The organism is Amorphus coralli DSM 19760 (assembly GCF_000374525.1).
GTDB classification, from domain to species: Bacteria; Pseudomonadota; Alphaproteobacteria; order Rhizobiales; family Amorphaceae; genus Amorphus; species Amorphus coralli.
Map to the genome: position 1 here is coordinate 1 of NZ_KB894574.1, position 57,671 is coordinate 57,671.

The following is a 57,671-nucleotide window of genomic DNA, read 5'->3' on the forward strand; positions in this document are numbered from 1 at the left end:
TCGGTGCCGTCCGGAAGCGTCACCACGCCCGTCACGTCCGTCGTGCGGAAGTAGAACTGCGGCCGGTAGTTCGTGAAGAACGGCGTGTGGCGGCCACCCTCTTCCTTCGTCAGGATGTAAGCCTCAGCCTTGAACTTGCGGTGCGGCGTCACCGAGCCCGGCTTGCACAGCACCTGGCCGCGCTCGACGTTCTCGCGGTCGATGCCGCGCAGAAGCGCGCCGATGTTGTCGCCAGCCTGGCCCTGGTCCAGCAGCTTGCGGAACATCTCCACGCCGGTCACCGTCGTCTTCTTGGTGTCCGTGATGCCGACGATCTCGACTTCCTCGCCCACCTTCACGATGCCACGCTCGACGCGACCGGTCACAACCGTGCCGCGGCCGGAGATCGAGAACACGTCCTCGATCGGCATCAGGAACGCGCCGTCGACCGGACGCTCAGGCGTCGGGATGTAGGCGTCGACTTCCTTCATCAGCTCCAGGATCGCGTCGTGGCCGAGCTTGGCATCGCCATTCTCAAGCGCCACCAGCGCCGACCCCTTCACGATCGGAATGTCGTCGCCGGGGAAGTCGTAGGACGACAGCAGCTCGCGAACCTCGAGCTCGACAAGCTCCAGCAGCTCCTCGTCGTCGACCATGTCGCACTTGTTCAGGAAGACCACGATCGCCGGAACGCCAACCTGGCGCGCAAGCAGGATGTGCTCGCGGGTCTGCGGCATCGGGCCGTCGGCCGCCGAACACACCAGGATCGCGCCGTCCATCTGCGCCGCGCCCGTGATCATGTTCTTCACGTAGTCGGCGTGGCCGGGGCAGTCGACGTGCGCGTAGTGACGGTTCTCCGTCTCGTACTCCACGTGCGCCGTCGAGATCGTGATGCCGCGCGCCTTCTCTTCCGGCGCAGCGTCGATCTGGTCGTACGCCTTGAACGTCGCGCCGCCGGCTTCCGCCAGAACCTTCGTGATCGCCGCCGTCAGCGACGTCTTGCCGTGGTCAACGTGGCCAATCGTGCCAATGTTCACGTGCGGCTTGTTGCGCGAAAACTTTTCCTTCGCCATCGGCGATGCCCCTGCTTCTTCTCTGAACTCGGGAATGAAACTGTCGCGAAACGCGTGCCCTGTAGCGGCCGTCTCGTCAAGATCGGCGCGGCCTCGCCAGAATTCGAGAGGCGCCGCGTGGGGAGTGGAGCGGGTGAAGGGAATCGAACCCTCGTCGTCAGCTTGGAAGGCTGCTGCTCTACCATTGAGCTACACCCGCCCGTTCCGTGCGGCTCAGATAGCGAATCTCGGCGCGCACTACAATCCGCGAGATCGCCTTTCCCGGCCGGCTTGCGGAATTGCAGGGACCGGACTAGAACATATAAGGAACAAACGGGAGGCCGCCATGCGCGAGACCGGTAAGCTCGACTATCTGGAACTGCCCGCCGGCCACGGCACCATCGACCTGGTCAAGTCCTTCTACGCTGGCGCGTTTGGCTGGAGTTTCACCGATTATGGCCCGTCCTACTCGGCCTTCGACGAAGGCCTGGACGGCGGCTTCGACGGGAACCCGGACAGCGAACCGCCGAAGCCGCTGCCGGTGCTCTATTCCGACGATCTGGAGGCGACGCAGGCAGCCGTCGAGGCGGCCGGTGGCCGCATCGTGCGGGAGATCTTTGCGTTCCCCGGTGGCCGGCGCTTCCACTTCACCGATCCCGCCGGCAACGTGCTGGCCGTGTGGAGCGAGCGCTGAAGAAGGGGCAGAACAAGTGGGGACCGGTTTTACGTCCCCGAATGGTGTAACCGAGAGCAGAAACCGGCGAAGGGGCAACCGGTTCGCCATCCGGCTTTGCGGTTAAAGGACCGAACTCGCGCGCATGCACCGTTCAGATGGCGTGCCCGAAGGGATCTGACGGGCATGACAGCACTCTACCAGAGCCGCTTGTTCGCGAACGCCTGACCGGAACCTGTCTTCAGATATCTCTCGAAGGCCTGCGCCTTATCTTTTTCGGAGAAGGCTTGGTAGGCGACCAATGTCCAAGGCTTGTATTTCGCCGTGTGCGGCGATCCACCATCGTTGTGGACGCCGATCCTGCGCTTGAGATCGCCGGTGTAACCGACATAGCGCTGCCGGGGGTCGCGTTCGCTTCTGAGAAGATAGACGTAGAACATCCGCTCCTCCGATGGCTCTGTGGCGCCATGGGTTCGTTCAAGCCCGACAACACGAATGGCCAGTGTCGCGTAAGGATCCTTTAGCGGCATCATACGCCAACAATGCCGGCGCTATTGCGTAAAGAAACGCCTTGGCCAAGCCCGTTCGAGCAAACAGGAAGCGAAGTAGCAACCGCAAGGAGAGAGGAAGGAAGCTGGTAGATCCGGTCCCCCTACGCTCGCAAGCGAGCTTCGGGCGACACCCTTCGCGCCAAGGCGCTACGCCTGGCAGAGCCACCCATAGCGCCTTGGCGCGAAGGGTGGTGGAGGGGGTTGGATTCGAACCAACGTAGGCTAAGCCAGCGGATTTACAGTCCGCCCCCTTTAACCACTCGGGCACCCCTCCACGGGAAACGCCACCTGCCGGAACCGGCCGGGCGTCGATGACGGTGCGATGACCGTCGAGGGCGGTGTTATGGCGATGCCGTCCGCCCCTGTCAACGGCCGCAAGTCACTCTCCCCAACCATCCCCAGCCGGGGCCGCCGGCCGTCGCCGCTTGCGACCTGCCGGCAGAGCCGATAACGGAAGGTCCGCCCTGCGGGGCGCGCGGCAAAAAGCCGCCCATTCACCCCCGAACCGGTCGAGCCCGCATGAGCAAGAAGCCGAACCGCGCCTACCCGCCCCGCTCCGGGTCCCGCGAGCCGACGGGCCCGGTCTGGCTCTACGGCTTTCACACGGTGGCGGCCGCGCTGGCCAACCCGGCGCGCGTCCGGCGCAGGCTGCTCGTTACCCGCAACGCGCTCTCCCGTCTGGAAGAACAGGTCGGCGCACCGGTCTCCGACGCGGAGATTCTCGATCCCCGTGCCCTTTCGCGGATCGTCGGCCAGGACGCCGTGCACCAGGGCGTGGCGCTTGAAACCGATCCGCTGCCGCCGGGCGACCTGAAGGATCTCGGCGAGGCGAGGCTGGTCGTGCTTCTCGACCAGATCACCGATCCGCACAATGTCGGCGCCATCCTGCGCTCCGCCACAGCGCTGGGCGCCGACGCGGTGATCACCACCACCCGTCACAGCCCGGTGGAAAGCGGCGTCATGGCAAAGGCCGCGTCCGGCGCACTGGACATGCTGAAGGTGCTGACGGTGGTCAACCTGGCGCGCACGCTGGAAAGCCTCGGCGAAGACGGCTTCCTGCGGCTGGCGCTGGATTCCGATGGCGACGCGCCCATCGAGGAAGCACCGCGGGCCACCAAGCTTGCCCTCGTCCTGGGCGCCGAGGGCAAGGGCGTGCGGCCCGGCGTGAAGGCGGCCTGCGACCACACTGTCCGCCTCGACGTGCCCGGGCCGATCAAGTCGCTCAACGTCTCCAACGCCTGCGTGCTGGCGCTATACGCCGGAAGCCGGCTTCTCGACTGACGGTTTCGCGGAGCCTCACGGCGGCCAGACAGCGCCCCCCTCATCGCGGCTTGTGCAGAAACGCGACGGCAGCATCGGCACCCCCGTTTCTGCATCGTGCATTCCCGGCTTGCCTGTGCTAGGAGCCTTGCCGGTTGACCGGTTGCGACCGGTCGATCCGCGCTGGCTCCGAAGCCAGCCGTGCTGCCGGTTTAGCTCAGCTGGTAGAGCAGCGGTTTTGTAAACCGAAGGTCGGGGGTTCGAGTCCCTCAACCGGCACCACAGCCTCCACAGCACCCTCCCGACATTGCTGATGTCATTGACATCGCCGTCGACCCGAACCTCCGGTTGCCCACTGGCTGGCCCGATCGCGTCCTGACAGCGACCGCGTGACCGGCGCAGGGAACCGCGCCCCGAGGGCGCTTGTCTCGTCCATTTGACCTGCGCGGCAGATCGACGGTCGTGCAGCCGCCCGGCCGCGCGACGAGGCCAGCCACCCTCTTGGATCGGCCTGCCGGACCGGAAGTCGGGAGGCAGAAGAACATCACCGCCCCACACGCCTACACTGTCGAACTCGCTTACAGGAACAATTACACTTATGTAACTTCACAAAGTAGATGAAGATTATCATTATGGATTCGACGCTTTTCAAATATTCGCGGAATTTTTTGGAAAATCGGAGAACAAAATGGAAAAATTTCGTCTACAGAGGCTCTTCAATCCGGCCTCACAGAGAAGCCTGATCGTCGCGATTGACCACGCGCTGTTCAACAACACGGCCTTTCTTCCGGGCATTGAGGACATGCCGAAAATTGTCGGGACGGTCGCCGATGCAGGAGCGGATGGTGTCCTGCTGTCCGTCGGGGAGGCCCCGCACCTTCAACGCCTGCCAGGCCGGTCCAAGCCCGGATTGATGCTGCGGGTCGATCCCGCCAATTTCTACAACAACGAGTTGCCCGCCTCGCACCTGCATTGCCGCGTTTTCGACAATGCGGTGGAGATCGCTCTGCGCCTGGATGCCGCCTGCATCCTGCTCAACCTCCTCGACATCGACGGCCATCCCGAAATGCTGAACCAGTGCGTCGAGAACGTTCTTCGTGTGAAGAACGACTGCGACCGCTTCGGCATGCCGCTGGGCATCGAGCCCCTGTCCTTCAAGAAGACAAATGCCGGCTATGTCGGCGATGACTCCCCTGAACGCGTGACCACCCTGGCCCGCATGGCGGCCGAGCTGGGTGCCGACATCATAAAGACCGATTCCACCGAACCCGAGGAAGACTTCCATCTCGTGGTCGAAGCGGCCTCGGGCGTTCCCGTCACCGTCCGGGGCGGCAGCAAGGCGTCGGACCTGGAGGTCCTGGAGCATACCGAACGCCTGGTGGCTCAGGGCGTGGCCGGACTGATCTACGGCCGCAACGTGATCCAGCACGACAATCCGGCGGCCATGACGCGGTCGCTGCAGGCAATCCTGCATGACGGCGTGTCCGCGAAACAGGCTCTGAAGCAGCTGAAAGCGGACAAGGGAGCAAATTGACATGAAGCAGAGCGAGGTCAATTTGCTGTGCCGCGAGGCGGCCGCATGCTTCCAGCGGATGAACTGGGCGCTGCCGCCCGATCCACAATGGGCCGCGACCGATTTCGGTCTCGGCGACTACCAGTCCGCCGGGCTGGTCGAAGTGTTGCTCGCGAACGAGCCGGAGTATTGCGAGAAGATCATGTACGCCCGGCCGGACATGGTCACGCCCACCCATACGCACGGAAAGAAGAAGGAAGACATCGTCTGCCGATCCGGCCGTCTGCGGATGACCCTCTGGGCCGAAAACCCGTTGAAGCAGTCCGCCGCCGGGTCGGTTCGCGTTCAGATCAACGGGCAGGAGCGCACCATCGCGTGCGGCGAGGCATTCGTTCTGAACCCCGGCGAGCGCATTACCCTCGTGCCCGGGATCTGGCACGAGTTCGCCCCCTCCGCTCCCGATACGCTCATCGGCGAGGTCAGCACATGGTGCGACGAGGAGACGGACAATTTCTTCGCCGATCCCGAGGTGGACATCTTTCACGACATCGAACCGGACGAAGCTCCGGAATTCGGCGGGTTCACCGCGGAGACGCAATCATGAAGCAGCAGCCCGAAGCACTCATCTTCGACATGGACGGACTGCTTCTGGATACCGAGGGGGTCTACAAGCGATCGTGGGCGGCGGCCGCCTCGGAGCTGGGATTCGATCTGACCGACGAGATCTTCATGACCCTGATCGGCATCACCATTGCCGACTGCGAGAAACGTCTGGTTCAGACGTTCGGGGACCAATTCCCGCTGGATCGGTTTCGCGACGATGCCCGAACCCGATACGAGGCCATTGTCGAAGCCGAGGGCATTCCGCTCAAGCCCGGGGTGCACGCGGCTCTCGACTGGGCGGCGCGGAGAAATGTACCCTGCGGCATCGGCACCTCGACCAGGACGGATGAAGCCCGCGATCGCCTGAAGCGCCACGCCATGCTCGACCGGTTCGCCGTCGTGGTGGGCGGCGATCAGATCAGCCGCGGCAAGCCCGATCCCGAGACCTTTCTCAGGGTCGCGGAGGTCCTGGCGCATCCGCCGGCGGCCTGTCTTGTCTTCGAGGATGCCCACAGCGGCGTCCTGGCCGCCCGCGCTGCCGGCATGTCCGTGGCCCTCATTCCCGATCTGCTGCCGGCAACTCCGGAGATCGCCGCGCAGGCATCGGGGGTCTTCCCCTCCCTTCAGGATGCGGTGGATTGGCTGTCGACCCTTCCGGAGGCAGGTCGATGAGGCCGGGCCTTCTGGGCAGCATCGCCCGGCGGGTCGGCGCGGCCCCCAGTGGGCCCAGCCGGCGCCAGTTCCTGAAAGGGGCGCTGGCGAGCAGCGGATTGATGGTCGCGGGCCCGCTTGCCAGGGCCGCCGGTGCCGCGCCGCATGTCATCGTCATCGGCGCGGGATTCGCCGGACTGAGTTGCGCCTTTCAGCTTCTCCAGGCCGGCGCCCGGGTTACCGTGCTTGAAGCCCGCAACCGCGTCGGCGGCCGTGTCCTGTCGCTGGACGGTTTCATCGAGGGACGCGTGGTCGAAGGCGGCGCGGAGCTGATCGGGTCCAATCACCCGAACTGGATGGCCTACAGCGAGCTTTTCGGGCTGGAATTCCGGGACGTCACCGAGCTTGAGGAAGAGGCTGCACCCATCCTCCTGAACGGAAGGCGCTATGAAGGCGCGGATCTCGTGTCGCTGTGGGATCGCCTTCAGCAGACCTTGGACCGCATGAACGCCGACGCCCGGACGGTGACCCTCGACGCGCCCTGGAAAACGCCGAACGCCGCCCGCTTGGACAGCACCAGCGTGGCGAGCGCCTTCGCGTCATGGCCGGTGGACGACGCCGCACGGCATGCCGCGCTGACCCTTCTGGCCAACGACAACGCGTCGTGGCCGGAGCGGGACAGCTATCTGGGAGCGATTTCAGCCATTGCCGGCGGTGGCCATGAACGGTTCTGGCTGGATTCGGAGGTTTACCGCTGTATCGGTGGAAACCAGACACTGGCCTTCAAACTCGCCGAGGCGATCGGCCAGGACCGCGTTCATCTGGGGGCACCCGTCGCCCGTATTCGCCTCACCGGTTCCGGCGCTGCCGTGGATCGGGCTGACGGGCAGACGGTCGAGGGAGATGCGGTGGTCCTGACCGTTCCGCCGAGCGCCTGGGAGACGTTCGAGACGGATCCGGTTCTGCCCGCAGGTGTCCAGCCGACCACCGGTCCGGCCGTCAAATATCTCTCCCGCGTCTCCCGACCGTTCTGGCGGCAGAGCGGTGTCCAGCCCAACTCGTTGACCGACACTCCTGTCGGCGAGACCTGGGAAGGGACCGACGGACAGGGCGGGACGGTCGAGCAGCCCGCCTGTCTGAGCGTCTTCTCCGGCGGACAGGCGGCACAGGATTGCCTCGATTTCGAACCGGCGTCCCGCGACGAAGAAATGAAGGCCTATCTGGAAGCGATCTACCCCGGCTATTCCGCCCACGTGGAGCGAACCATGTTCATGGGCTGGCCGAACGAGAAGTGGACGCAGTGCGGCTACAGCTGCCCAGCCGTGGGAGAGGTTACGTCCATCTATCCCAACCTCGAAGCGGGCTTCGAAAACCGTCTGTTCTTCGCCGGCGAGTACACCAGCCTCCTGTTCACCGGCTACATGGAGGGGGCCCTGCACAGCGGCGCCAGGCTGGCCCGGAAGCTGGCCGGGAGATTCAACTTACCCACCAGATGAGGTCGAAGGACGCGCCCCTCGGCGAAACAGCAGCCAGACCATCGGCAGCATGAGGAAGGGGGCGATTGCCGACGTCGCCAGCCCCCAGTGCAGGTCGTGGGCATCACCCACGGCGCCGATGACCCACGGCATGAGGATCCCACCGGCGTTGCCGAACGCCGCCAGCACGGCGAACATGCTGGCGCCGCCATCCGGGTAACGATCCGCCGCCACGGCGAGCATGGTGGGCCAGAGACTGCTGCCGGTGAACCCGGCCGCAACACATGCCGCGAGGGCCCAGTAGGGATTGCCCAGGAACGCTCCCAGGAGAAACAACAGGACCGAAAGCGCGCCGCCGACGATCAGGACGGCATAGGCGTTTGCCCGGCCTTCCAGCATGCCGACGACCATGCGCCCCAGCGCCATGGCAATCGAAAAAAGCAGCAGCCCGACGCCTGCCAAGGTCGGAGAGAACCCCAGCGCCGTCTCTGCATAAGCCGGCAACCACTGCGCCATGCCAAGCTCGGTCGCTCCCCCCAGGAAGATCACGGCCAGCGCCACCAGGAACCAGGGCGTCGCAAACAGGGCTGTCATCGGCGTACGGCCCCTGTCGGTGACCATGCGCGGAAAGCGCATCGGCAGGAACGCCAGGACCAGTCCGAGCGGCAGGATCACGACCACCGCGCACACCATGCGCCAGCCGATACCGAAGGCTAGCGCCGTCGTGCCTATTAAGATCGTCACCACGGCGCCGACGGGATAAAACGAGTGCAGCCAGTTCATGGCTGCGATGCGCCGCTCCGGATTCAGGGCCGCCACCACCGGGCTCAGGATCATGTCGAGCATTCCCGCGCCGAGCCCGACCACGAATACCATGATCAACAGCACCGAAAACGTCGGCGACGACGCCATCCCAACCAGTCCCACGACGGTCAGGACGTTGGCGAGCAGGACGAACGGCTTGGCCCCGAACCGATCGGCCAGCGTCCCGGTCATCAGGATTCCCGCCACCAAACCGGCAAATGCCGCCGCGCCCAACCGTCCCAGCTCCTCCTGGCCCAGCGCGTCACCGCCACCGAAACTGGCATCGATGCTCGTGAGAAAGACCGGGAGAAGATTGATCCCGATCGCCAGGCACATCATGGCCGCGTAGCAGAGCCCCGTCAGAAGCCCCGGCTGCACGTCCCGGCTCATCGAGCCACCGCATCGAACGGGAGGCGAGCCCATGGGGTCCGATTGGCCTCGGAGAGCCCGGCTGCAGCGCCAGGTTCCTTCTCGACGCGGCAAGGGATGCACCCGGCCACCGCCGCCATCAGGGCCAGCCCGTCGGTCGATTCATTGACGAATCTCGCTGAACGGATCGCATCCGGTTTCCCATAGCCCATTTCGGAGCGTGGCCAATCACCGCTCGCCCATCTTGAACCTCTCAGGACGGGAGCCATCTGCCCGCCTCGGTCCGGACCGCCCCCTCAACCGACGGCTTCCTGAAGCACGAGAAGCACCAGGAAGCCCAGAAAGAACAGCGCTGTGATCCAGGGCGTGTCCTCGACCTGTTCGTGCGCCTCGACCAGCAACTCCTCGGTGACGAGATAGAGCAATGCCACGAGCCCGAAGGCGAAGAGCCCCGTCTTCACGGGCTCGGAGGCGTATTCCACGGGCGCGGCCATCAGCACGCCGAGCGGCAGGAGCAGGACGACCCCAGCCGTCATGACCACCACCCGCGCGGCGGAGCGCACGCGCGCGGCCAGACCGATCGCGGTGCTGACGCTCAGGAACAGGACTTCAAGGGTGAGCGCGGCGGCGAGAAGTATCCCGGCGGTCGAACCGGCTGCAAACGCGATCCCGAGCACCAGCCCGTCGATCAGAAGATCGATCCCCACGGTCGCCAGGAGGCCGACCGGCCCTTCGGCAAGGTCCTCCAGCCTGGCCAGCGCAAGCATGGCGACGATGCCGGCCAGTCCGCCGATCAGCGTCGGCACGATGCCGCCCTGCTCCAGAATGTCGGGGAGAATCTCACCGGCTGCGGCGGCGAACACGACACCGGCGGCGAAATGCTGAACGGCGCTCGTGAGCTTCGGCCCCGGCGGCCGGACCACGGCGATGAGCGCACCGATGAAGCCGGCTGCGAGCGGGATCAGCGCGAACCCAAGCGCGGACAGTGTTGTCGTCACGGATTGCCCTCCCCCCAGCCGGGTTCAGGCTAGCCCGGATGAACGGCCGGGAAAACCGCCGGATCCCGCACCCGGCCGCGGCCTGATGCCCGAGCCCTTGCCGCTTGCACCGCGGCGTCCGAGCCCTCATGAGGCGATGGAGGCAACCTCACCGACCCGGTCGGTGCAGAACGCCGAGACGGGGACGGGCTTCTCGAAATAGAAGCCCTGGTAGCAGTCACAGCCGCACCGCTTCAGCTCGGCCAGTTGCTCGACGGTCTCCACCCCCTCCGCACACACCTGGATGCCGAGCCGGTGACCGAGCTCGATGATCATGTCCACCACCAGATGCTCGCGTTCTCTGTCGGGCAAACACAGCCGCTGCGTGAAGGAGCGATCGATCTTCAGTTCGTCGAAGGCGAGATTGGCCAGGTAGGACAGCGAGGAATAGCCAGTGCCGAAATCGTCGATGGACAGGCGGATGCCGCGATCCTGCAGCGCCTGAACCCGCCCCCTGGCATCGTCCAGGTCCTCCATGATCAGGCTTTCGGTGATCTCCAGCTTGACCAGAGACGGGTCGATCCCCGCCGCATCCACCGTCCGCACCACCCGCTCGACGAAATCGTCGCCGAAGAACTGGCGCGGGCTGACATTCACCGCGATCGGAATGGTGGAGAGGAACGGATCCTGCTGCCAGGTCCGCAAGGTCTCGCAGACGGATTGCAGCACCCAGTCTCCAAGCGCGACGATCTGGCCGGTTTCCTCCGCCATCGGGATGAAGGTCGCGGGCGAGATCATCCCCATGCGCGGATGCAGCCACCTCAGCAGTGCCTCTGCGCCCACCAGGGTTCCCTCGGCGTCGACCTGGCGCTGGAGATAGACGGCCAATTCGTTGCGCTCGACGGCGCCGGCCAGCTCCTGTTCGAGGAGATAACGCGCCTCCATGGTGCGCCCCATCTCGGCATCGAAGAACCGGATCGTGTTGCCCCCGGCGTCCTTGGCCCGGTACATGGCGATGTCGGCGCGTTTCAGGATCTCGCCCTCGTCGAGCCCGTCGCCGGGACGGTAGAGGCAGACGCCGATGCTGGCGCTGCGGGCCAGCCGCGACCCGTGGACGGTAGAGGCGGCGCGGGCGGCCGCTGTCAGAAGCCGGCTGGCCAGGACCTGCAGGGCCGCGATCGCGCCGGGTTCGCTGCCCTCGGTCTGCGCAATGGCGACCACGAATTCGTCGCCGCCGATGCGCGCCACGAGATCCTGCTCCCGGACTGCCATTTTCAGGTTCAGGGCCACCGCCTTCAGCAACTCGTCGCCGGCGGTATGGCCGCGCAGGTCGTTCACCACCTTAAACCGGTCCAGGTCGAGGAACAGCACCGCCCCGCGCTCCCCCTTCAACAGGCGGTCCCGGAGCTTCGCGGTGAAGGTGGTCCGGTTGGGGAGACCCGTCAGGCTGTCGGTATAGGCCAGCCTCCGGATCGTTTCCTCCGCCCGCATCTCGGAGGACACATCCATGATGAAGCCGTCCCAGTGGATCGTTCCATCCTCCTCGAAACGCGGCATCGCGTTGCCGAACAGCCAGAGCAGTCGGCCGTCGCGCAGTCGCACCCGATAGCGCTGTTGCCAGGCCTCACCGGTTTCCGCGGAGCGGTTGATGGAATCCTGCACGGCCGGCAGATCGTCGGGATGGATGGCCTCGAACGCGGGAGATGCATCGTCCAGCAGATCCTCCGGATCGTAGCCGTAGATGTCCCGCATCGCTGCGCTGGCGAAGGGGAACGCATAGCTTCCGTCGGGACGCCTTGTGAACCGGTAGATCATCCCCGGCAGGCGCGACGCGATGGACCGCAATTGCTTGTCCAGTTCACGGACCTTCTGCTGGGATTGCGCGGCCTCGCGGGCGGCCTGCTCGACACGCTGGCTGAGCTCGATCGAGACCATCGCCACGGTGAGGACGCCGATCGCGGCGAGCGTCACGGTGATGCCGAGGGCGCCGCCGGAGAGGATCGGGGTCACGACGTCCACGTCGTGGAATTCCGGCAGGTACACGGCTGCGGCCATGCCGAGATAGTGCATCGAGGAGATGGTCAGGCCCATCAGCACGGCGCTGATGGCCGCCACGTGCCACGGACGCAGGGCCGACTGCCTGAGATGGGCATGGGCGGCAAGCGCCAGCGTCGCCGCCACCATCGCGACGAGGATGGATCCTGCGAACACGATAGGCCGGTAGAGCATTGTCATCGGCGCGACCATCGCCGCCATGCCGATATAATGCATCGCGCAGATGCCGACGCCCATGACGACCCCGCCGAGCACGATCAACCACCTGGACAGGGTTTCTCGATCCAGGATCAGCAGCGTCACATAGGCAGTCACCATCGCTGGCACTGCCGAAATAATCGTTCCGTCCAGCCGGTAGGCGACGGGCACCGGCAGCTCGAAGGCCAGCATCCCGATGAAATGCATGGTCCAGACGCCGACGCCCAGCGCCACCGCCCCGACGATGCGCCACAGATGGCCGACCGTGGCGCGGCCCGAGGTCCGGGAAAACTCGATCTGGCTGAAGCCCACATACGCGGCAAGGATCGCGATACCCACCGACAGCGCGACGAGCCACGGCGCGTAGGTGCCGGTCAGCTCCCCCGCAGGCGTCCAGTCGAAAGATGTGAAATTAAGTGGGTGCATTCTGCCTCGGACCGACAATCGCGCGCGCCAGCCGGCGCAACGGAAGCCAATACGGCCTGGTCCGGACTTCGGATCGATGCGGCCGGTTGGACCGCAAATCCGATGGACCCACCACCGATCGGATCACGAGACGTTAGCGGTTGATGCTTGCGCGAGGCTAGGTCCGCATCTGCATGGCAGACGGACGCGAGGTGGGCTTCCGATCACGGCTGGAACCGCGGTGCGGCAAAGGTCGGACCGTTAACAGAGAGCGGCCCTGCCCGGCCACCGGCGTTCACGATATCGTGAGCATCATACAGCAATCTGCAGGCGGAGCACTGGCGCGGTTCCCGCTTGCCATCCGTGCGCCCCTGGCGCCCTCCCCCGGATCGGGAGTGTCGCCTTTCGGCAAGCCTCGGACGGAATCGTCACGAACTGATAACCCTGCGCGCCCTCCTCGCTTGAATGCCCGCCCCCTCTCATGGAACAAAGCTCCGGACCGGGGGAAGGCATTGAGTACAAGGCGCGAGATGGTCTGCCGAAATCGCGAGCCACAATCTTGAGCGGTCGCAGCGCACGCCGCTCCCTGGCAGCCCTTGGGGTCGCCGCGCTGATGTTGCCGGCGTCAGCCGCGCCTGCGGCGGCGTTCGAGCTGTTCGGCCGCACCTTCTTTGAGGGCAAGAAGGCCGACGAGGCCGTGATCATCGGCACGCCGCAGCCCTACACCGTGACTTTCGAAGTCACCGGCGACAACTCCGACCTGGAAAAGACCCTCAGGAACGCGTCGCGTTTGTGGCAGGATCGCAAGCGCCCGGCCTCTGGCGCCGCCGGCCTGCTGGCCAAGGCGCGCGGCGATTACAAGGGCATCGTCTACTCGCTCTATGCCGCGGCGCGATATGGCGGCACCGTCTCCATCACGGTGGACGGCCGACAGGCCGCCGACATTCCGCCCGACGCGACGCTATCGGCGGAGGCGGACGTCCGCGTCACCGTCAATCCGGGCCCGCTCTTCCTCTTCGACCAGACGCGGATTGCCAACCGGGCCCCGCCCGCCACCAACCGCAAGGACGTGGTGCCCGAGCCGGAATCGATCGGCTTCGCTCACGGGGAACCGGCACGCTCCGGCACGATCATCAGGGCCGAGCAGCTGGAGGTCCGGGCGTGGCGCCAGCAGGGCTACGCCAAGGCGAAGGCCGGTCCGCGCCGCGTCACCGCCAATCACCCCAACGAAACCGTTGACGCGGACCTGCAGATCGAGCCCGGCCGGAAAGCCTATTTCGGCAAGACGTCGGTTCGGGGCACCAAGCGGATGAAGCCGGGCTTCGTCGCCTACATGGCCGACCTGCCCGAGGGTGAGGAATTCGATCCGGATACCGTGAAGCGCGGCAGCGACCGGCTTGCCAGGCTCGGCGTGTTCAATGCCATGCGCATCGAGGAGGCCGACGAGATCGGCCCCGACGGCGACCTGCCGATGACGGTGGTCGTGCAGGAACGCAAGCTTCGCCGCATCGGTGTCGGCGGCACCTATTCCACCATCGATGGCATCGGGCTGGAGGCTTACTGGCTGCACCGCAACCTCTTCGGCCGCGCTGAACAGCTCCGCATCGAAGGCCGGATGGCCGACTTCGAGAACAACGCCAATCCGGAGGACTTCACCTACAAGGCCGGTGCCACCTTCACCAAGCCCGGCGTCGGCACCCCCGACACCAACTTCTCCGCCTCCGGCTTCTTCGAGCGCGAGGTTCTCGACGCCTACACCAAGACCGGTGTGAACGGTCAGGCCGGCTTTACCCGCCTGTTCGGCAAATCGCTGACCGCCAAGGGCTATCTGACGGGAAGCCACAACCGGTTCGAGGACGACGTCTACGGCACCCGCGACTTCACCACCGGCGGACTGCTCGGCGCCCTCACCTTCGACAACCGCGACAACCCGGTGAATGCTACCCGCGGCCACTATGTCGATGTGACCGCGATGCCGTTCTACGAATTCAACTACGAGAACACGGCCGCCCGCTTCACTGCCGAAGGGCGCTCCTACTACGCGGTGGCCGGCAACGACCGTCTGGTTCTGGCCGGCCGCGCCCTGATCGGCAGCGTCGCCGGGGCCTCCATCTCCGAGCTCCCGCCGGACATTCTCTTTTTCGCCGGTGGCGGCGGCTCCGTGCGCGGCTATTCATACCGGTCGATCGGCGTCGATGTCGGCAACGAGGTGGTTGGTGGCAAGTCGCTGCTTGAAGGCTCCTTCGAGGTGCGCGGCCGCTTCACCGAGACCATCGGCGCCGTCGCCTTCGTGGACGCCGGCCTGGTCGGCGCGGACTCCACGCCCGATTTCGACCAGGACGTGAAGATCGGTGTCGGCGGCGGCCTGCGCTATTTCACCAGCCTCGGGCCGATCCGCCTCGACGTGGCGGTCCCGCTCGAAAAGGTGGATGGTGATCCGGACGTCGCCTTCTATGTCGGGATAGGACAAGCGTTTTGACCCGTCTTCTCCTCGCCCTTCTTCTGGTTCTCTTCAGTCTCCCGGCGCTCGCCCAGAGCGACGAGGATGCGGATCGCTCCGCGCTGACGCGCTTCATCCAGAACCAGCTGTCCGCGCCCAATCGTCAGATCCGCCTGAACGGCATCCAGGGCGCGCTCTCCTCCAACGCCACTATCGCCCGCATCACGGTCGCCGACCGCGACGGCGTCTGGCTGACGATCGAGAACGCATCGATCGTCTGGAACCGGCTGGCCCTCGTCAGGGGCCGGCTATCCATCGACAAGCTGTCGGCCGACCGCATCGAGATGCCGCGCAACCCGCTGCCGGACGAGAGCCTGCCCTCTCCGGAAGCCACGCCTTTCCAGCTTCCCGAGCTGCCTGTCGCCATCATCCTGCGCGAGCTTGACGTGCCGCAGATGCAGTTCGGACAGGGCGTCTTTGGCCTCGAGTCCGAGCTGGCCCTCACCGGCAATCTCGAGCTTGCCTCGGGTGCGCTGGACACGGACCTCGCCGTCAAGCGGCTCGACGGTCCAGGCGGCGAGCTCTCGCTGAAGGCAAGCTTCTCCAACGCCACCCGCGCCCTTGCGCTCGACCTCACGCTCTCCGAGCCGGAGAACGGCGTCGTTGCCAACCTCCTCGATATGGAGGGCAAGCCGCCGATCAACCTGGAGATCAAGGGCGAGGGCCCTGTCGACAATCTCGACGTCGCCATGAGCCTCGATGCGGACGGCAAGCGTCTCGTCGACGGCACGGTCCAGCTTCGCGGCGAGGACGGCGGCCTCGGGTTCGATGCCACCCTGCAAGGCTCGGTCGGCGAGTTGATCGCGCCGGCGCACCGGGAGATCTTCGGCGACCGTAGCGTCGTGACGCTCAAGGGTGTCTCGCGCGACGATGGCTCCTTTGCCATCGAGACCTTCGACGTCGACAGCCAGCGGCTGAACCTCACCGCATCCGCCGAGACCACGACCGACGGCTTCCTGCGCCGCCTCGCCGTGGATGGCCGGCTGGCCGACCCCACCGACAACCAGGTCGCCCTGCCGGGCGCCGCCGGCACCATCATCCGCGACGGGCGCATACAGGTGTCCTTTGGTGAGACCGGCCGCGAGGACTGGAACGGCCAGATCGAGATCAACGGGCTGGCGACGGAGACCGTCTCCGCGGAGACCATCTCCTTCATTCTCGGCGGGCTGGCCCAGAACCTCGATCAGCCGGCTGCCCGGCGCGTCACCTTCGGTGTGGATGGTGACATCACCGGCATCACCTCGGACCGACCGGAGGTTGCCGAGGCACTGGGCAACGCCATCACCCTCGACCTCAACGGCGCCTGGGCGGCCGGTCAGCCGATCACGCTGGCCCGGGCCCAACTGGCGGGCAACGGCCTGTCCGCGAACGTGGCAGGGGCGATCGATGACGGCGCCTTCAACGGCACCATCGCGCTCGTCGCCTCCTCCATCGCGCCCTTCTCCCAACTGGCCGAGCGCGATCTCGCCGGCGCCTTGAACCTGACCGCGAAGGGCGAGATCCGGCCGGCCTCCGGCGCCTTCGACCTCGCCCTCGATGGCAGCGCGCGCGGACTGCAGCTCGATATGCAGCCGGCCGACCAGCTCTTTTCCCAGGAGACCCGTATCACCGGTGGCGTCGCCCGTGGCGAGGCGGGACTCACCGCCAGGTCGCTTCGCCTCGGCAACGACGATGTCGAGCTGACCGCGGACGGAACGTTCTCCACCGGCGCCGCCGACTTCCGCTTCGACCTGATGCTTGCCGACCTCGGTCTGGTCACCGACGAAGCATCCGGGCGCCTGACGGCGGGCGGCACCGCCAAGGGCACCGACGGGGTCATCGAGCTCGCCGTGAAGGCCGAGGTGCCGAACGGCACCCTGCAGGACCGCCGTCTGGCCGACGCCGCTCTCAGCTTCGAGGGCACCTTGCGCGACAGCGACCTGACGGGCTCGGTGGACGGCAGCGCCTTCCTGGACGGTCATCGCGTGGCGCTGAAAAGCGACATCGCGCTGGCTGGTGAAATCAGGCGCCTCACCGGCCTCAAGTTTACCACGACCGGCACGACGCTCACCGGCGACATCACCCAGAACGGGGCGGGACTTCTTGACGGCACCGTCAAGCTGGAGGCGCCGGACATCACCCTCGCCGCCTCGCTGTTCCTGATGGAGGCCAGCGGCTCGGCCAATGCCGACATCGCGCTGTCCCATACCGAGACCGAGCAGAACGCCACCGTCGATGCCCGCATCCGCGACATCGTGCTCGACGGCGTGCAGGTCGCAGCCGCCGACGTGAAGGCCAGCATCGAGGATCTGTTCGGCGTACCGGCCGTTGATGGTACCGTCGACGGCCAGGGTATTGTCGCCGCCGGCTACGAGGTGACCACGCTTGCGGCGCGTGCCAACACCCAGGGCGAGCGAACCGACTTTTCCGCCAATGCAGCGCTGTCCATCGGCACCACCATCGACACCGCCGGCAGCCTCCAGCCGGAAGCGGGCGGGTTCCGCCTCGTGCTCGACCGCGCCGACCTCGTTCAGGGCGATCTCGCCGCCCGGCTGCGCAGACCCGCCTCGCTGCTCCTCGCCGGCGACACCATCACCATCGACGATCTCGACCTTGCCGTCGGTGGCGGGGAAGTGAAGGCGTCCGGCAAGATCGCCGAGACCCTGGATCTGAACGTCAGCATCGCGCAGCTGCCTCTGGCCATCGCCAACGCCATCAAGCCGGACCTGGCGCTGGGCGGAACGGTGGACGGAACGGCGTCGGTTTCCGGCACCCGGGACAATCCGAACATCCGCTTCGATGTCACCGGCAGCGCACTCAGGGCCGCCGCCCTCGGCCAGGCCGGCATCAGCTCGCTCGACGTGGTTGCGCGTGGCACCTCGACCACCAACCGGCTCCAGATCGATGCGACGGTCACCAGCCCGGACGGTTTCCGCGCGACGGCCAACGGCGGCGTGCCGCTGGGCGACGGCAAGCTCGATCTCGACATCAACCTCGACCGGTTCCCGCTGGCCAGCCTGAACGCCGTGGCGCAGGGCCAGGACCTCGCCGGCACCGTGACCGCCAGCGCGAAGGTCACCGGTCCGCTCGCCAACCCGGACGCCACCTTCGCCATCAACGGCAACGGCCTGAGCGCTGCGCCGCTGGTGGAGTTTGGCGCCGCCCCGCTGACGCTCGCCGTCCAGGGCAGCTACGCCGACCAGGTTCTCAGCCTGTCGAGCTCCCAGGTCGCCGGCCCGCAGGGCCTCGCCATTTCCGCCCAGGGACGCCTGCCGCTCTCCGGCGCCGGCATGAATCTCCAGGTCCGCGGCAGCGTCCCGCTGGCGCTTGCCAACCGACAGCTGGCCGAGCGCGGCACCCAGGTTGCCGGCACCCTCACCTTCGACGCCAATGTCGGCGGCCAGCTGGCGAGCCCGGTCATCAACGGCTCCTTCTCCACCGCCAACGTCCAGGTGATCGACCCCGACACCAACGTGCGCCTCACCGGCGTTGCGCTCGCCGGCCGGATCGACGGCGACCGCGTGACCCTGACCAGCGCCCGCGCCGGCTTCGCCGACGGCGGCGAGCTCCGCGCCTCCGGCACCATCGGCATCGCGCCCGCCAGCGGCTTCCCGGCGGATATCCGCATCGTGCTCGACAACGCCCGCTACCGGGACGAGGAGATGGTGGCGGCCACGGTCGACGGCGACCTGTCGATCACCGGTCAGCTCACCCGCGATCCGCTGATCGCCGGCGAGATCCGCATCGACCGCGCCGAGATCTCGATTCCGGAGAATTTCGGTGGGGGCGCGCCGGTCATCGACGTGATCCACGTCGATCCGCCGGCCGCCGTCGTCACAACCCTGAAGCGCGCCCGGATGATCGGTGGCACCCCGGTTCCGGCCTCGCGGCCGAGCGTGGCGCGCCTCGACATCACCATCAGCGCGCCGAACCAGATCTTCATCCGCGGCCGCGGCCTGGATGCGGAACTCGGTGGCAACCTGCGGGTCACCGGCCCGGTCAACGACATCCAGCCCATCGGCGGCTTCGAGCTGATCCGCGGTCACCTTCAGATCATCGGCCAACGCATCACCTTCACCCAGGGCCGCGTCACCCTGATCGGCGACTTCGACCCGTTCGTCGACTTCACCGCGACCTCCCAGGGCCAGGACATCACGGTGACCGTGACCGTCTCCGGCCGCGTGTCCGACCTCAACATCACCTTTTCCTCGCAGCCCGAACTGCCGCAGGATGAAGTGCTGGCCCAGCTCATTTTCAAACGCAGCCTGAGCGAGCTGTCGGCCTTCCAGATCGCCCAGCTCGCCGCGGCCGCGGCCGAGCTCGCGGGCGGCGGCAATAACTCGCTTCTGCAGAACCTTCGCCAGGCCACCGGCCTCGACGAGCTCGACGTGGTCACCGACAGCGAGGGCAACGCCGCCGTCCAGGCCGGCCGCTACATCGAGGACAACATCTATCTCGGCGTTCAGGCGGGCGCGGAGGGCACCACCAAGGGCACCGTGAACCTCGACATCACCCCGGACCTCACCGCCCGTGGCGCGGTCGGGTCCGACGGCGATTCCAGCATCGGCCTGTTCTTCGAGCGCGACTACTGACGCCGCCGGCCCGCTGCCCTGCCTGAATTTTCGGCAAACCGGCCACCCTGACGGGAAAGCCCGCCCCAACTGCCACCTCGGCAGGCAGCCGTATTCCGCAGCCTGGGGCCGGTTGACGCCAAGGCGCTGATCCGGCTGCGCATTGAGCGCTCAATGCGCGGGGCTGGTCGCTGCCAAAAACTTGCTCTTCGGCGCCCCCGGCGGGGCATGCTAAGGGTTCACCCAACAACAATCCGATAATCAAGTTCGTCAGTCCCGGAGCGGAAGAGGCGCCGCTCCTGAATGAATCGGATTCCGTCTCGTGATGGCCCCGTTCGTCCTGAAAACAGCCGTTCTGGCCAGCGCCCTCGTCGCGCCGCTGGCCGTGGCCGGCACCGCCGTCGCTGACACCGACCAGCCGCTGTCCGTCACCGTCACCAGTGACGCAGAGCGCAACTACGACCTGAGCGTCGGTACCGAATCGCCAATGTGGTGGCTGCCCGCCATCGGAACGACGGTGGGCTTCGAGGTGGCGGCACGCCGGTCGCCCGCGTCCGGCCGGGCCCGCGCGCCCGGCGATCCGTCCGGAACGATCTGGGGCGTCGTCACCCTGCCCAGCAAGGCAAGCGAGCTTGGCTGGGACACGACGACCATCCGCGTCCAGGTGAACCCCGACACCCGCGAGCGCTCTCTCAGCTTTTCCGGCAGCAAGACCTGGACGCTGGGCAAGGTCGTCTCCGCCAGCCTGGAAGACACCTACACCCTCACCCACGAGGACGACGCGGTCGCGCCGGAGTGGGAGGCGGTCAACGCCGTCCGCTTCGACTTCGAGCCCACCGGCACCGCCTTTGTCGCCCAGAACCACCGCTCGCGCGACGACGGCGAATGGCGGACCAGCCTGCGGGCCGAACAGGCCATCGCCGATGGCTTCTCGATTGCCGCCTCGGTGGACGATCTGACGTCGTCGACGCCATCCAGAACGATCTTCGCGAGCTTCTCGCAAGAGTGGTGAGCCCGGCGGAGGCTCAGGCAGCCGGGCCGCCCGACAGGCGTTCCAGGATCGGACAGTCCGGCCGGTCGTCACCGTGGCAGCGCTCGACGAGGGCGCCGAGCGTCGCCCGCAGGCCTTCCAGGTCGGCGATCTTGCGGTCGATCCGCGCCAGGTGCTCGCGCGCCATCGCCTTGACGTCGGCGCTCGCCCGCCCGCGATCCTCGTAGAGCGACAAGAGGTGGCGGCATTCCTCCACCGTGAACCCGAGCGAGCGCGATCGCGCCACGAACACCAGCTTGTGCACGTCGCTTTCGACGAAATCCCGGTAGCCGTTGTCGCCGCGGCCCGGCCGCACCAGGCCGATATCCTCGTAGTAGCGGATGGTTTTCGCCGGCAGCCCGCTGGCCGCCGATGCCTCGCCGATATTCATGCCTGCCTCCGCTGAAAGCCGCTGCGCACGATCGTCTATAAGAAAGATAGCGGTCGGGCCCTTGACCTTCCAGTTGCTGGAAGCCCCATCTGGGTGATCGTCCTGAGACTGCCACAACGGGGGCTCGAACGATGAGCGACACCACCCATACCCACGACACCGCCGACGCGGAGGTCGTTCGCGACCCGGTCTGCGGCATGACCGTCGATCCCGGCGCCGGCAAGCCGACCGTCGAACATGACGGCCACACGGTCCATTTCTGCTCCGAAGGCTGCCGGCAGAAGTTCCGGGCCGACCCGCACGCCTATCTCACGGCCACCGATCCGGTCTGCGGCATGCGCGTCGACCGGTCCACCGCCGCGCATACGGCGAACCACGGCGGCGAGCGCTTCTATTTCTGCTCGGAGCGCTGCCGGGCGAAGTTCCAGGCCGATCCGTCTGCCTATCTCGGCGACCGTCCTGAGCCGGAACCAATGCCGGAGGGGACCCAGTACACCTGCCCCATGCATCCCGAGATCGTTCGCGACGAACCCGGCGACTGCCCGCTCTGCGGCATGGCGCTGGAGCCGATGACGCCCTCGGCCGATGCCGGCCCGAACCCCGAACTCGTCGATTTCCGCCGTCGCCTCCGCTTCATGGCGCCGCTCGCGGCCGCCGTCTTCATCTTGGAAATGGGCGACCACATCGGCATCCCCTTCGCCGACTGGTTCGGACCGCACCTGTTTGTCTGGATCCAGTTCGCCCTGGCGACGCCGGTGGTGATCAGCGCATGGCCCTTCTTCAAGCGCGGCTGGGCCTCGATCGTGAACCGCGCTCCCAACATGTGGACGCTGATCATGCTGGGCACCGGCGCGGCCTATCTGTTCAGCCTGGTGGGGCTCGTCGCACCCGGCATCTTCCCGGCTGCGCTCCTGGGGCCGAACGGCCTGCCGCCAGTCTACTTCGAGGCGGCCGCCGTCATCCTGGTGCTGGTCCTGATTGGCCAGATCATGGAGCTTTCGGCCCGCGAGAAGACCGGCGACGCGATCCGCGCCCTGATGGATCTCGCCCCGAAGACCGCGCGCCGCGTCACCGACGACGGCGAGGCCGACGTGCCCGTGGACGAGGTAGCGACCGGCGACCGGCTGCGCGTGCGTCCGGGCGAGGCAGTACCGGTGGACGGCGTGGTGGTGGAAGGCCACTCCTCCGTCGACGAAAGCATGATCACCGGCGAGCCGGTCCCGGTCGAGAAGGCCGAGGGCGACGCCGTCACCGGCGGCACCCTGAACAAGACCGGCGGGTTCATCATGCGGGCCGAGGCTGTCGGCGCCGAGACCACCCTGTCGCGCATCGTCGACATGGTGGCCAAGGCCCAGCGTAGCCGCGCGCCCATCCAGGGCCTGGCGGATCGCGTCGCCAGCTATTTCGTGCCGACCGTGGTGGCCATCGCCGTTATCGCCTTTCTCGTGTGGATGGTGTTCGGCCCGGCACCGGCCATCGGCTACGCCGTCGTGGCCGCCGTTTCGGTGCTGATCATCGCCTGCCCCTGCGCCCTGGGTCTGGCGACGCCCATGTCGATCATGGTCGCCACCGGCCGCGGCGCCCAGGCCGGCGTGCTGATCCGCGACGCGGAAGCCCTGGAACGCTTCGCCAAGGTCGACGTGCTGGTGGTCGACAAGACCGGAACCCTGACCCAGGGCAAGCCCACCCTGACCGACGCGGTCCCGGCCGACGGCATCGAGCGCGACTGGCTCCTGTCTGCCGCGGCCGCCCTGGAGCGCGGCTCGGAGCATCCCCTGGCCGAAGCGATCGTCGAGGGGGCCACCGACGTCGAGCGCCGCGATGCGGCCGACTTCGAGGCCATCACCGGCAAGGGCGTGCGCGGCATCGTCGACGGCCGCCGCGTGGCGCTCGGCAACGGTGCCATGATGGCGGAGGAAGGGGCGGACATTGCCGGCCTGAAGGAGACCGCGGAAGGCCTGCAAGGCGAGGGCAAGACGGCCATGTACGTCTCCGTCGACGGCGCGCCGGCCGGCCTGATCGCGGTCGCCGACCGGGTAAAGGAAACGACCCCGGAGGCGATCCGCGCCCTGCACGAGGCGGGCATGCGCATCGTCATGGCCACCGGCGATAGCGCCCGCACGGCGCAAGCCGTCGCCCGCGAGCTGGGGATCGACGACGTCCGCGCCGAAGTCAGCCCGGAAGGCAAGGGCGCCCTGATCGAGGAACTGCGCGCCCAGGGCCTGTCGGTCGCCATGGCGGGCGACGGCGTCAACGATGCGCCTGCTCTCGCGGCGGCCGACGTCGGCATCGCCATGGGAACCGGTGCCGACGTTGCGGTGGAAAGCGCCGGCATCACCCTGGTGAAGGGCGACCTGGGCGGCATTGTCCGCGCCCGCAAGCTGGCCCGGGCGACGATGGCGAACATCAGGCAGAATCTGTTCTTCGCCTTCGCCTACAACACCGCGGGCGTGCCCATCGCGGCCGGCATCCTGTTCCCGCTGTTCGGGGTCCTCCTGTCGCCCATCATCGCGGCACTGGCCATGAGCCTGTCTTCGGTCTCGGTGATCGGCAACGCGCTGCGCCTGCGCACGGTGAAACTGTGAGGGGGCGCATGCTCATCGGTTCGGCGGCCGTGCTCGCGATCGCGGGCATCGCCGCCGCCGCATGGGTTTCCTTCGCGCCCGACGAAGGACCGCCTGCCGGCCCGGCCGATCTTGCGCGCGGCGAGCGTCTCTACGCCGAGGCCTGTGCCTCCTGCCACGGCGCGAACCTCGAAGGTGCCGCCAACTGGCGCGAGCCCGGTCCGGACGGGCGATACCCCGCTCCGCCTCACGACGAGACCGGACACACCTGGCACCACAGCGACCGGCTCCTGTTCGAGATCACCAAGAAGGGTACCGCCGCGGTCGTCGACGACGGCTACCAGAGCAACATGCCCGGCTTCGGCGACACCTACTCCGACGCCGAGATCCGCGACATCCTCGCCTACATCAAGAGCACGTGGCCCGAGGAACAGCGCACGGTCCAGGCCGAGATCACCGCCCAGGACCAGGCGGTACGCTAGGCGATCTCGGAACTTTTGCCGCCACGTGCGTGATTCTTCCCTGAGGATCCCGATCAGCAGGAGAATTCGATGTCCTATGTGCGATTCCTGGCGATGATCGCGACGTCGACCGTCGTGATGTTCGGCCTCATGTATCTCAACACCTACGCCATCGACCACGTCTTCTTCAGCGAGACGCGGGCCTACGCGGCCCTCTACATGGGCGCAACGATGGCGGTCATCATGCTCGCCTTCATGCTGGGCATGTATTCCAACCGGACGGCCAACACGGCCATCGTCATTGGCGCGGTGATCGTCTTCGCCGGCGCCCTCTTTCTGGTGCGCAGCCAGGCGACGGTTGGCGACGTGTCCTACATGCGGGCGATGATCCCCCACCACTCCATCGCGATCCTGACCAGCGAGCGCGCCAACATCGACGATCCGCGCGTGCGCCATCTCGCCGACGAGATCATCGAGGCCCAGAGGCGCGAGATCGCAGAGATGGAAGCGCTGATCGCCGATCTGGAGGGCGGCCCCGAGGCGACGCCCGAGATCGACGGCCGCTGACGGCGCGCGCATCCAGAAACGCACCAATGCCGAGGGAGTGACCCATGGCAAGTTCAGCCGTATCCGGCAGCAAGACTGCTTCCCTCTACCGGATGGTGATGGAGGACCACCTCTGCCCGTTCGGCCTCAAGTCCAAGGACCTGCTTGAGCGCAGCGGCTTCTCCATCGACGACAACTGGCTGACCACACGCCAGGAGACCGATCGTTTCATGGAGGAACACGGCGTCGAGACGACGCCGCAGACTTTCATCGACGGTGAGCGGATCGGCGGGTACGACGAGCTGCGCGAATATTTCGGCGAGGACGTTCCCGACGAAGACGAGACCAGCTACCGGCCGGTGGTCGCCATCTTCGCCGTCGCCTTCCTGATGGGGCTGGCGGTGAGCTGGGCGGCCTTCGACACCGTCTTGACCATTCGGGCGCTCGAATGGTTCGTTGCCATCTCCATGTGCCTGCTCGCCATCCAGAAGCTGCAGGACGTGGAGAGCTTCTCCACCATGTTCCTGAACTACGATCTCCTGGCCAGCCGCTGGGTCGGCTACAGCTATCTCTATCCCTACGGAGAGGCCGTTGCCGGCATCCTGATGATCGCCGGAGCGCTGATGTGGATTGCCGCACCGGTCGCGCTGTTCATCGGCACCGTCGGCGCGGTCTCCGTCTTCAAGGCGGTCTATATCGACAGGCGCGAGCTGAAGTGCGCCTGCGTCGGCGGCGGCAGCAACGTGCCCCTGGGCTTCGTGTCGCTGACGGAGAACCTGATGATGATCCTCATGGGAATCTGGATGCCGCTGAGGATGCTGCTTCTCTGACCGGTCATCCCGGTCGGGACAGCTTTTCCTTGGCATCGGCGCCGGTTCGCCTGATCCTGCGGGGCGATTCCCGCCCCCGACCTGAGCCCGCGATCGAGAGCGCCCGGTGCCGTCCTTCAAGTTCCTCCATGCCGCCGACCTGCATCTGGGAACGCCGTTCCGCGGACTGGCGGTCAAGGATGCCGAGATCGCCGACCGGTTCGCCCGGGCGACCCGGACCGCTTTTTCCAATCTCGTGGAGAAGGCCATCGAGGAGAAGGTCGCGTTCGTCGTCATCGCCGGCGATGTCTATGACGGCGAATGGAAGGACAGCACCATCGGCCTGTTCTTCAACCGCGAGGTTGCCCGGCTCGACCGGGCCGGCATCCCGGTCTTCCTCCTAAAGGGCAACCACGACGCCGAGAGTGTCGTGACCCGGGCCATCACCCTGCCGGAGAGCGTGCGCGAGTTTCCCACCCGCAAGCCGGCCACCTTCCGGCTCGACGATCTGCGCGTGGCCCTTCACGGCCAGGGCTTTGCCGACCGCGCCGCCAGCGACAATCTCGCCGCCGCCTATCCCGCCCCGGAGCCGGGCTGGTTCAACATCGGCGTCCTTCACACCTCCCTCACCGGCCGCCCGCCACACGCCCCCTATGCGCCCTGCTCACCGGAGGAGCTGGCCAACCGCGGCTACGACTACTGGGCGCTGGGCCACGTCCATGCCTTCGAAATCGTGTCCCGCGACCCTGCCATCGTCTTTCCCGGCAACATCCAGGGCCGCTCCATCCGCGAGATCGGCGAGAAGGGGGCCGTCGTTGTCTCCGTCGAGGATGGACGCGTCGCCTCCATCGACCGGCTGCTGGTGGACGAGGCACGCTGGACGTCCGCCGCCGTGGACGTGACCGACGCGGCCTCGCTCTCCGACGTGCTCGCCGCCGTGCAGCCGGTTGTTGAGCAGGCCGCCGAGGCGGCCGGCGGCCGGCTCCTGGCCCTGCGACTGGACCTTGCCGGCGAGACGGAACTGCGCCGCGAGCTGGTGGCCGATCGGGGCCGCTTCGTCGACGAAATCCAGGCCGCCTGCCACCGCATCCATCCCGACATCTGGCTGGAAAAGCTCGATGTGCGCGGCTTGCGCGCTCCCGCCTCTGCCGCCAGGGGCGACCCGGCCTCCGGCCTCGATCTCGATGCGCTTCTCGGAGGGCTCCTGGACGATCCGGAGACGCGCGAGGTGGCGGAGGCTGCCATCGCCGAGGTCGCGGCGCGCATGCCCGGCGGGCTGGGCGCTGGTGAGGACCCGCTCGGCGCCGCGGCGGACGAGCTGCTTGCCGAGGCGCGCGAAGTGCTGATGTCCCGCGCAGCGTCGCGAGGAGGCTGAGCGGCCATGCGCTTCGACCGACTCTCCCTCCTGCGCTACGGCGCCCACACCGATCGCGAGATCGCTTTCAAACCGGGCGCGCGTCTGCACGTCGTCTACGGCCCCAACGAGGCCGGCAAGAGCTCCGCGCTTGCGGCGATCTCCGACCTGCTGTTCGGCTTTCCGCACAACAAGGCCTTCGATTTTCGCCACGAGGCGACGACGCTGCGGATCGGTGCCACGCTGACCGCCCGGGACGGCACGCAGCTTTCCTTCCGGCGCCGGCGCGGCAACAAGGCGACGCTCCTTGCCGACAGCGACGACGAGAGCGAGCTGCGCGATGACGCGCTGGCCCCGTTCGTCGGATCGCTCGGCCGCGACGTGTTCGAGCGCGCCTTCGGGCTCGATTCCGCACGCCTGCGCGCCGGTGCCGACGCCATGCTGAAAAGCGACGGCGAACTCGGCAGCCTGCTCTTCTCCGCCGCCTCCGGAATGACCGGCCTGAGTGGTCTCAAGGGCAGCCTGGAGGACGAAGCGGGCGCGATATTCGCACCACGGCGCTCCAAGGACCGGCGCTTCTACCAGCTTCTCGATCGCTACGAGGCGGCCCGAAAAGACGAGCGCGACCACGAGCTGCGCGCCTCCGACTGGAAGGCCCTCAACGTCGCCATCGCCGAATTGGAGGGGCGCTACGAGACGCTGGCCGGGGAGCGGACCGAGGCTCGGCGTGCCGCCGCCCGGCTGCAGCGCCTGGGTCAGCTCCGACCCATCGTGCAGGAGATCGATGGCGACGAGACGGCGCTTGCCGCCTTCGCCGACCTGGATGCGCTGCCGCCCGGCCACGCCGACGCGCTGGCCGACGCGCTCGCGTCAGTCGATGCCGCGAGTTCCGCCGTCGAGCGCGCGGAAGACCAGCTGCGGCGCCAGCACGCGGCGCTGGCGCGCGTCTCGGTGGACGAGCCGCTGCTTGCTCGCGAGGCGGAAATCCGGGAGCTCTTCGCCGCATCCGGCGACTACACCTCCAAGCTGAAAGACCTGCCGCGCATCGAAGCCGAGCGCGACGATTATGACGGCGAGCTGCGCCAGTTCGCAGCCCGGCTCGGCATGAGCGACGCCGATCTCGACGCCAGCCAGCCGACCGATGCCGCCCTGGCCGACCTGCGGACTCAGGTCGCCGACGGCCGGCGCCTGGCCACCGCCGCGCAGAATCTCGACGAGCAGATCGAGGCGATGCGCGCCGAACTCGACGAGGCCCGGGCCCGGCGTCTGGGCGGACCGGCCTCCGATCCCCGGCCCTGGCGCGACCGGTTCGCGGCCCTGGCCCCCGACATTGCCGCGCTGGCACGCCGGGACGAGGCCGAGGCGGCCCGTCGCGCCCGGATGCGCGAGCTGCAGGAGCGTTTCGCGCGGCTGTCGCCGCCGGTCGCCGACCTCGACACCCTCGCCACCACGCCCCTGCCCGCCCCCGAGGCGGTGCGCGAAAACCAGGATGCGCTTGCCGCAAACGACGAGCTTCTGCGCGACGTGACCCGCCAGGTCGAGGAGACCGGCTCGGCGCTCGAGCGGATCGAGCGTGAGATTGCGGAGGCCGAGACCGCAGGGCCCGTGCCCTCGCGCACCGGCATCGCGGAGGCCCGGGAGGTGCGCGACACAGCCTTCACCCCCCTCGCCGACATGGTGGAAGGCCGCGCACCGCCGCCCGCCGCGCAGGACGCCGCTGCGCAGGTTGCGCAGTTTCGCGCGATCGTGCGCAGGGCCGACGAGGCGGCCGACGCGGCGCTTGACGACGCGACCCGTCTGCACGCGCAGGAAACGCGTCTGCGCACCCGGCAGGAGCTCTGCGCGAAACGCCGCGATCTTGCGCAGAAGTGCGCAGATCTGCGCGGCGAACGCGAGGCGATGGAGGCGCGCTACCGTGCGCGCTTTGCGCCCCTCGACGTCGAGCCGGACGCCCCGCAACGCATGCTCGACTGGCTCAGGACGGTGGAGGACCTGCTGACGCTGCGCCGCGAGGTGCTGGCGCTGGACGACACCCTGGCCACCCTGGACGCCGCTGCCGACCGCCTGCGTCCGGCGCTGCAGGCGTTGGCGGCCGAGACCGGCCTCACCGGCGCCGAGGCCTTGCCGGTGCCGGCCCTCGCCCGCGCCATCGAGGCCCGGCTGTCCGAGCTCGCGGAGGCCTGGGCGGACCGGCGCACCCAGGCCGCCCAGCTTGAGGACCGCGAACGCCGCCTGGAAACCGCCACCGTCCGGCGTTCGGCGCTGGCGGCACAGGAGGCCGAATGGGCGACTGGCTTCCGGGCCGCGGCCGCCGCCATCGGGCTCGGCGACGCAGCAAGCCTGGAGCGGGCCGACGCCACGGTATCGCTCTGGGACCGGATCCCGGACGTGCGCCGCGAGCGCGCCAACCGGGCCCGCCGGGTCGACGGGATGCGCCGCGACATCGCCGCCTTCGAGGCCCGCGTGACCGAGCTGACCCGAACCGTTGCCCCCGATCTTGCCGGCCTGCCGGCCGGCCACGCCGTAATGACCCTGTCGGAGCGGGCCCAGGAGGCGCGCACCGCCGATGCCCAGCGCGCCAGCGCCCGCGCCGCGCTAAAGGAAGCCGAGGCCGAGCGCGCCCGGGCGCAGCAAGCCCACGCCGCGGCGCTGGCGGAGCGGGACAGGCTGATGGAAGCAGCACCAGACGGCATCTCCCCGCGCGACCTGCTCGCCCGGCTGCGGGCCCGGGACGAGCGGACCGAAAGCCTGGACAAGTGCCGGCGGCGCTTCTCCGAGGTGGCCGCAGGCGCGGACGAGCAGGCGATCCGGACCGACCTCGCCGCCTTCGATCCGGAACGTGCGGAAACCGAGATCGACACGCTGGAGCGCGAGATCGAGCGCCTCGACGGCGAGATGAACCAGGTCTTCGCGGCGTTGTCGGAGAAGAAGCGCGAGCGCGAGCGCCTCGACAGCGCCGCCGGGGCCGAGCGTGCCGCCTTCGAGCGCAACGCGGCGGAGGCGGAGATCGTCGAGGCGGCGCGCGAGTGGGCCGTCCTGAAGCTCGCTTCGCAGCTCCTCTCGGCAGCCATGGAGAAGCATCGGGAAAGCGAGGACGACCCGCTGATGCGCCGCGCGGGCGCGCTGTTCGCCACACTGACGGCGGGCGGCTTCGCCACCATCGGCCGGGAGTTCGGCAAGGACGACGTGCCCGAACTCGTGGGCGTCCGCGCCAACGGCGAGCGGGTGGGGATCGCCGCCCTGTCGGACGGCACCCGCGACCAGCTCTACCTGGCGCTGCGGCTCGCCTACCTGGAGGACTACGCGACCCGTCACGAGCCCGCCCCGTTCATCGGCGACGACCTGTTCCAGACCTTCGACGACGACCGGACCGCCGCGGGTCTGGCGGCGCTGGCGGAGGCGAGCGCCTTCTTCCAGCCCATCCTGTTCACCCACGAAGGCAGCGTGGTGGAGATCGCGCGCGCCACCCTCGGAGAGGCCGCCGACATCATCCGGCTCGACGAGCCCGCCCCGGCCTGACGCGTCGCGGACGGTCCCGCATGGGAGGGGCTGCCGGCAATCGGCGTCCGACGCCGTAACCGAATGGCTTTTCGCGCGTTGTTGCGGGGACAGGCCACACAGGAACGCCCTGATGGACAGTATCGACGAGAGCCGACCGACGGACGCGCGAACCCGCACCGCGCTGCTTTTGCTCAATCCGAAGGCGCGGCGCGGCTCCGAGGCGATCGACGACTGCCTGGATCTCCTGCGCAAGGCCGGCATCCGGCTGATTGAGCCGGAAACAGGGGGCCGCGACGAGATCCCGGAGGCGATCCGGCGTCACGCCGACGAGGTGGACCTGGTCATCGTCGGCGGCGGCGACGGCAGCCTGAACGCCGCCGCGCCCGGCCTGGTGGAGACGGGACTGCCGCTGGGCATCCTGCCGCTCGGCACCGCCAACGACCTGGCGCGGACGCTGGAGATTCCGTTCGACGTGCACGAGGCGGCCCGGGTGATCTCCGACGGCGCCACGCGCTCGCTCGATCTCGGCATCGTCAACGACATCTACTTCTTCAACGTCGCGAGCATCGGCTTCAGCGCCAAGCTGGCCCGGATCCTCACCTCCGACGCCAAGAAGCGGTTCGGCACGCTCGGCTACGCCATGGCCGCCATGAAGCTGGTCTCCCAGAGCCGGCTGTTCACCGCCGAGATCGAGCACGATGGCCACGTGGACATCGCCCGGACCCTGCAGATCTCCGTCGGCAGCGGCCGCTACTATGGCGGCGGGCTCGCCGTCGACGAGGAAGCGGAGCCGGACGACGGGCTGCTGGACGTCTACAGCCTGGAAGTGGAGCACTGGTCGGAGCTGGTCGCGCTGCTCCCCGCCCTCAAGCAGGGAACCCAGAAGCGCTGGAAGGATGTGCGTGCCTTCTCCACCACCGAGCTGACGGTGCGCACCCGGCGACGCCACGACGTGAACGCCGACGGCGAGCTTCTGACCTCCACGCCGGCCCGGTTCGGCCTCAAGCGCAACGCGGTCCGCGCCTTCGTTCCGAGGGGGACAGAGGACTAGCGGCGTGAAGACGTGTGCGGCCGGTCAGTCCCCGGCGGGGCCCGGCAGCGGTGAGAAACGCGGCGCCGGCGTGGTCTCGGTGCCGGCCTCGTCCGTCGTGAAACAGCCGGCAAGCTGGAGATGCGTCATCGCCTCGTCCATCGAGAGGACGGGGGTCACGCAGGCATCCAGCCCGTCGAAGGCAGCGGCCCAGTCGGCCTGGGTCCGCGTGGCAAACAGGGCTTCCAGCTGCCGTGCCATCTCCGGCCAGGACGGCCTGTCCCACTGCATGTCCAGAAAGGCGGGATCCGCACCGACGGTCTCGATGAAAGTGCGGTAGAACTGCGGCTCCAACGGGCCGACGGCCATGAACCGGTCGTCCTGCGTCCGGTAGACCCGGTAGAAGGGCGCCCCGCCGTCCAGCATGTTGGTGCCGCGCTCCGGCAGCCAGCGGCCGCGCGCCACCGCCGCGTGAACGAAGGTAGCGAGGTGCGTGGTGCCGTGGATCATCGCGGCGTCGATGACCATGCCGGCGCCGGTCTCGCGGACCCTGTGCAGGGCGGAAACGATGCCGAAGGCGAGATACATGCCGCCGCCGCCGAAATCGGCCACCAGGTTGAGCGGCGGCACCGGCTCGCGGTCGGGATGGCCCATCAGGCTGAGGACGCCGGTCAGGCCGAGATAGTTGATGTCGTGGCCGGCCATGTGGGCCATCGGCCCCTCCTGTCCCCAGCCGGTCATCCGGCCGTAGACGATGCGCGGGTTGACTGCGGCGACGTCGGCGGGACCGAGCCGCAAGGCTTCCATCTTGCCCGGACGAAAGCCCTCGATCAGGACATCCGCCGAGGCGAGGCGGTCCAGCGCCTGGCGCAATCCCTCCTCCGACTTGAGATCGAGACCCAGGACCTCGGCGCGTCCGCGCTCCATGAAGCGTCCGTCGCCCTTTGCCTCGTCGCCCGGGCGGCCGATGCGGATCACCTCCGCGCCCATGTCGGCAAGCAGCATCGTCGCGAACGGTGCCGGCCCCAGCCCGGCGAACTCCACCACCCGCACGCCTTCCAGCGGCCTGATCATCCCGCTCTCCTCCTCCCGCATCCCCGGCTGGCCCGCCTTGTGCCGGCGTTGCTCGCTTGCCAGCGTCATGGCGCATTGCTACGCCCTATTCTTTCCGTGGACCACCCGGCGTGACCAGTTCCCAATCTCCCCTTACCTGGCTCGGGCGGGTGCAGGCGTCGCCGCTGGCGGCCGTCCTGATCCTGGCCGTCGCGGCGCTCTCCTTCACCATCATGATGACGGGGCTGCACCGGCTGGCGCTCGTCGCGCTGGCGCTGGTGCTGGTCTATATCGTGCTGGGGTGGCCGAAGCTGCGCCGCAACACGCGCGCCCTGCTGGTGGCATCGCTGATCGCGACGGTCGCCTACATCGGCATCGGAGGCGACCTGGACGCCTTCGCGCTGGCCGCGAGCCACGCCATGTACCTGCCGGCCCTGATTGCCGTGATGACGCTGCTGCGCATCGCGGCCCAGCGTTCCACGATGATTTCCCGGGCTGGCTACTACGTGGTCAGCCAGCCGCCGTCACGGCGCTTCGCCCTGCTGGCCAGCGCCGGACACCTGTTCGGTATCCTGCTGAACGTCGGCGGGCTGCTGCTGCTCCTGAACATCGCCCACGGCACCCGCGACCGCAGCGTCGAACCGCGGGTCGCCGCGATCCAGGAACGGCGCATCACCAACGCCATCCTGCGCGGCTTCGCGGCGACGATGATGTGGTCGCCCTTCGGGATCGCCCTGAACATCCTGATCCCGATCCTGCCGGGCATCTCGTGGTTCGACTACATGCCCTACGGGCTCGCCGCCACGCTGGCCTTCTGCGTGCTTGGCTGGGTCTTCGACCGGATCGAGCCGCGCTCGGGCGCCCCCGTTCCCGCCGGCCGGAATCTGGGATCGGTCTGGGCGCTGCTCGGTCTCGTCGGACTTCTCGTGACCATTACCGGCACCGCGGCGGTGGCGGAGGAGGCGTTCGGCATGCCGCTGCGCGCCGCGATCCTTTTGGTGGTTCCCGGCTTCGCCATCGCCTGGACGATGCTGACGCGGCAGCCGGGCGAATCGGCCGGCGACGCCATCGGATGGCTGGCCGGCGAAAGCGCGACCCAGCTGCCCAACGCCGTCAACGAGATCACCATCATGACCTCGTCCGGCTATCTCGGCATGGTGATCGCCACCCTGGTGCCGCCGGACCAGCTTCAGGCGCTGATCGCGTGGGCCGGGCTGCATGGCGGCGGGCTGGCCGTCGCCATCGGGCTGACCATCCTCGGCGCCTCGTTCGTCGGCATCAACCCGATGATTCCCGGCACGATCCTGGTCGGCTCGGCCATTTCCGCCGACGTGCCGATTTCCGACACGCTGCTGTTGCTCTCCGTACTCACCGCCTGGGCCGCAGCGCTGGTGGTCTCGCCCATGACCTCCACCATCACCATCGCCTCCACGGTGCTCGGCAAGCCGCCCTCGCTGATCGGCGTGAAATGGAATGGAGCCTTCACGATCACCTTCTTCGTTGCAGTGTCAGCTTTCTTCCTCTTATTCGGCTAAATTTCGCGCCGAAGCGTTATGGAAGTGTACGAAAACGGTCATCGCAGGTTCAAGCTGCGCGCTTAGGCAGGCAGCTCCATTCAACCGGAGATCAGCCATGCTTCGCCCGTCGCTTGCGGTCGCTTTCGCCGCGCTTCTGACTGCCCCCGCCCTTGCCCAGGACGAGACGACCTTCTCCGCCGAGCTCGCCGGCCACGCCATCATTCCGGCCATGAGCCTGGTCGCCCCGCCGGCCGACGCACCGCAGGATGCCTGGGTCAGCGGCAAGTTCGCGGCAGGTGCGACCCGCGTCGACCAGCCGATGACCGTCGAGGGCAACACCGGCGGCCTGCACGGCAAGCGCTTCACCGGCATCAGCCTGCCGTTCATCGGGCAGCCGCTGCAGGGCTTCTCCGGCTTCGCCATGGAGCGCGCCGAGGACGGCTCCATCATCGCGCTCACCGACAACGGTTTCGGCTCCAAGGCCAACAGCCCGGACGCGCTGCTTTTCTTCCACACCATCGAGCCGGACTTCGACAACGGCGCGATGAAGGTCAACAAGACGGTGTTCCTGGCGGACCCGAACAAGGTGGTGCCGTTCCGCATCGCCTACGAGGGCACCGAGCAGCGCTACCTGACCGGCGCCGACTTCGACCTGGAGAGCATCCAGAAGGTCGGCGACACGCTGTGGATCGGCGAGGAGTTCGGCCCCTACCTGATCAGCGCGACGCTGGACGGCACCATCACCGGCGTCTATCCGACCATGCTGGACGGCGCCGAGCTGAAGGGACCTGACCATCCGTCGCTGAAGGTGCCGGCCGAGGCCGGAAAGGACTACCGGGTCAACCGCTCCGGCGGCTACGAGGGCATGGCGCTGCAGCCGGGCACCGGCCTGCTCTGGGCGATGCTGGAAAAGCCGATCATGGACGAAACCGGCGCCGTGCCGGAAAACGCCCTGACCGTGCTGGCGTTCGATCCGAAGACCGCCGAATGGACCGGCAAGACCTTCAAATTCCCGCTGGCCGACGGCGCCACGGCCATCGGCGACTTCAACTTCATCGACGAGACGCGCGCGCTGGTCATCGAGCGTGACAACGGCGAGGGCGACCCGAGCCTGGAATGCGAAGGCGAGGCCAACGCCGACTGCTTCCCGCACCCGGCCAAGCTGAAGCGGGTCGTGCTCATCGACACCGCCTCCGTCGACAACAACGGTCACGTGCGCCGCATCGGCCACATCGACCTGATGAACATCGCCGACCCGAACGGCGTCGCGCGCCTGGAGACGGCCGCCAAGCGCGACATGACCGGCACCTACACGCTGCCGTTCTTCACCATCGAGGACGTGATGAAGATCGACGACACACACATCCTCGTCGGCACCGACAACAACCTGCCCTTCTCCTCGGGCCGCCAGCTCGACGCGGCGATGGACAACGAGTTCGTCCTTCTCGCCGTGCCGGAGTTCCTGGCCGCGAAGTAGGGCTACCGGCCGTCACGGCGGCCGGGCCAAACCGATCGGCGGCGCGCTCCGGGCGACCGGGGCGCGCCGTTGTGCGTTCAGGCGGGCGAGGCGGCGGGCGCGGCGAGCCGGGCGATCTCCTCCCAGACCCGGTCCACCACCGGCGCCCGGTCGATCCTGAGGCGCAGGGCCACGATCTGCATCCGCGCCGAGCCGAAGATCGGGGAGAGGTCGCTGAGGGCGCCGGAGGCAAGGTCATCGGCGACCAGGCTGGCCGGCAGCCACGCCATGCCGACGCCGGCCGTCACAAGTTGCTTCATGGCCAGCGTCAGCGCCGTTTCCGCCCTCGGCCGGAGTGCCGCGGCGTCGGGGAAGCCCGGCAGGATCTCCTGGTTCATCACCTTCCCGAGGAACACCTCCGGCGGGTAGACCACGACCGGCACTTCGCCGGCCGCGAAGCCCGCGTTGAGGTCGTCGATGAGGGGCGACGGAAACACCGGGATCAGCCGTTCCTCGCCCAGCTCGATGCGCCCCAGATAGGCGTCGGCCGGCGGCAGCGGCTCGGTCTCCGACTGGTAGAGAAGGACGATGTCGGCCTGCTTGGCCATGAGCTGGGTGTAGCACTCCTCGAGGTTGGCGGAGCGCAGGCGGATGCCGAGATTGCGGTCGCCGCAGAGGCGCTGGACCAGCGCCGGGGCGACCGACGTGGTGATGGCATGCTGGCAGGAGATGACGATCCGGTTCTGGATGTCGCGGTCCTGGCGGCGCAGATGGGTCTGCAGGTCGCGCAGCCGCAGCGCGATCTCCTGGATGCGCTCGCGCTCCTCCCGCACCACCGGCTTCATCTGGGCCGGCTTGCGGCTGCGATCGAGAAGCTCGACACCGAGATGCGCCTCGATCGCCATGATGCGGCGGGAGAAGGCCGGCTGGGTGACGAAGCGCCGTTCCGCCGCGGCCGCCAGCGAGCCGGTTTCCAGAACCGCGAGAATGTCTTCCAGCCAGTCGAGCCGCATCGCGACGCCCTCCCACAACATGCAGAAAGCGCATGTTAGTGCGTAAAATTTGCAATTGCGCGGGCCTAAATGATGCTCATGATCATCGATTATGCATCTTTGGTCGCCCACCTTGGTCGAACGAGTGGTCTTCCGCCGCCGCCCGCGCGCGGGGAACGGGACGTGGCCGCTGCAACCATGAGCATCGAGCCGTTCACGCGGAGCTTCACCCAGCAGGAGCCCATCCCCGAGGCCGCCATCGCGGCGGCCGTCGAGGTGATGCGGAGCGGCCGGCTGCATCGCTACAACACGATCGAGGCAGAGGTGCCGGCCGCGTCCGCCCTGGAACGGGCCTATGCCGACTACCAGGGCGCCCGCTACTGCCTCGCCTGCGCCTCCGGCGGCACCGCCCTGCAGCTGGCGCTGCGGGCCTGCGGCCTGGCGCCGGGCGAGCGGGTGCTGACCAACGCCTTCACGCTGGCGCCGGTACCGGGCGCGATCGTGGCGGCGGGCGGGCGGCCGGTGCTGGTGGAAACCACCGAGGACCTGGTCATCGACCTTGCCGACCTGGAGGTGAAGGCGGCGGGCTCGGGGGCACGGTTCCTGCTCGTCTCGCACATGCGCGGCCACCTGGTGGACATGGACGCGCTCATGGCGCTCGCCGGACGGTGCGGGCTGACGGTGATCGAGGACTGCGCCCACACGATGGGGGCGGCCTGGCGCGGCCGGAAGAGCGGCAATTTCGGCCGGGTCGCCTGCTTCAGCACCCAGACCTACAAGCACATGAACTCCGGCGAGGGCGGGCTCCTGACCACCGACGACGCCGAACTCGCCGCACGCGCCATCGTGCTGTCGGGCTCCTACATGCTCTACGAGCGCCACGGCGCCGCGCCACCGGCGGAGGTGGTCGAGCGGATCCGGCTGGAGACCCCGAACAATTCCGGCCGCATGGACAATCTGCGCGCCGCGATCCTCCTGCCGCAGCTCGCCGAGCTCGACGCCAACGTGGCGCGCTGGAACACCCGCTACCGGGCGATCGAGGCGCGGCTCGCAAGGGTCGCGGCGCTGGTGCTGCCGGTGCGGCCGCCGGAGGAGCTTTATGTCGGCTCGTCCATCCAGTTCCGGATCCCCGGCATTGCCCCCGACGATGCCCGCCGCTTCGTGGTCGACGCGCGCGCGCTCGGCGTCGAGCTGAAATGGTTCGGCGCGCCGGAGCCGGTGGCGTTCACCTCGACCCACGCCAGCTGGACCTACCTGGAGCGCCAGGCGTTGCCGCGGACCGACCGGGTGCTGGCCGGCCTGTTCGACATGCGCATTCCGCTGACCTTCTCCGTCGACGACTGCCGGCACATCGCCGACATCATCGCCCACTGCGCCGAACGCCTGTCGCTGGAGGGCGCCGCGTGATGGCCGTGCGGCGGCGGGTCGGCATTCTCGGCGGCATGGGACCCGAGGCGACGGTGCTGCTGATGCAGCGCGTGATCGAACGCACCGAAGTCGCCGACGACCAGGACCACGTGCCGATGCTGGTGGACAACAATCCGCAGGTGCCGTCGCGGGTGAAGGCGCTGGTGGAGGGCACCGGCGAGGACCCCGGCCCGGTGCTGGCCGCCATGGCGCGCGGGCTTGAGGCCGGCGGTGCCGAGGCGCTGGCCATGCCCTGCAACACCGCCCACCACTACGCGCCCGCGATCCGGGAGGCGGCGTCGATCCCGTTCATCGACATGATCGAGGCCGCGTCGGACCGGCTCGCCGAAACCGGCGCGCAGCGGGTCGGCGTCCTCGCCTCGCCGGCGGTGCGGCTGACCGGGCTCTACGACGCGCCGCTGGCGGCCCGCGGGATGACGCCTGTCCATCCGGACGCCGATGCCGCCCTGCTCCTGGCGATGCGCGACGTGAAGGTGCGCCGCCACGGCGCGGCCCGCGACGCGCTCGCGGGCATCGCCACCGGCCTGGCCGTGCGGGGCGCCGACGCGCTGCTGGTCGCGTGTACCGAGTTCTCCATCGTCGCCGAACCGGCACGCAACATGCTTCCCCTTGTCGATGCCATCGACGTGCTGGCCGAGAAGGTCGTGGCCTTCTCGTGTGAGCCAGCGAAAATTGTGCAAGGCTTGGCAAGGAACGCTTGAGGTGTAGCCGTCAGGCCGGGCAGGCTGTGGCCTGTCCGGACATGCCGTTCCCACCACCCATACCAGATCCCCGGCAAAGGGGACGCACCATCCGAACAGAGAAGGAAGAGCATCATGAAGACCACCCTTGCATCGATCCTCGTGGCGGGCATGACGGCGTCGGCCGCCTTCGTCGCCTCCGCCCAGGCGGAGACGGTGATCATCGGCCACTTCGGCAACCCGACTCCCGACCAGTACGCCGCAGCGGAGAAGAAGTTCGAGTCCGCCACCGGCTGGGACATCGAGTGGCGCAAGTTCGCCGCCGGCACCGACGTGATCGCCGCCATGGCCTCCGGCGACGTCGTCCTGTCGGACCTCGGCTCCTCGCCGCTGGCCATCGCCGCCAGCCAGGGCGTGCCGATCGAGATGTTCATGTTCGCGATGATCATCGGCGACGCGGAATCGCTCATCGTGCGCGAGGATGCCGGCATCGAGACCATCGAGGACCTGAAGGGCAAGCGCATCGCCGTTCCGGTGGGCTCCACCGCCCACTTCTCGCTGATGGGGGCGCTCCAGCACTCCGGCATCGGCGAGAACGAGCTGACCATCATCTCCATGCCGCCGGACCAGATCGCCGCGGCCTGGGAGCAGGACGCAATCGACGGCGGCTTCATCTGGCAGCCGGTGCAGTCGAAGATCCTGCAGACCGGCAAGCGCCTGATCAGCGCCAACCAGACGGCAGACTGGGGCTTCCCGACCTTCGACGCCTGGGTGGTGAACAAGGAGTTCGCCGCGGCCAACAAGGACGCCATGGTGGCCTTCACCAAGGCCATGAACGAGGCGAACGAGGCCTACCTGAAGGATCCGTCCGCGTGGACGCCCGACAGCGCCGCCGTGAAGGCGATCGCCGAGCGCACCGGCGCGGCACCGGACCAGGTGCCGGAGATCATCGAGGGCTTCACCTACCTGCCGCTGTCGGAGCAGGTGAGCGAGAAGTGGCTCGGCGGCGGCGCCGCGGCGGCCCTCAAGGCGACGGCCGAATTCCTCAAGGAAGCCGGCCGCATCGACCAGCTCGCCGACGACTACTCCGACTACGTCACCGACGCGTTCGCCAAGGCGGCACTGAACGAATAGGCTTTTTGCCGCGACACCAGAGGCCACGGCGGTTCGCCGCCGTGGCGCCCCCATTTCGGAGGAACGATGGCTCTCGTTATCGATGACGTGTCGGTGATCTACCCCGCCGCCAACGGCAGACCGCCGGTGGAAGCCCTGAGCAAGATCGACCTGACCATCGGCCCGGGCGACTTCGTTGTGGCGCTCGGCGCGTCGGGCTGCGGCAAGTCCACCCTGCTCAACCTCATCGCCGGGTTCCTGGCGCCTTCCTCCGGCTCGCTGACGCTCGACGGAAGCCCGATCGACGGGCCCGGCGCCGACCGGTCCGTGGTGTTCCAGAAGCACGCGCTCCTGCCCTGGCTCAACGTTCTCGACAACGTCGCCTTCGGCCTCAAGCTGCAGGGCATCTCGCAGCAGAACCGCAAGGCCATCGCGGAGAAGTTCATCGGCCTGCTCGGCCTCTCCGGCTTCGAACAGTCGCCGGTCTACGCGCTGTCCGGCGGCATGCAGCAGCGCGTCGGCATCGCAAGGGCGCTCACCTGCGAGCCAAAGGTGCTGCTGATGGACGAGCCGCTTGGCGCGCTGGACGCGCTGACCCGCGAAAAGGCCCAGGAGCTGATCCTCAAGATCTGGGACGACACCCGGAAATCCATGTTCTTCATCACCCACAGCGTCGAGGAGGCCCTGTTCATGGGCACCCACCTGGTGGTGATGTCGCCGCGGCCCGGCCGGATCGCGCACCGCTTCGATCTGCCCTTCTCGCGCCGCTACCTGGCCGGCGAGACGGCGCGCGCCCTCAAGGCGTCTCCCGACTTCATCAGGATCCGCGAAGAGGTCTTGAGCATCATCTTCGCCGACGAGGAGGCCGCATGAGCGATCAGGTGTCAGAGAAGGCTCCCGGCGACACCGCGCCGCCGCGCACCGGCTTCGGCGCCGGCATCTCCCGCCTGACGCGCGGCAAGCCCACCCAGCCCGGCGAGACCTATGGCGTGCCCGGCTCCGGCGACACGCTCGTCCTGAGCCTGTTCACCATCGCCCTCCTGATCTTCGTCTGGTGGCTGATCACCGAGATGGAGCTGGTGAAGCCGCTGTTCGTCCCCTCGCCGCAGTCCATCGTCCAGAAGTTCATCTCCGTCTGGCAGAACGGCTTCACCGGCACGCCGCTGTGGGAGCACATCGCGATCTCGGCGGCGCGCGTCTTCGGCGCGTTCCTGCTGGCCTGCGCCATCGGCGTGCCGCTCGGTCTCGCCATGGGCATGAGCCCGATGATGCGCGGCATCTTCGACCCGCCCATCGAGTTCTACCGGCCGATCCCGCCGCTCGCCTACCTGCCGCTGATGATCATCTGGTTCGGCATCGGCGAGGTCTCCAAAGTGCTGCTGATCTTCCTGTCGGTGTTTGCCCCGGTGGCGCTGGGCGCCAAGGCCGGCGTGCGATCCGCCGCCATCGAGCAGATCCACGCGGCCTACTCGTTCGGCGCCTCGCGCTGGCAGGTGATGCGCTACATCATCCTGCCCTCCGCCCTGCCGGAAATCCTCACCGCCATGCGCATCGGCATCGGCTTCGGCTGGACCACCCTGGTGGCCGCCGAGATGGTCGCGGCCACCTCGGGCATCGGCTACATGGTGCTGTCGGCCTCGCAGTTCCTGCAGACCTCGACGGTGATCATGGGGATCGTGGTGATCGCGGCAATCGCCTACACCTTCGACCTCCTGATGCGTTTCATCGAGCGCAAGGTGGTGCCCTGGAAGGGCAAGATGTAGGACCGCCGGGGGTCGCGCGGATGGGGACAAGGCTCGGCGGCCTGCGGGCCGGCGCCGGCCCGCCGCTGGTGCTGGTGCACGGCTATCTCGGCGGCGCCGCCATGTGGGAGCGCGAGGTCGCGCGCTTCGCAGGCGCTTTCGATGTCATCGCGCCGGACCTGCCGGGATATGGCGGCAGCGCCGACCGTCCGGCCCCGGACCGGATCGGCGGTTATGCCGCTGCCGTCCTCGCCCATCTCGACACGCTCGGCCTCGACCGGTTTCACCTGCTCGGCCACTCGATGGGCGGCATGATCGCCCAGGAGATGGCAGCCACAGCGCCGGGACGCGTAGACCGGCTGGTGCTCTACGGCACCGGGCCGCGCGGCGTCCTCCCCGACCGGTTCGAACCCATCCAGACATCGCGGCAGCGACTGAAGGCCGACGGCGTGGCCGCCACCGCGCGCCGCATCGCCGCCACCTGGTTCCGCGACGGGGAGAAGGCCCCGGCCTTTGCGCTGTGCGAGCGGCTGGGCCAGGCCATCAGCCTGGAAACCGCGCGCGCCGGGCTCGATGCCATGGAGGCCTGGGACGGGCGGGAGGCGCTTGGCCGCATCGGCGCGCCGACACTGGTGCTGTGGGGCGATCGCGACCGCTCCTATGGCTGGCCGCAGCCGGAAGCGCTGTGGCGGGGCATTGGCGGCGCCAGCCTCGCCGTGGTGCCCGGCTGCGCCCACAACGTCCACCAGGAAAAGCCGGAGATCTTCGCCACACTGCTCGCCGACTTCCTGGGCACGTGAGCCAACACCTGTCCTGTCTCCCCCCTTGCGAACGGGGCTTGCCAGACCGGAGGCGACCGGACGAGAGTGGTGTGGTGGACGGCCGCCCGGCGCGTCCGCCCTGCGTTCTGCGTCTTTCCGAGGATTCATCCGCCCATGAGCCTGTCGAACGGACGGCCGTACGTGGCCATTCCCGGCCCTTCCGTCATGCCGGACAGGGTGCTTGCCGCCATGCAGCGCCCGGCGCCGAACATTTACACCGGCGCCATCGTCGACCTGACCGACGGGCTGCTGGCGGACCTGAAGCAGGTCGCGCGCTGCTCCGGCCACGCCACCATCTACATCACCAACGGGCACGGCGCCTGGGAGGCGGCGATCGCCAACATGTTCTCCCGTGGCGACACCGCGCTGGTCTGCTCCACCGGCCACTTCGCCATCGGCTGGGCCGACGCGGCAGCCCGGATGGGCGTGGAGGCGGAGATCCTCGACTTCGGCCGCAGGGCGCCGGTCGATCCCCAGCGCCTGGAAGAACGGCTGCGCCAGGACAGCGACCACACCATCAAGGCGGTGTTGCTGACCCATGTCGACACCGCGACGACGGTGCTCAACGACATTGCCGCCGTGCGCCGGGCCATCGACGCCGCCGGCCACCCGGCGCTGCTGGCCGTCGACGCCATCGCCTCGCTGGTCTGCGAGCCCTTCGACTTCGACGCCTGGGGCGTCGACGTGCTGGTCGCCGCCAGCCAGAAGGGACTGATGACCCCGCCGGGCCTCGGCTTCATCTGGGTGTCCGACACCGCGCTGGAGCGCTCGCAAGCCTCCGATCTCGCCACGCCCTACTGGGACTGGAAGCCGCGCATCGCCAAGGCGATCTTCTCCCACAACTTCGCAGGAACGGCGCCGACGCACCATCTCTACGCGCTGCGCGAGGCCCTCGACATGATCGAGGAGGAGGGGCTGGAGCACGTCTGGACCCGCCACGACGCCCTGGCCCGTGCCGTCTGGGCGGCCTTTGGACGCTGGGCGGACGGCGGCGACATCGAGCTGAACGTGCCCGACCCGCAAGCGCGCTCGCACGCGGTGACGGCGGCGCGCTTCGGCGGTGGCGCGGCGGAACGGCTGCGCTCCTGGGTGGAGACGGAAGCCGGCGTGACGCTGGGCATCGGCCTCGGTATGGCGCTGCCGAGCGAGCCGACCTATGGCGACTTCCTGCGGGTGGCGCACATGGGCCACGTCAACGCGCACATGACGCTGGGCGTTCTGGCTGCGATGGAGGCGGGACTGCAGGCGCTGGACGTGCCGCACGGCGACGGCGCGCTGGACGCGGCGGCCGCCGCCATCGCCGAGGCCGCCCGGGAAAGCGCCGCACGTCCCTGAACCGGTTCGGCCGAGCCGGACAAGCCCGGGATCTCCACACCTGAGCGGGCGACGGGGAGCGTTTCTTCCCGCCCGCCGCGGTGGGCGCGGGGAGACGCTGCGTGTAAGATCGGCTGCGGGGCACGAGGGCGGGCCGGGCAGGTCCGTCGCAGGGGAGACGGCATGATGACGAACGTGACGCGACGCGGCGTGCTGGCGGGAGGCGGCGCGATCGGTGCCCTGTGGGCATTCGGGGTTCCCAGACTATCGGCCGCCGACCGGCCGGCGCTGCCGATCCCGCCGGAACTGCGCGCCGACGCGCAGGGCGAGATCCCGATCACCGCGCAGCCCGGCGAAATGCATTTCCGGCCGGGCATGACCACGCCGACCTACGGCTTCAACGGGCCATTCCTGGGACCGGCCGTGCGGGTGAAGCGGGGCGAGAGCCCGGTCATGAAGGTGACCAACCGGCTTCCCGAAGAAACCACCATGCACTGGCACGGGCTGATCATTCCCGGCGCCGACGACGGCGGGCCATACCGGATCATCGACCCCGGCGCGACCTGGCGGGTGAAGCTCGCCATCGACCAGCCGGCGGCGACTCTGTGGTTCCACCCGCACATCTATCCCGTCACCGCGGAGCTGGTCATCAAGGGGCTGGCCGGCCTGTTCATCATCGACGACGAGGAGAGCGAGGCGCTGCCGCTGCCAAAGACCTGGGGCGTCGACGACATCCCGGTGGTGCTGCAGGACCGGCGGTTCGACGCCGACGGACGCTTCTTCCACCGCTTCAACACCATCGCCATCGCGGCCGGTTATGTCGGCGACACCATGCTGGTGAACGGCGCCGTCGATCCGGTGGCGCGTACCGCCAAGGGCTGGCTGCGGCTCAGGATCCTGAACGGCTCCAATGCCCGCAACTACGAGCTCGGCCTGAGCGGCGACCGGCCCTTCCACGTCATCGCCAGCGATGGCGGGCTGCTCGATGCGCCGGTGAGGCTGACGCGCCTGCCGATCGCCGCCGGCGAGCGCTACGAGATCATGGTCGACGCCCGAGACGGGCGGCCCTTCGACCTCGTCTCCCATCCGGTCGCGCACCAGGCGATCATGCGGCTGCCGCCGTTCGACGCGGCGCTGCCGCTGATGAGCGTGCAGCCGGACGGAGCGGAGAGCGACGCCCGCCTGCCGGACCGGCTGGCCAGCCTGCCCACCCTTCCCGCCGTGCTGCCGCCGGTGAGCCAGGGGCTGGTGATGCAGATGTACCGCGACACGGAAGCCATGAAGGTGATGCGGGCGACCGGGCTCATGGAGATGGCCAAGTCGGGCAGGACCGATCCGGCGGTGGTGGCGAAGGTGGTGGCGGCGATCACCGAGGAGCCGGCGCTGCCGCTGAAGGCACAGCTCACCGCCAACGGCATCAACGGCAGCCCCTTTTCCTTCATCCAGCCGGGCTTCAAGGCGCCGATCAACACCGATCTCACCTGGTCGATCTCGGAGGAGACCGACACCATGCTGCACCCGGTCCACATCCACGGCTGCCAGTTCCGGGTCACCACGCGCGACGGCGCCGCGCCGCCGGCCTACATGGCCGGCTGGAAGGACACCGTGCCCATCGAGAACGGCGGCAACGCGCAGATCTACGTGCGCTTTCCCTGCAAGGCGTCCGAGGACAACCCGTACATGGCCCACTGCCACAACCTCGAGCACGAGGATTCCGGCATGATGACGGAGTTCTCCGTGGGCTGATTTTTTTGCGCTCACGCCAGTTCGCTTAGGGGATTCTTTTCAACGCAGTCGCGGACGGAAAACCGGTACCCACTTTTCCTGCGATGGCTCTTGCCAGCGCGCGAACGCGCGCCGGCCGGTCAGGCCGCCCTCCCGGAGCCGGTGAGCGTCAGCGAACTCGGCGCGAGGGGATTCTCTTCAACGCAATCGCGGACGGAAAACCGCAAGAGCACTTTTCCTGCGATTGCTTGAGCCGGTTCTTAGCCGGCTTTGGATAAGCCGGCCGTGCCGGGGGCGCCCTCGATGGCGCACCAGGCGACCGGCAGCATGGCCAGCACCAGGAAGCCGGTCATGGCGAACACCGGCGGGAAGGCGCCCGTCGCGGCGAGAACCGTCGTGGCCAGTGCCAGCCCCATGGTGCCGCCGGTCATCTGCAGCGTCAGGTTCACGCCGCTGGCCTGGCCCTGCTGGGCCGGCGGGACGGCGCTCATCAGCGTCCGCCGCGCCACCACCGCCATGAAGGGCAGCACCGAGCCCCAGAAGAGCAGCGCGACGACAATGGCCGGATAGCTGCCGCTGGCCGCCGCGACCGCCAGCGCCACCAGCGCGGCACCGTTCACGGCGAGGCCGAACAGGATCAGCCGGCGCGGTCCTACCCTGTCGGCCGACTTGCCGGCGAGCAGCGAGGTGACAAGGGTCGGCAGGATGGCGAGAAGCAGGGGCAGGCCGGAGGCCACCGGCGAGTAACCCATCGCCTTCTGCAGGTAGAGCGGCAGGAAGACGAACACGACGATCTTGTTGAACTGGAAGACGAAGAAGATTGCCACGCCACCGGAAAAGGCCGGGATGCGCAGCAGGTCGAGCGCGATCAGCGGCGCGGCGCGCTTCAGCTCGAGAACCACGAACAGCGCGAGTATCGCGAGGCCGCCGACCAGGCAGGCGAGCGTGGGCGGCGTCCCCCAGCCCCAATCGGAGCCCTGCATGAGGCCGACCGTGAACGCGGTGAGCCCGACGACCAGGGCGGCGAGGCCGCCGATGTCGAAGCGGGGGCCGCGTTCGATGGACGGTGGGACCGTCCGGTCGAGCGTTGGCAGCCAGGCGAACCAGACGACGCCGGTGATGGCGGCGACGGCCGGCAGGTTGACCCAGAAGATCCAGCGCCAGGAGATGGCTTCGGTGAAGTAGCCGCCCACCACCGGGCCGCTGGCCATGAAGACGGCGGCGATGGTGGTCTGCAGCCCGAAGGCCAGGCCGCGCTCCTCCGGCCGGAACAGGCTTGTGGCCAGCGCGAAGCCCGCGGGAAAGACCATGGCCGCGCCAAGGCCCTGCAGCGCGCGGGCGGCGAGCAGCACCCAGGCGGCCGGGGCGATGCCGGCGGCAAGCGAGCCGAGGCCGACCAACGCGATGCCGGAGAGGAACAGGCGGCCGCGGCCGAACATGTCGCCGAGACGGCCGCCGAGCGCCACGAAGCAGGTGAAGCTGAGCAGGTAGGCGTTGACCACCCAGTGCGAGCCCGCCTGAGACATGGCGAGGTCGCGCTGGATGGTGGGCAGCGCCACGCCGACGACGGTCTCGTCGAGGACGACGAGCCCGAGCACGCCGCTCGTCGCCATCAGGATCCACCAGCGACGCGGGTTTGTCGTGCCGTCCGTCATGCGCCCTGCCCCCACCGACCGCCGATGGAGGAAGCATAGCGGACCGCTCGCGAATGTCGCGCCTTTCGTGGGCTGCCGGCTTGCCTGCACGCAATGCCGGGCGGAGAGGCCCGCCCGTGTCAGTCGTCGCCGCCGTAGCCGATCATGCGGATGCGGGCGCGCTCCAGATGGTTGCGCATGGCACGGCGGGCGGCCTCGGCGTCCTGTTCGCGGATCAGGCGGAGGATGTCGCGGTGCTCGTCGAGCACGGCGCGGCCGCGCTCGCGCGGCTGGAAATGCAGTCGGTGGCGGACCACCATCTCGGCCGGGTTGCGCTCGGTTTCCAGCGCATCGAGGGCGATGACGAAACGGACGTTGCCGGTGGCGGCCGCGATGGTGCGGTGAAACATTCGGTCCAGGTGATGGGCGACGTGGCCCTTCTCCAGCGCGGCGGCGAAGCCTTCCAGCGCCGATTCCATGGCGGCGAGATCCTCCGCGCCGCGACGCTGGGCGGCGAGGTGCGTGGCCTCCGCCTCGATCACCATGCGGAACTCCAGCTCGGCGAACGCGTCGCGCACGGCTGCGAGATCCAGCGGCTCCGTGGTTTCCGGCGTCTCCGCCACCGGCATCTCGCCGGTGACGTAGGAGCCGGAGCCGCGCCTAGAGGCGACGAGCCCCTCGGCGCGCAGGCGGCCGAGCGCCTCGCGGATCACCGGCCGGGATACCTCGAAGGCGGCGGCAAGCTTCACCTCGCCGGGCAGCGCGGCGCCCGGCTTCATCTCGCCGTTGAGGATGGAGCGCCGGAGCAGGCGGTAGACCTGCTCGCCGAGGCGCACGGGGCGCTCGGCGCCCTCGTTCAGGCTGGCGAGGATGTCGTCGGAGGCGCGGCGGCCGACCATCAAAGCCTCACGGCAGGAGCGAGACGAGCCCGACGCTGACGGCCGGAACGTAGGTGACCACCATAAGGCAGGCGATGACGATGGCGAGGAAGGGCAGAAGCCGGGGCACGATGCGCTCGAAGCCGATGCCAGCCACCTGACAGGCGGCGAACAGGTTCACACCGAACGGCGGCGTGATCATGCCCATGGCGAGGTTCACCACCATGATCAGGCCGAAATGGACCGGATCGACGCCGAAGCGCATGGCGACCGGCGCCAGGATCGGCGCGAGCACGACGATGGCCGCCGAGGTCTCGATGAACATGCCGACGATGAACAGGGCGATGTTCACGCACAGCAGGAAGGCCCAGGGGCTCTCGATGACCGTCGCGACCCACTCGCCGATGGCGGCGGGCACGCCGGCGCGGGTGAGCAGGAAGGAGAACAGCCCCGCCGCCGCGATGGTGAACATGATGACCGACGACGAGATCACCGAGCGTCGCAGCACCCGCGGCAGGTTGGCCAGACCCAGGGTGCGGTAGAAGACCAGGCCGATGATGAGGGCGTAGAAGACGGCGACGACGCTCGCCTCGGTGGGCGTGAAGATGCCGGAATAGATGCCGCCGATGACCACCACCGGCATCATCAGCGCCCAGAAGGCCCGCTCGGTGGCGCGGACGAAGGACAGCCGGCCCTCGCCGTCGGTCTTGCCCCAGCCGTTGAGCTTGCACATGACGTAGACGCCGACGGTGAGCGCGCCGGCGATCAGGAGACCCGGTCCGATGCCGGCGATGAACAGGTCGCCGATGGAGGTGTTGGAGGAGACGCCGTAGAGGATCAGCGGGATCGACGGCGGCACCACCACGCCGAGCTCGGCCGAGGTGGCCTGCAACGCCGCGGCGAAGGGCTTCGGGTAGCCGTGCGCGGCCATGGCCGGGATGATGATCGCACCGATGGCGAAGGTCGTGGCGACGCTGGAGCCGGAGACGGCCGCGAAGATCATGCAGGTGATGACGCAGGAGCAGGCGAGCCCGCCCTGGACGTTGCCCACCACCGCCTTGGCGAAATCGACCAGGCGGGCGGAGATACCGCCGGCCTCCATCAGGTTGCCGGCGAGGATGAAGAAGGGCACCGCCATCAGCGGGAAGGAATCGATGGAGGTGACGAGCTTCTGCGCCACCACCAGGAGCGGCGCATCACCGAAGATGAGGATGCCGCCGATAGCGGACGCGGTGATGGCGATGGCCACCGGCACCGAGAGCGCGAACAGCACCACCAGAATGAGGAGCATGGAGCCGGGCATCAGACGGGCTCCGCTTCGCGCAACGAGGCCGCCGGCGGGTCGGGCTCGACGAACAGCTCGGCCGTGCGCGTCAGCAGCGCGACGACGGACAGGGCCGCACCGATGGGCAGTGCGGCATAGAGCCAGGCGATGGAGATGCGCTGGCCGTTGATCGGGTCGAGCACGCCGGCGATCGACTGGAAGCGCACCCGATGGGCCATTTCCCAGCCCATCCAGACCATCACCAGAAGCACGCCCAGCGAGACGCCGGAGATGGCGGCAAGGAGCAGCTTGCGGCCGGTGCCGCGGCTGATCTCGTAGAGAAACTCGACGCTCATCAGCGAGCCCTTCCGGATCGCCACGGCGACGCCGAGATAGACCATCCAGATGATGAGCGAGCGCGAGGCGACCTCCGACCAGGTGGACGGATCCTCCAGCGCGAAGCGGGTGATCACCTGCCACATGGAGATGCAGGAGGCGAGCACCAGCAGCGCCGCGGCGACGATCATCACCGCCCCCATGAGGAGCCTGTCGAGAAAACGGAGGACGGACAGCATCGGCACCGCGCAGGATCAGGGGACGGGCCGGGCGCGACGAGGCGCCCGGTCCGGGAACCGCTCAGGCGGTCCTTATTGACCGTAGTTGCGGATGCGGTCGATGTTTTCCTTGCCGAACTGCTCGGCATAGGCCTCGTAAGCCGGCTCCAACGCCTGCTGGAAGGCGGCCGTGTCGACGTCCTCCACGACCGTCATGCCCTGCTCCTTGAGCGTGGCGATGCCGGCATCGGCGTCGGCCTCTGCCTTCTCGCGCATGGCCTTGCCACCAGCGAGCGCAGCTTCCTTGAACCAGCCCTTCTCCTCGTCGGAGAGACCGTCCCAGATGGAGCCGGAGATGATGATGAGCGCCGGCGAATAGACGTGCTGGGTCAGGCTCAGATAGTCCTGCACCTCGGAGAAGTTGGCGTTCACGATGACGCCCACCGGGTTCTCCTGACCGTCAACTGTGCCCTGCTGGAGCGCGGTGAACAGCTCCGGGAACGCCATCGGGGTCGGCAGCACGCCGAGCGTCTCGAAGGCCTTCATGTGCACCTGGTTTTCCATGGTGCGGATCTTCAGGCCCTTGGCGTCCTCCGGCGTACGCACCGCGCGCTGGGAGTTGGTCAGGTTGCGGAAGCCGTTCTCGCCCCAGGCCAGCGCGACGATGCCGTTGTCCGGGAACTTGTCGAGGATCTCCTGGCCGATCGGACCGTCCAGCACGGCGTGGGCGTGGTCGTAGTCGGTGAACAGGAAGGGGATGTCGGTGATCAGCGTCTCCGGCACGAAGTTGCCGACCGGACCGGTGGAGGTGATGACCAGGTCCACGGTGCCGATCTGGGCGCCTTCGACCATCTCGCGCTCACCGCCGAGCGCGTTGGCCGGGAATTCCTCGATGGTCCACTTGCCATCGGAGAGTTCGGCGAGCTTCGCCGCCATGGCGTGGGCGCCCTGGCCGTAGTGGCTGTCGGGGCCGAGCGAGTAGCCGAGCTTCAGCTCGTCGGCGGTCGCGGTGGAAATCGCGGCGGCAAGGCCGAAGCCGAGCGCGGCGATGGTGGTAATGGTCCTGGTAGTCATGCAGTCCCTCCCTTCGGATTGTCCCGGCCGCCGATCGTCTGTCGGCGGTCCGGTCTTTGCAGTTCAGTTGTCAGCGTTTGGCGTCCGGGCGAACCAATGGTCCCTTCGTCCCGCAACCTCTCGTTCCTGCGCGTTTCCGGACGGCGAACCGGTGCCCACTTCGCCTGGAAACCTTTCTCCTACGCGTTTCCGGACGGCGAACCGGTGCCCACTTCGCCTGGAAACGCTTTAGATGCACCGCCCGCCATCGACCTCCATGGCGACGCCGGTGATGAAGGCGGCGTCGTCGGAGGCGAGGTAGAGCGCGGCATTGGCGATGTCGCGGGGCGTGGACAGCCGGCCGATCGGGATCGAGGCGCGGAATTTGGCGCGCATCTCCGGCGTGTCCTCGCCCATGAAAGTGGCCAGCAGCGGCGTCTCGCCGGCAACGGGGCAGAGCGCGTTGACGCGGATGTTCTCCGGCGCGAACTCCACCGCCATGGACTTGGTCAGCGTGATCGCGGCGCCCTTCGAGGCGTTGTACATGGACAGGCCCGGACGCGGCCGCAGACCGGCCGTCGAGGCGTTGTTGATGATGGAGCCGCCGCCGACCTTGCGGAAGTGCGGAATGGCGTGCTTCGCGGCCAGCCAGATCGCCTTGACGTTCACGTCGAACATCCGGTCGACGATGTCCTCGTCGATGTCCAGCATCGGCATGTTGCGGTGGGAGATGCCGGCGTTGTTGACCAGCACGTCGAGCCGGCCGAAGCGCTCGACCGCCTCCGCCACCATGGCGCCGACCTCTTCGTCGCTGGTCACGTCGGCCCGCACGAACACCGCGGTGCCGTCCCCGTGCGCGGCATTGAGCGCGTCGGTGACCCGGTTGCCGTTGTCTGCGTTCACGTCGTTGACGACGAGCTTGCAGCCTTCCTCAGCGAACCGCTCGACGATGCCCTCGCCGAAGCCGGAGCCCGACCCGGTAACGATGGCAACCTTGTCCTTCAGCCGCATCCTGCGTGCGCTCCCTATCGTGTTCGCCAGGCCTTCAGGGGTTGCCCGATCCCGGTTTCCCCAGCGCCAGCTGTATTCCTAGTCGCAATCGCGGACGGAGAACCGGTGCCCACTTTTCCTGCGATTGGCTCTCTTTTTCCGCAATCGCGGACGGAAAACCGGTTCCCACTTTTCCTGCGATTGCTCACCCGTGCTTAAAGGCGATCGTCTTTGTGACGGAGAAGCCGTAGAGGGCCTCGAAGCCCTTCTCGCGGCCATGCCCGCTCGCCTTGACGCCGCCGAACGGCAGCTCGATGCCGCCGCCGGCCCCGTAATTGTTGATGAAGACCTGGCCGGCGCGGATCTTGCGCGCCAGCCGCATGGCGCGGCCTCCGTCGCGTGTCCACACACCGGCCACGAGCCCGTAGGCCGTGCCGTTGGCGATCTGCAGCGCGTGTGCCTCGTCGCGGGCCCGGATGATGGCGAGCACCGGTCCGAAGACCTCCTTCTGGGCCAGCTCGTGATCGGCGGGAACGTCCGCCACCACGGTCGGCGCCACGTAGTAGCCGCCCTCCGGCAGATCGTCCGGCAGGCTGGCCTGGGCGACGATGGTCAGCCCGTCCGCCTTGGCCCGTTCCAGGAAGCCGTTCACCATGGCGTGCTGCTTGGCGTTCACCAGCGGACCGACATTCGGGTCGCTCTCCGCCGGGCCGACGGTGAGCCTGGCGAACGCCTCGGCGATGCGGCGCACCACCTCGTCGTGGATGGCGTCCTCCACGACGATGCGGCTGCCGGCCGAACAGGTCTGGCCGGCATTCTGGATGGCGGCATTGACCAGGAAGGGCAGCGCCTCGTCGAGATCGGCGTCGGCGAAGACCAGCTGGGGCGACTTGCCGCCGAGCTCGAGCGTCACCGGGATCGTGTTCTCCGCACCGGCCGCCTGGACCAGCTTGCCGACATGGTTGGAGCCGGTGAAGGAGACGTGGTCGATGCCGGGATGGGCGGCGAGCACGGCGCCGGCCTCTTCGCCGGTGCCGGTGACGACGTTGATGGCGCCGGCCGGGAAGCCTGCCTCGACGGCCAGTTCGGCCACCCTGAGGGCGGTCAGCGAGGCATCCTCGGCCGGCTTCACCACGCAGGCGTTGCCCATCGCCAGCGCGCCGGCGACGGAACGGCCGATGATCTGCATCGGGTAGTTCCACGGCACGATGTGGCCGGTGACGCCGTGCGGTTCGCGCACGGTGAGGACGGTGTAGCCGTCCTGGTAGGGGATGGTCTCGCCGTGCACCTTGTCGGCGGACTCGCCGTAGAACTCGAAATAGCGGGCGCAGGCGATGGCGTCGGCGCGGGCCTGGCGTACCGGCTTGCCGACGTCACGGACTTCCAGCGCGGTGAGCTCGTCGGCATGGTCGCGGATGAGACCGGCAAGCGCGATCATCAGGCGGCCGCGCTGGGTCGCGGTGAGCGCGCCCCACTCGCCGTCAAGGGCGGCGCGTGCAGCCGCAACGGCCGCGTCCACGTCGGCCGCGGTACCGCGGGCGATGGCGCCGAACGTCTCGCCGGTGCTGGGATCGATGACGGGAAGGGTCGCGTCCGGCCGGGCCGGAACGACCTCACGGCCGATCAGGTGGCCGCGTGGCGTGTCTAGCATGGGTCTCCCCAGGGTCGCTTCTTGGAGCCCTTCCCCGCCAGCGGATCCATCCGCACGACAGAAAATTGCTCGCGGCTGCGGTCTGGCCATCATTTCCGGTCAGCGGAACAGGGGTCTGCCGATCGATAAATGCGCGGAACCGCTTTCGCCTACTCAGCAGACCTCCTGTCACCCGGTCAAGCAACTTGTCACAGAACTACCATGAAAAGGCATGGAGGAGCGCGAAAGTTGTCAACTGGAATGTCAGGAACAGAGTGTGCGGGCCTCAGAGCGCGCCCTTGGCACGCAGCCAGTCGCCGATGATGGCGCGATGGCGCAGCGGCCCGTAGCTGGGGAAATGGCCGCCGTGGACGATCGAGACCGGGAGGTCGTAGAGTCGCTTCATGGAGGCGACGTAGGCGTTTGCATTGGCGTGATACGTGTCCTCGATCAGCGGCCCGTCATAGACGATGTCGCCGGAGAACAGGATCCGCGTGGCCTTCTCGTAGAGCGCGATGCCGCCGGGGGAATGTCCCGGCGTGTGGATCACCTCGAAGGTCCGGTCGCCGAGGTCGATGACGTCGCCGTCCTCCAGGATACGGGTGGCCGGCGCGGCCTTCACGGCGTAGGTGGCGGAGGCGTAGGGCTCCGGCGGCAGTGCGGTGAAGATGTCGTCGGTGACGTACGGATCGGCCAGGATCGCGGTGCGCGTCGGGTTCGCGAGGATGTCGGCTTCCGCCGCGTGGACGCAGCGGTCGGCGAACTCGTGATGGCAGCCGATATGGTCGAAATGGGTGTGGCTCGCCACGGCGGTGAGCGCGCGCTCGGTGACCAACGGCACGTGGGTGCGCAGGCTGACGACGCCCATGCCGCTGTCGACCAGCATGTCGCGGTCGCGGCCGCGGACGTGCCAGATGTTGCAGCGATAGAACTCGCGGATGTGCGGCTCGTCGATGAAGGTGACGTCGTCGGCAAGACGGCGGGTGCGGTACCAGTCGCGCGCGGCCATGCGGGGCAGGTCGGCCATGCTCACTCCTCCAGGATGACGGGCGCGTCAGGCCGGACCCAGAGGCCGATTGTCTCGCCGACGCGCGGCTCGCCGGTCTGGGGCAGCAGCACGGTTGGGCAGAAATCCGCCGCCGTGCAATGGCGGACGGTGGCCTGATGGTTGGTGCCGAGGAAGGAGAGGCTCTCCACCACCGCCTGGCCGAGCGGCTGGCGGCCGTCGTCGCCGGGCTCTGAGAGGAAATGCTCCGGCCGGATAGACAGGATCACGGCGCGGTCCGGCTGCCAGGCGCGGGCGTCGGTGACCGTGAGGGACCCGGCGGCGGTGTCGACGGTGGCGGTGGCGCCATCGCAGGAGACCACACGGCCCGGCAGGAAGGAGCTCAGCCCCATGAAGTCGGCGGCGAAGCGGGTGCGCGGCTTGAGGTAGATGCGCTCGGGCGGGCCGTCGTCCTCGATCTTCCCGGCGCTCATCACCACGATCCGGTCGGCGATGGCCATCGCCTCCTCCTGGTCGTGGGTGACGTGGACGAACGTGGTGCCGACCTCACGCTGGATGCGCTTCAACTCCTCCTGCATCTGCCGGCGCAGCTTCATATCGAGGGCGCCGAGCGGCTCGTCGAGAAGCAGCACGGACGGGTCGACGGCGAGCGAGCGGGCAAGCGCGACGCGCTGGCGCTGGCCGCCGGAGAGCTGGTGCGGGCGCTTGCCGCCCTGCCCCTCCAGGCCGACCAGGGCGAGCATGGCGTCGGCCTTTTCGTTCCGCTCGGCCTTCCCCACCCCGCGCATGCGCAGGCCGAAGCCGACATTGGCGCGGATCGTCATGTGCGGGAACAGCGCGTAGTCCTGGAAGACGGTGGTGGTGGGCCGCTTCGCCGGCGGTACGGTGGTCATGTCCGCACCGCCGATGAGGACGTCGCCCTGCTGCGGCACCAGGAAGCCGCCGATGATGGACAGCAGCGTCGTCTTGCCGGAGCCGGACGGGCCGAGCAGCACGGCGAACTCGCCCGGAGCGATGGTGAGCGACACGCCGTCCAGCGCGACGAAGCCGCCGAAGCGCTGGGTGACGCTCCTGATCTCGATGCCGGCCGTGCTCATCGCGCCCTCCGCCGGCCGAAGACCGCAAGCTCGAGCACAAGCAGCAGCGCGACCGAGATGAAGAAGACCAGACTGCCGGCGGCGTTGGTCTTGGGGTTCAGACCCGAGCGCAGCATGCTCCAGATCTCCACGGGAAGGGTGACGTCGAAGCGCGTCAGCAGGAAGGAAATGATGAACTCGTCCCAGGAGAACGTCATCGACAGGAAGAAGGCGGCGAACAGCGCGGGCCCCATCATCGGCACGGTGATGAGGAGCAGCACCTGCCATTCGCGGGCGCCCAGATCGCGGGCGGCGCGCTCGGCGTTGGCCTGGTGGGCGCCCATCTGGGAAAACACGATGGCAAAGCACAGCGGCATGTTGATCACCACGTGGCCGATGCCGGCGGCGAACAGCGACTTCGGCATGCCGATGGCGTTGAAGGTGATCAGCAGCCCCATGCCGATGATCAGGTAGGAGACGGTCAGCGGCGCCACGATGAGCGCCTTCTGCAGGCCGGCGCCGGGCAGCCGGAAGCGGGCCAGCCCGAAGGCCGCGAGGAAGCCCAGCGTCACCGCCACCGCCGACGAGACCAGCGCCACGATGACGGAGTTGACCAGCGCGGCGGTGAGGTAGCGGTCCGCGATGAGCGCCTCGTACCAGCGCAGCGAGAAACCGCGGAAGGGCGGCACAGGGAAGCGGCCGTCCTGGAAGGAGAACAGGACGAGCACCACCACGGGCAGGAAGATGAAGGCGTAGATGGCCCCCGCGTAGACGACCGCCGCCGCCGTGCCGAGACCGGATCCACCCGCGCGACGCATCAGGCGCGCTCCAGCTTCAGCCAGCGCGCGCAGGCGATGTAGACGAGGGTCACGACGACCATGAGCAGGATCGCCAGCGCGGACGCGGTGGGGAAATCCGCCCGGCGGCCGATCTGCAGCATGATGAGCTGCGGCATCACGAGGTCGGAGTTGCCGCCGAGAATCTGCGGCGTGATGTAGTCGCCGATGCACAGGACGAAGGTGAGGAAGGCGCCCACCATGATGCCGGGAAGCGTCAGCGGCAGGATGACGTGCACGAAGGTGGCGAACCGGCTGGCGCCGAGATCGGCTGCAGCGCGGGCGTAGTTCTTCGGCAGTTGCTTCAGGTTGGCGTAGATGGTCAGCGTCAGAAGCATGACGAAGAAGTGGACGAAGCCGATGACGGTGGCGGTGCGGGAATTGGCTAGCGACAGCGGCTCGTCGATGAGTCCGATCCCGGTGAGCGCCTGGTTGATGACGCCGTTGTTGGCGAGCACCAGCAGCCAGGCGTAGGAGCGCACCACGTAGGAGGTCCAGAAGGGCAGGATGGCGCAGATGAGCGCGATCCGCTGCCAGCGCTCCGGCACCCGCTCGGCCAGGATCCAGGCGAGCGGATAGGCAAGCAGGATGGACAGCACGGTGACGATCGCCGTCACCTCAAGCGAGTTGGCCATCGCCTCCAGGAAGTGGGGACGGGCGAAGAACTTCGCGTAATTGACGAAGCTCCAGCTTGCCACGAGGTCGGTCCCGACCCGCTCCCACAGCGACACCGCGGCCATGACCACGAAGGGCGCGCAGAAGAAGGCGACCGTCCACAGGAGGGCGGGGACCACGAAGGCCCAGGGCCTGAGCCCGTCCCCTCCCCTCCGTCGAACGGTCGCCATCAAGCGTTCTCCAGCCGTGCCGCGATCAGTGCTGCAGGAATTCCGCCCACAGGTCCTGCATCTTGGCGTCCAGCTCGGCATCCGGCGAGGGGTAGAGCTGGGCGTTCTTCAGGTAGTCCGGCTGGTCGTCCCAGCGCAGCGCCTGCTTCTGCTGATCGGTGAGCGCGTCGCCGGCCGCCGCGTTGGCCGGCATCGCCCAGTAGCAGGACGAGGTGGCGAGCTTGGCCTGAGCCTCCGGCGAGAGGATGTACTTCACGAACTCCACGGCGAGATCCTTGCGCTCGGAATCGGCGAAGACGCCGATGGACTGCGACCAGCGCACGCCGCCCTGCTCCGGCAGGATCCAGTCGAGGTCCGGATTCTCCGCCGACAGGCCGGCCGTCACCCACTCGCCGCCGCCAACGAGAATGTCGACCTCGCCGGTGGCGATCGCGGTCTGCGAGGAGACCACTTCGCCGACGAGCGCGGCGTTGTCCTTGAGCTTGAAGAGGGTCTCGCGGATCTCCGGCAGGTCGTCCTCGGTGAGATCGGCGGTCTGCTTGCCAAGACCCATGGCGACCATGCCGATGACCGGCAGATAGTAGTCGTAGACCGCGATTTGGCCCTTGTAGGTGTCGTCCTTCCAGAGCGCCGTCATGTCCTCCATGGCGGCCGGGTCGACGTCCGCCTTGTTGAAGGAGACGGTGTTGTAGCCGAACTTCTCGGTGACGGCGTAGCGCTTACCGTCGCGCACCTGCAACTCGTCGAGGGCGACTTCGGGGAA

46 protein-coding genes and 3 tRNA genes (1 of these 49 running past the window's edge) are annotated in these 57,671 nt (G+C 68.2%); 27 read left to right on the plus strand and 22 right to left on the minus strand.

The window, feature by feature from the left end; translation table 11 throughout:
* A partial coding sequence (gene tuf, locus C507_RS0113095) for an elongation factor Tu (RefSeq protein ID WP_018700161.1) occupies positions 1-1,052 on the minus strand: 1,052 nt, incomplete at its 3' end.
* A 125-nt stretch (positions 1,053-1,177) separates the two neighbouring features.
* Positions 1,178-1,251 (minus strand) — tRNA-Gly (locus C507_RS0113100).
* Positions 1,252-1,377: 126 nt separating this feature from the next.
* Here C507_RS0113100 and C507_RS0113105 point away from each other — a divergent pair.
* Positions 1,378-1,725, plus strand: a complete 348-nt coding sequence (locus C507_RS0113105) for a VOC family protein (protein ID WP_018700162.1) — start codon at positions 1,378-1,380, stop codon at positions 1,723-1,725.
* Between the two features lie 176 nt (positions 1,726-1,901).
* Here C507_RS0113105 and C507_RS0113110 read toward each other — a convergent pair whose 3' ends face one another.
* Complete coding sequence (locus tag C507_RS0113110) at positions 1,902-2,144, minus strand: GIY-YIG nuclease family protein (RefSeq protein ID WP_018700163.1); 243 nt, start codon at positions 2,142-2,144, stop codon at positions 1,902-1,904.
* Positions 2,145-2,444: 300 nt separating this feature from the next.
* Positions 2,445-2,529, minus strand: a tRNA-Tyr gene (locus C507_RS0113115).
* A 245-nt stretch (positions 2,530-2,774) separates the two neighbouring features.
* Between C507_RS0113115 and C507_RS0113120 the strand changes: the two genes are divergently transcribed.
* From C507_RS0113120 to C507_RS0113145, 6 genes are all read left to right on the plus strand, one after another.
* Positions 2,775-3,536: a TrmH family RNA methyltransferase gene (locus C507_RS0113120; RefSeq protein ID WP_018700164.1), complete on the plus strand. Its 762-nt coding sequence runs from the start codon at positions 2,775-2,777 to the stop codon at positions 3,534-3,536.
* Positions 3,537-3,721: 185 nt separating this feature from the next.
* Positions 3,722-3,797: transfer RNA gene (locus C507_RS0113125), tRNA-Thr, on the plus strand.
* 406 nt (positions 3,798-4,203) lie between these two features.
* Positions 4,204-5,049: a class I fructose-bisphosphate aldolase gene (locus C507_RS0113130; protein WP_018700165.1), complete on the plus strand. Its 846-nt coding sequence runs from the start codon at positions 4,204-4,206 to the stop codon at positions 5,047-5,049.
* 1 nt (position 5,050) lies between these two features.
* A complete protein-coding gene (locus C507_RS0113135) occupies positions 5,051-5,632 on the plus strand; it encodes a D-lyxose/D-mannose family sugar isomerase (protein ID WP_018700166.1) in 582 nt (193 codons plus the stop codon).
* Entirely contained in the window at positions 5,629-6,303 is a 675-nt protein-coding gene (locus tag C507_RS21305; protein WP_018700167.1) for an HAD family hydrolase, read from the plus strand. The genes C507_RS0113135 and C507_RS21305 overlap by 4 nt, the downstream gene beginning before the upstream one ends.
* 101 nt (positions 6,304-6,404) lie before the next feature.
* A complete protein-coding gene (locus tag C507_RS0113145) occupies positions 6,405-7,778 on the plus strand; it encodes a flavin monoamine oxidase family protein (RefSeq protein WP_026319065.1) in 1,374 nt (457 codons plus the stop codon).
* Here C507_RS0113145 and C507_RS0113150 read toward each other — a convergent pair.
* From C507_RS0113150 to C507_RS21310, 3 genes are all read right to left on the minus strand, one after another.
* Positions 7,764-8,951 carry an MFS transporter gene (locus tag C507_RS0113150; RefSeq protein ID WP_018700169.1) on the minus strand — a complete coding sequence of 396 codons (1,188 nt, stop codon included), beginning with the start codon at positions 8,949-8,951 and terminating at the stop codon, positions 7,764-7,766. The two genes, C507_RS0113145 and C507_RS0113150, sit on opposite strands and share 15 nt — an antisense overlap.
* A 275-nt stretch (positions 8,952-9,226) precedes the next feature.
* Positions 9,227-9,928 (minus strand): ZIP family metal transporter, encoded by a 702-nt coding sequence (locus C507_RS0113155; protein ID WP_018700170.1) that lies wholly within the window; start codon positions 9,926-9,928, stop codon positions 9,227-9,229.
* A 126-nt stretch (positions 9,929-10,054) separates the two neighbouring features.
* Positions 10,055-12,586, minus strand: coding sequence for an EAL domain-containing protein (locus tag C507_RS21310; RefSeq protein WP_018700171.1), 2,532 nt, complete (start codon positions 12,584-12,586; stop codon positions 10,055-10,057).
* Between the two features lie 592 nt (positions 12,587-13,178).
* On the opposite strand from C507_RS21310, the gene C507_RS0113165 reads away from it, so the two are divergent.
* From C507_RS0113165 to C507_RS0113175, 3 genes are all read left to right on the plus strand, one after another.
* Positions 13,179-15,044 carry an autotransporter assembly complex protein TamA gene (locus C507_RS0113165; RefSeq protein WP_051089777.1) on the plus strand — a complete coding sequence of 622 codons (1,866 nt, stop codon included), beginning with the start codon at positions 13,179-13,181 and terminating at the stop codon, positions 15,042-15,044.
* Positions 15,041-19,636 (plus strand): translocation/assembly module TamB domain-containing protein, encoded by a 4,596-nt coding sequence (locus C507_RS0113170; RefSeq protein WP_018700173.1) that lies wholly within the window; start codon positions 15,041-15,043, stop codon positions 19,634-19,636. Before C507_RS0113165 ends, C507_RS0113170 begins: the two co-directional genes overlap by 4 nt.
* A 304-nt stretch (positions 19,637-19,940) precedes the next feature.
* Positions 19,941-20,627 (plus strand): hypothetical protein, encoded by a 687-nt coding sequence (locus C507_RS0113175; protein WP_018700174.1) that lies wholly within the window; start codon positions 19,941-19,943, stop codon positions 20,625-20,627.
* 13 nt (positions 20,628-20,640) lie between these two features.
* Here C507_RS0113175 and cueR read toward each other — a convergent pair whose 3' ends face one another.
* Positions 20,641-21,036, minus strand: a complete 396-nt coding sequence (gene cueR, locus C507_RS0113180; protein WP_018700175.1) for a Cu(I)-responsive transcriptional regulator — start codon at positions 21,034-21,036, stop codon at positions 20,641-20,643.
* A 131-nt stretch (positions 21,037-21,167) separates the two neighbouring features.
* On the opposite strand from cueR, the gene C507_RS0113185 reads away from it, so the two are divergent.
* The 7 genes from C507_RS0113185 to C507_RS0113215 all read left to right on the plus strand — a co-directional run bounded on the left by C507_RS0113185 (position 21,168) and on the right by C507_RS0113215 (position 31,322).
* Positions 21,168-23,621 carry a heavy metal translocating P-type ATPase gene (locus tag C507_RS0113185; protein ID WP_018700176.1) on the plus strand — a complete coding sequence of 818 codons (2,454 nt, stop codon included), beginning with the start codon at positions 21,168-21,170 and terminating at the stop codon, positions 23,619-23,621.
* Between the two features lie 8 nt (positions 23,622-23,629).
* Entirely contained in the window at positions 23,630-24,082 is a 453-nt protein-coding gene (locus tag C507_RS0113190; protein WP_018700177.1) for a c-type cytochrome, read from the plus strand.
* A 69-nt stretch (positions 24,083-24,151) separates the two neighbouring features.
* Positions 24,152-24,628, plus strand: coding sequence for a DUF305 domain-containing protein (locus C507_RS0113195; protein ID WP_018700178.1), 477 nt, complete (start codon positions 24,152-24,154; stop codon positions 24,626-24,628).
* A 44-nt stretch (positions 24,629-24,672) separates the two neighbouring features.
* Positions 24,673-25,437, plus strand: coding sequence for a MauE/DoxX family redox-associated membrane protein (locus C507_RS0113200; protein ID WP_026319068.1), 765 nt, complete (start codon positions 24,673-24,675; stop codon positions 25,435-25,437).
* Positions 25,438-25,543: 106 nt separating this feature from the next.
* Positions 25,544-26,791: a metallophosphoesterase family protein gene (locus tag C507_RS0113205; RefSeq protein WP_018700180.1), complete on the plus strand. Its 1,248-nt coding sequence runs from the start codon at positions 25,544-25,546 to the stop codon at positions 26,789-26,791.
* Between the two features lie 6 nt (positions 26,792-26,797).
* Complete coding sequence (locus C507_RS0113210) at positions 26,798-30,289, plus strand: ATP-binding protein (protein WP_018700181.1); 3,492 nt, start codon at positions 26,798-26,800, stop codon at positions 30,287-30,289.
* A gap of 112 nt (positions 30,290-30,401) precedes the next feature.
* Positions 30,402-31,322 carry a lipid kinase gene (locus tag C507_RS0113215; protein WP_018700182.1) on the plus strand — a complete coding sequence of 307 codons (921 nt, stop codon included), beginning with the start codon at positions 30,402-30,404 and terminating at the stop codon, positions 31,320-31,322.
* A gap of 24 nt (positions 31,323-31,346) precedes the next feature.
* Here C507_RS0113215 and C507_RS0113220 read toward each other — a convergent pair whose 3' ends face one another.
* Positions 31,347-32,375 (minus strand): CaiB/BaiF CoA transferase family protein, encoded by a 1,029-nt coding sequence (locus C507_RS0113220; protein ID WP_169508970.1) that lies wholly within the window; start codon positions 32,373-32,375, stop codon positions 31,347-31,349.
* A 110-nt stretch (positions 32,376-32,485) separates the two neighbouring features.
* Here C507_RS0113220 and C507_RS0113225 point away from each other — a divergent pair, with 110 nt between their 5' ends.
* Positions 32,486-33,889 (plus strand): hypothetical protein, encoded by a 1,404-nt coding sequence (locus C507_RS0113225; RefSeq protein ID WP_156829300.1) that lies wholly within the window; start codon positions 32,486-32,488, stop codon positions 33,887-33,889.
* Positions 33,890-33,986: 97 nt separating this feature from the next.
* Positions 33,987-35,348: an esterase-like activity of phytase family protein gene (locus tag C507_RS0113230; protein WP_018700185.1), complete on the plus strand. Its 1,362-nt coding sequence runs from the start codon at positions 33,987-33,989 to the stop codon at positions 35,346-35,348.
* 77 nt (positions 35,349-35,425) lie between these two features.
* Here the strand turns inward: C507_RS0113230 and C507_RS0113235 are convergent, their stop codons facing one another.
* The gene (locus C507_RS0113235; RefSeq protein ID WP_018700186.1) at positions 35,426-36,340 is read right to left on the minus strand and encodes a LysR family transcriptional regulator; all 915 of its coding nucleotides are present in this window, start codon (positions 36,338-36,340) and stop codon (positions 35,426-35,428) included.
* A 162-nt stretch (positions 36,341-36,502) separates the two neighbouring features.
* On the opposite strand from C507_RS0113235, the gene C507_RS0113240 reads away from it, so the two are divergent.
* The 8 genes from C507_RS0113240 (at position 36,503) to cueO (ending at position 45,163) form a co-directional block, all read left to right on the plus strand.
* Positions 36,503-37,726, plus strand: coding sequence for a DegT/DnrJ/EryC1/StrS family aminotransferase (locus C507_RS0113240; RefSeq protein ID WP_018700187.1), 1,224 nt, complete (start codon positions 36,503-36,505; stop codon positions 37,724-37,726).
* On the plus strand, positions 37,726-38,448 hold the full coding sequence (cuyB, locus tag C507_RS0113245; RefSeq protein WP_018700188.1) for a cysteate racemase: 723 nt from the start codon (positions 37,726-37,728) through the stop codon (positions 38,446-38,448). Before C507_RS0113240 ends, cuyB begins: the two co-directional genes overlap by 1 nt.
* Positions 38,449-38,562: 114 nt before the next feature.
* Positions 38,563-39,561: a taurine ABC transporter substrate-binding protein gene (gene tauA / locus C507_RS0113250; RefSeq protein WP_018700189.1), complete on the plus strand. Its 999-nt coding sequence runs from the start codon at positions 38,563-38,565 to the stop codon at positions 39,559-39,561.
* A gap of 66 nt (positions 39,562-39,627) precedes the next feature.
* Positions 39,628-40,413: a taurine ABC transporter ATP-binding protein gene (locus C507_RS0113255; RefSeq protein ID WP_018700190.1), complete on the plus strand. Its 786-nt coding sequence runs from the start codon at positions 39,628-39,630 to the stop codon at positions 40,411-40,413.
* Complete coding sequence (locus C507_RS0113260; RefSeq protein ID WP_018700191.1) at positions 40,410-41,303, plus strand: ABC transporter permease subunit; 894 nt, start codon at positions 40,410-40,412, stop codon at positions 41,301-41,303. The genes C507_RS0113255 and C507_RS0113260 overlap by 4 nt, the downstream gene beginning before the upstream one ends.
* 20 nt (positions 41,304-41,323) lie before the next feature.
* Positions 41,324-42,082, plus strand: a complete 759-nt coding sequence (locus tag C507_RS0113265; RefSeq protein WP_018700192.1) for an alpha/beta fold hydrolase — start codon at positions 41,324-41,326, stop codon at positions 42,080-42,082.
* 135 nt (positions 42,083-42,217) lie between these two features.
* Entirely contained in the window at positions 42,218-43,438 is a 1,221-nt protein-coding gene (locus C507_RS0113270; protein WP_018700193.1) for a pyridoxal-phosphate-dependent aminotransferase family protein, read from the plus strand.
* A 165-nt stretch (positions 43,439-43,603) separates the two neighbouring features.
* Positions 43,604-45,163 carry a multicopper oxidase CueO gene (gene cueO / locus C507_RS0113275; protein WP_051089786.1) on the plus strand — a complete coding sequence of 520 codons (1,560 nt, stop codon included), beginning with the start codon at positions 43,604-43,606 and terminating at the stop codon, positions 45,161-45,163.
* 239 nt (positions 45,164-45,402) lie between these two features.
* Here cueO and C507_RS21315 read toward each other — a convergent pair whose 3' ends face one another.
* The 12 genes from C507_RS21315 to C507_RS0113335 form a co-directional block, all read right to left on the minus strand.
* Positions 45,403-46,797: an MFS transporter gene (locus tag C507_RS21315; RefSeq protein WP_083923532.1), complete on the minus strand. Its 1,395-nt coding sequence runs from the start codon at positions 46,795-46,797 to the stop codon at positions 45,403-45,405.
* 119 nt (positions 46,798-46,916) lie between these two features.
* Positions 46,917-47,675, minus strand: a complete 759-nt coding sequence (locus C507_RS0113285) for a FadR/GntR family transcriptional regulator (RefSeq protein WP_018700196.1) — start codon at positions 47,673-47,675, stop codon at positions 46,917-46,919.
* Between the two features lie 7 nt (positions 47,676-47,682).
* Positions 47,683-48,957, minus strand: a complete 1,275-nt coding sequence (locus C507_RS0113290) for a TRAP transporter large permease (RefSeq protein WP_018700197.1) — start codon at positions 48,955-48,957, stop codon at positions 47,683-47,685.
* The gene (locus C507_RS21320) at positions 48,957-49,493 is read right to left on the minus strand and encodes a TRAP transporter small permease (protein ID WP_018700198.1); all 537 of its coding nucleotides are present in this window, start codon (positions 49,491-49,493) and stop codon (positions 48,957-48,959) included. The genes C507_RS0113290 and C507_RS21320 overlap by 1 nt, the downstream gene beginning before the upstream one ends.
* Before the next feature lie 72 nt (positions 49,494-49,565).
* Positions 49,566-50,546, minus strand: a complete 981-nt coding sequence (locus tag C507_RS0113300) for a TRAP transporter substrate-binding protein (protein ID WP_018700199.1) — start codon at positions 50,544-50,546, stop codon at positions 49,566-49,568.
* A gap of 228 nt (positions 50,547-50,774) precedes the next feature.
* The gene (locus C507_RS0113305; protein WP_018700200.1) at positions 50,775-51,536 is read right to left on the minus strand and encodes an SDR family oxidoreductase; all 762 of its coding nucleotides are present in this window, start codon (positions 51,534-51,536) and stop codon (positions 50,775-50,777) included.
* 184 nt (positions 51,537-51,720) lie between these two features.
* Positions 51,721-53,166 carry an aldehyde dehydrogenase family protein gene (locus C507_RS0113310; protein WP_018700201.1) on the minus strand — a complete coding sequence of 482 codons (1,446 nt, stop codon included), beginning with the start codon at positions 53,164-53,166 and terminating at the stop codon, positions 51,721-51,723.
* Between the two features lie 265 nt (positions 53,167-53,431).
* Positions 53,432-54,172, minus strand: a complete 741-nt coding sequence (locus C507_RS0113315; RefSeq protein WP_018700202.1) for an MBL fold metallo-hydrolase — start codon at positions 54,170-54,172, stop codon at positions 53,432-53,434.
* 2 nt (positions 54,173-54,174) lie between these two features.
* On the minus strand, positions 54,175-55,248 hold the full coding sequence (locus C507_RS0113320) for an ABC transporter ATP-binding protein (protein ID WP_018700203.1): 1,074 nt from the start codon (positions 55,246-55,248) through the stop codon (positions 54,175-54,177).
* Complete coding sequence (locus tag C507_RS0113325; protein WP_018700204.1) at positions 55,245-56,045, minus strand: ABC transporter permease; 801 nt, start codon at positions 56,043-56,045, stop codon at positions 55,245-55,247. Before C507_RS0113325 ends, C507_RS0113320 begins: the two co-directional genes overlap by 4 nt.
* Positions 56,045-56,908, minus strand: coding sequence for an ABC transporter permease (locus C507_RS0113330; RefSeq protein ID WP_026319074.1), 864 nt, complete (start codon positions 56,906-56,908; stop codon positions 56,045-56,047). The genes C507_RS0113325 and C507_RS0113330 overlap by 1 nt, the downstream gene beginning before the upstream one ends.
* Before the next feature lie 25 nt (positions 56,909-56,933).
* Positions 56,934-57,671, minus strand: partial view of an ABC transporter substrate-binding protein gene (locus C507_RS0113335; protein WP_018700206.1) — the 3' portion only. The gene runs 330 nt beyond the window's last position; only the last 738 of its 1,068 coding nucleotides appear in the window; its start codon lies off the right edge, out of view; its stop codon occupies positions 56,934-56,936.

What these genes read in the sequence shown, in the direction of transcription:
- C507_RS0113110 (WP_018700163.1), bottom strand. Translation starts at nt 2,144, where the DNA reads ATGTTCTACGTCTATCTTCTCAGAAGCGAACGCGACCCCCGGCAGCGC.
- C507_RS0113120 (WP_018700164.1), top strand. Translation starts at nt 2,775, where the DNA reads ATGAGCAAGAAGCCGAACCGCGCCTACCCGCCCCGCTCCGGGTCCCGC.
- C507_RS0113185 (WP_018700176.1), top strand. Translation starts at nt 21,168, where the DNA reads ATGAGCGACACCACCCATACCCACGACACCGCCGACGCGGAGGTCGTT.
- C507_RS0113315 (WP_018700202.1), bottom strand. Translation starts at nt 54,172, where the DNA reads ATGGCCGACCTGCCCCGCATGGCCGCGCGCGACTGGTACCGCACCCGC.
- C507_RS0113200 (WP_026319068.1), top strand. Translation starts at nt 24,673, where the DNA reads ATGGCAAGTTCAGCCGTATCCGGCAGCAAGACTGCTTCCCTCTACCGG.
- C507_RS0113210 (WP_018700181.1), top strand. Translation starts at nt 26,798, where the DNA reads ATGCGCTTCGACCGACTCTCCCTCCTGCGCTACGGCGCCCACACCGAT.
- C507_RS0113220 (WP_169508970.1), bottom strand. Translation starts at nt 32,375, where the DNA reads ATGATCAGGCCGCTGGAAGGCGTGCGGGTGGTGGAGTTCGCCGGGCTG.
- C507_RS0113105 (WP_018700162.1), top strand. Translation starts at nt 1,378, where the DNA reads ATGCGCGAGACCGGTAAGCTCGACTATCTGGAACTGCCCGCCGGCCAC.
- C507_RS0113190 (WP_018700177.1), top strand. Translation starts at nt 23,630, where the DNA reads ATGCTCATCGGTTCGGCGGCCGTGCTCGCGATCGCGGGCATCGCCGCC.
- C507_RS0113260 (WP_018700191.1), top strand. Translation starts at nt 40,410, where the DNA reads ATGAGCGATCAGGTGTCAGAGAAGGCTCCCGGCGACACCGCGCCGCCG.
- C507_RS0113305 (WP_018700200.1), bottom strand. Translation starts at nt 51,536, where the DNA reads ATGCGGCTGAAGGACAAGGTTGCCATCGTTACCGGGTCGGGCTCCGGC.
- C507_RS0113150 (WP_018700169.1), bottom strand. Translation starts at nt 8,951, where the DNA reads ATGAGCCGGGACGTGCAGCCGGGGCTTCTGACGGGGCTCTGCTACGCG.
- C507_RS0113265 (WP_018700192.1), top strand. Translation starts at nt 41,324, where the DNA reads ATGGGGACAAGGCTCGGCGGCCTGCGGGCCGGCGCCGGCCCGCCGCTG.
- C507_RS0113270 (WP_018700193.1), top strand. Translation starts at nt 42,218, where the DNA reads ATGAGCCTGTCGAACGGACGGCCGTACGTGGCCATTCCCGGCCCTTCC.
- tauA (WP_018700189.1), top strand. Translation starts at nt 38,563, where the DNA reads ATGAAGACCACCCTTGCATCGATCCTCGTGGCGGGCATGACGGCGTCG.
- C507_RS21320 (WP_018700198.1), bottom strand. Translation starts at nt 49,493, where the DNA reads ATGCTGTCCGTCCTCCGTTTTCTCGACAGGCTCCTCATGGGGGCGGTG.
- C507_RS21305 (WP_018700167.1), top strand. Translation starts at nt 5,629, where the DNA reads ATGAAGCAGCAGCCCGAAGCACTCATCTTCGACATGGACGGACTGCTT.
- C507_RS0113330 (WP_026319074.1), bottom strand. Translation starts at nt 56,908, where the DNA reads ATGGCGACCGTTCGACGGAGGGGAGGGGACGGGCTCAGGCCCTGGGCC.
- C507_RS21315 (WP_083923532.1), bottom strand. Translation starts at nt 46,797, where the DNA reads ATGACGGACGGCACGACAAACCCGCGTCGCTGGTGGATCCTGATGGCG.
- C507_RS0113215 (WP_018700182.1), top strand. Translation starts at nt 30,402, where the DNA reads ATGGACAGTATCGACGAGAGCCGACCGACGGACGCGCGAACCCGCACC.
- C507_RS0113285 (WP_018700196.1), bottom strand. Translation starts at nt 47,675, where the DNA reads ATGGTCGGCCGCCGCGCCTCCGACGACATCCTCGCCAGCCTGAACGAG.
- C507_RS0113235 (WP_018700186.1), bottom strand. Translation starts at nt 36,340, where the DNA reads ATGCGGCTCGACTGGCTGGAAGACATTCTCGCGGTTCTGGAAACCGGC.
- C507_RS0113195 (WP_018700178.1), top strand. Translation starts at nt 24,152, where the DNA reads ATGTCCTATGTGCGATTCCTGGCGATGATCGCGACGTCGACCGTCGTG.
- C507_RS0113310 (WP_018700201.1), bottom strand. Translation starts at nt 53,166, where the DNA reads ATGCTAGACACGCCACGCGGCCACCTGATCGGCCGTGAGGTCGTTCCG.
- C507_RS0113290 (WP_018700197.1), bottom strand. Translation starts at nt 48,957, where the DNA reads ATGCCCGGCTCCATGCTCCTCATTCTGGTGGTGCTGTTCGCGCTCTCG.
- C507_RS0113145 (WP_026319065.1), top strand. Translation starts at nt 6,405, where the DNA reads ATGGTCGCGGGCCCGCTTGCCAGGGCCGCCGGTGCCGCGCCGCATGTC.
- C507_RS0113320 (WP_018700203.1), bottom strand. Translation starts at nt 55,248, where the DNA reads ATGAGCACGGCCGGCATCGAGATCAGGAGCGTCACCCAGCGCTTCGGC.
- C507_RS0113300 (WP_018700199.1), bottom strand. Translation starts at nt 50,546, where the DNA reads ATGACTACCAGGACCATTACCACCATCGCCGCGCTCGGCTTCGGCCTT.
- cueO (WP_051089786.1), top strand. Translation starts at nt 43,604, where the DNA reads ATGACGAACGTGACGCGACGCGGCGTGCTGGCGGGAGGCGGCGCGATC.
- C507_RS0113325 (WP_018700204.1), bottom strand. Translation starts at nt 56,045, where the DNA reads ATGCGTCGCGCGGGTGGATCCGGTCTCGGCACGGCGGCGGCGGTCGTC.
- C507_RS0113165 (WP_051089777.1), top strand. Translation starts at nt 13,179, where the DNA reads ATGTTGCCGGCGTCAGCCGCGCCTGCGGCGGCGTTCGAGCTGTTCGGC.
- cuyB (WP_018700188.1), top strand. Translation starts at nt 37,726, where the DNA reads ATGGCCGTGCGGCGGCGGGTCGGCATTCTCGGCGGCATGGGACCCGAG.
- C507_RS0113230 (WP_018700185.1), top strand. Translation starts at nt 33,987, where the DNA reads ATGCTTCGCCCGTCGCTTGCGGTCGCTTTCGCCGCGCTTCTGACTGCC.
- C507_RS0113130 (WP_018700165.1), top strand. Translation starts at nt 4,204, where the DNA reads ATGGAAAAATTTCGTCTACAGAGGCTCTTCAATCCGGCCTCACAGAGA.
- C507_RS0113255 (WP_018700190.1), top strand. Translation starts at nt 39,628, where the DNA reads ATGGCTCTCGTTATCGATGACGTGTCGGTGATCTACCCCGCCGCCAAC.
- C507_RS0113175 (WP_018700174.1), top strand. Translation starts at nt 19,941, where the DNA reads ATGGCCCCGTTCGTCCTGAAAACAGCCGTTCTGGCCAGCGCCCTCGTC.
- cueR (WP_018700175.1), bottom strand. Translation starts at nt 21,036, where the DNA reads ATGAATATCGGCGAGGCATCGGCGGCCAGCGGGCTGCCGGCGAAAACC.
- C507_RS0113135 (WP_018700166.1), top strand. Translation starts at nt 5,051, where the DNA reads ATGAAGCAGAGCGAGGTCAATTTGCTGTGCCGCGAGGCGGCCGCATGC.
- C507_RS21310 (WP_018700171.1), bottom strand. Translation starts at nt 12,586, where the DNA reads ATGCACCCACTTAATTTCACATCTTTCGACTGGACGCCTGCGGGGGAG.